At 33.0% G+C, this 57671-nt stretch carries 57 protein-coding genes (1 of these 57 running past the window's edge); 12 read left to right on the forward strand and 45 right to left on the reverse strand.

All coding sequences use genetic code 11. From position 1 onward, the window contains the following. Window positions 1–128 precede the first annotated feature (128 nt). From BG262_RS02275 to BG262_RS02310, 8 genes are all read right to left on the reverse strand, one after another. Entirely contained in the window at window positions 129–614 is a 486-nt protein-coding gene (locus BG262_RS02275; protein ID WP_070787281.1) for a hypothetical protein, read from the reverse strand. Window positions 615–830: 216 nt separating this feature from the next. After that, window positions 831–1484, reverse strand: a complete 654-nt coding sequence (gene phoU / locus BG262_RS02280) for a phosphate signaling complex protein PhoU (protein WP_070787282.1) — start codon at window positions 1482–1484, stop codon at window positions 831–833. 35 nt (window positions 1485–1519) lie between these two features. Further along, window positions 1520–2278, reverse strand: coding sequence for a phosphate ABC transporter ATP-binding protein PstB (gene pstB / locus BG262_RS02285; protein WP_070787283.1), 759 nt, complete (start codon window positions 2276–2278; stop codon window positions 1520–1522). 9 nt (window positions 2279–2287) lie between these two features. After that, window positions 2288–3091 (reverse strand): phosphate ABC transporter ATP-binding protein PstB, encoded by an 804-nt coding sequence (gene pstB, locus BG262_RS02290; protein ID WP_070787284.1) that lies wholly within the window; start codon window positions 3089–3091, stop codon window positions 2288–2290. Window positions 3092–3094: 3 nt separating this feature from the next. Then, window positions 3095–3985, reverse strand: coding sequence for a phosphate ABC transporter permease PstA (pstA, locus tag BG262_RS02295; RefSeq protein ID WP_070787285.1), 891 nt, complete (start codon window positions 3983–3985; stop codon window positions 3095–3097). A gap of 27 nt (window positions 3986–4012) precedes the next feature. Next, the gene (pstC, locus tag BG262_RS02300; protein WP_070787286.1) at window positions 4013–4936 is read right to left on the reverse strand and encodes a phosphate ABC transporter permease subunit PstC; all 924 of its coding nucleotides are present in this window, start codon (window positions 4934–4936) and stop codon (window positions 4013–4015) included. A 28-nt stretch (window positions 4937–4964) separates the two neighbouring features. Further along, window positions 4965–5825 carry a phosphate ABC transporter substrate-binding protein PstS gene (locus BG262_RS02305; protein WP_070787287.1) on the reverse strand — a complete coding sequence of 287 codons (861 nt, stop codon included), beginning with the start codon at window positions 5823–5825 and terminating at the stop codon, window positions 4965–4967. A gap of 148 nt (window positions 5826–5973) precedes the next feature. Beyond that, window positions 5974–6867, reverse strand: a complete 894-nt coding sequence (locus BG262_RS02310; protein WP_070787288.1) for a phosphate ABC transporter substrate-binding protein — start codon at window positions 6865–6867, stop codon at window positions 5974–5976. Between the two features lie 174 nt (window positions 6868–7041). Between BG262_RS02310 and BG262_RS02315 the strand changes: the two genes are divergently transcribed. Continuing rightward, window positions 7042–7737 (forward strand): response regulator transcription factor, encoded by a 696-nt coding sequence (locus BG262_RS02315; RefSeq protein WP_070787289.1) that lies wholly within the window; start codon window positions 7042–7044, stop codon window positions 7735–7737. A 72-nt stretch (window positions 7738–7809) separates the two neighbouring features. Continuing rightward, complete coding sequence (locus BG262_RS02320) at window positions 7810–9318, forward strand: sensor histidine kinase (RefSeq protein WP_158006630.1); 1509 nt, start codon at window positions 7810–7812, stop codon at window positions 9316–9318. A gap of 38 nt (window positions 9319–9356) precedes the next feature. Here BG262_RS02320 and BG262_RS02325 read toward each other — a convergent pair whose 3' ends face one another. The 26 genes from BG262_RS02325 to BG262_RS02450 all read right to left on the reverse strand — a co-directional run bounded on the left by BG262_RS02325 (window position 9357) and on the right by BG262_RS02450 (window position 33678). Continuing rightward, window positions 9357–9782, reverse strand: coding sequence for a F0F1 ATP synthase subunit epsilon (locus BG262_RS02325; RefSeq protein WP_070787291.1), 426 nt, complete (start codon window positions 9780–9782; stop codon window positions 9357–9359). A gap of 30 nt (window positions 9783–9812) precedes the next feature. Next, window positions 9813–11219, reverse strand: a complete 1407-nt coding sequence (gene atpD, locus BG262_RS02330; protein ID WP_070787292.1) for a F0F1 ATP synthase subunit beta — start codon at window positions 11217–11219, stop codon at window positions 9813–9815. A gap of 47 nt (window positions 11220–11266) precedes the next feature. Next, a complete protein-coding gene (locus BG262_RS02335; protein ID WP_070787293.1) occupies window positions 11267–12142 on the reverse strand; it encodes a F0F1 ATP synthase subunit gamma in 876 nt (291 codons plus the stop codon). A 14-nt stretch (window positions 12143–12156) separates the two neighbouring features. Continuing rightward, window positions 12157–13659, reverse strand: a complete 1503-nt coding sequence (gene atpA / locus BG262_RS02340) for a F0F1 ATP synthase subunit alpha (protein ID WP_070787294.1) — start codon at window positions 13657–13659, stop codon at window positions 12157–12159. A gap of 15 nt (window positions 13660–13674) precedes the next feature. Continuing rightward, window positions 13675–14202, reverse strand: coding sequence for a F0F1 ATP synthase subunit delta (locus tag BG262_RS02345; protein ID WP_070787295.1), 528 nt, complete (start codon window positions 14200–14202; stop codon window positions 13675–13677). Window positions 14203–14211: 9 nt separating this feature from the next. Beyond that, a complete protein-coding gene (gene atpF, locus BG262_RS02350; RefSeq protein WP_070787296.1) occupies window positions 14212–14721 on the reverse strand; it encodes a F0F1 ATP synthase subunit B in 510 nt (169 codons plus the stop codon). 11 nt (window positions 14722–14732) lie between these two features. Further along, on the reverse strand, window positions 14733–15452 hold the full coding sequence (atpB, locus tag BG262_RS02355) for a F0F1 ATP synthase subunit A (RefSeq protein ID WP_070787297.1): 720 nt from the start codon (window positions 15450–15452) through the stop codon (window positions 14733–14735). A gap of 31 nt (window positions 15453–15483) precedes the next feature. Beyond that, a complete protein-coding gene (gene atpE / locus BG262_RS02360) occupies window positions 15484–15699 on the reverse strand; it encodes a F0F1 ATP synthase subunit C (protein WP_070787298.1) in 216 nt (71 codons plus the stop codon). Between the two features lie 156 nt (window positions 15700–15855). Continuing rightward, window positions 15856–18078, reverse strand: coding sequence for a DNA internalization-related competence protein ComEC/Rec2 (locus tag BG262_RS02365; RefSeq protein ID WP_070787299.1), 2223 nt, complete (start codon window positions 18076–18078; stop codon window positions 15856–15858). A gap of 8 nt (window positions 18079–18086) precedes the next feature. After that, window positions 18087–18773, reverse strand: coding sequence for a helix-hairpin-helix domain-containing protein (locus BG262_RS02370; RefSeq protein WP_070787300.1), 687 nt, complete (start codon window positions 18771–18773; stop codon window positions 18087–18089). An 80-nt stretch (window positions 18774–18853) separates the two neighbouring features. Next, window positions 18854–20080 carry an ABC transporter permease gene (locus tag BG262_RS02375; protein WP_070787301.1) on the reverse strand — a complete coding sequence of 409 codons (1227 nt, stop codon included), beginning with the start codon at window positions 20078–20080 and terminating at the stop codon, window positions 18854–18856. Continuing rightward, on the reverse strand, window positions 20073–20972 hold the full coding sequence (locus BG262_RS02380) for an ABC transporter ATP-binding protein (RefSeq protein ID WP_070787302.1): 900 nt from the start codon (window positions 20970–20972) through the stop codon (window positions 20073–20075). Before BG262_RS02380 ends, BG262_RS02375 begins: the two co-directional genes overlap by 8 nt. Window positions 20973–21241: 269 nt before the next feature. Next, entirely contained in the window at window positions 21242–23068 is a 1827-nt protein-coding gene (gene dnaK / locus BG262_RS02385; protein WP_070787303.1) for a molecular chaperone DnaK, read from the reverse strand. Between the two features lie 81 nt (window positions 23069–23149). Next, window positions 23150–23674: a nucleotide exchange factor GrpE gene (gene grpE / locus BG262_RS02390; RefSeq protein ID WP_070787304.1), complete on the reverse strand. Its 525-nt coding sequence runs from the start codon at window positions 23672–23674 to the stop codon at window positions 23150–23152. A 21-nt stretch (window positions 23675–23695) separates the two neighbouring features. Continuing rightward, window positions 23696–24733, reverse strand: a complete 1038-nt coding sequence (gene hrcA, locus BG262_RS02395; protein ID WP_070787305.1) for a heat-inducible transcriptional repressor HrcA — start codon at window positions 24731–24733, stop codon at window positions 23696–23698. A gap of 246 nt (window positions 24734–24979) precedes the next feature. Continuing rightward, window positions 24980–25582 (reverse strand): glycoside hydrolase family 73 protein, encoded by a 603-nt coding sequence (locus BG262_RS02400; RefSeq protein WP_070787306.1) that lies wholly within the window; start codon window positions 25580–25582, stop codon window positions 24980–24982. A 6-nt stretch (window positions 25583–25588) separates the two neighbouring features. Next, window positions 25589–26299 (reverse strand): M15 family metallopeptidase, encoded by a 711-nt coding sequence (locus BG262_RS02405; RefSeq protein WP_158006631.1) that lies wholly within the window; start codon window positions 26297–26299, stop codon window positions 25589–25591. 64 nt (window positions 26300–26363) lie between these two features. Beyond that, window positions 26364–27056, reverse strand: coding sequence for a histidine phosphatase family protein (locus tag BG262_RS02410; protein WP_070787308.1), 693 nt, complete (start codon window positions 27054–27056; stop codon window positions 26364–26366). A 207-nt stretch (window positions 27057–27263) separates the two neighbouring features. Beyond that, a complete protein-coding gene (locus BG262_RS02415) occupies window positions 27264–27875 on the reverse strand; it encodes a lysozyme family protein (RefSeq protein ID WP_070787309.1) in 612 nt (203 codons plus the stop codon). 27 nt (window positions 27876–27902) lie between these two features. After that, a complete protein-coding gene (locus BG262_RS02420; protein ID WP_070787368.1) occupies window positions 27903–28880 on the reverse strand; it encodes a nucleoid-associated protein in 978 nt (325 codons plus the stop codon). A 4-nt stretch (window positions 28881–28884) separates the two neighbouring features. Continuing rightward, entirely contained in the window at window positions 28885–30135 is a 1251-nt protein-coding gene (glyA, locus tag BG262_RS02425; protein WP_070787310.1) for a serine hydroxymethyltransferase, read from the reverse strand. After that, window positions 30132–30674, reverse strand: coding sequence for an L-threonylcarbamoyladenylate synthase (locus BG262_RS02430; RefSeq protein ID WP_070787369.1), 543 nt, complete (start codon window positions 30672–30674; stop codon window positions 30132–30134). Before BG262_RS02430 ends, glyA begins: the two co-directional genes overlap by 4 nt. Window positions 30675–30714: 40 nt before the next feature. Continuing rightward, window positions 30715–31548 (reverse strand): peptide chain release factor N(5)-glutamine methyltransferase, encoded by an 834-nt coding sequence (prmC, locus tag BG262_RS02435; RefSeq protein ID WP_070787311.1) that lies wholly within the window; start codon window positions 31546–31548, stop codon window positions 30715–30717. A 15-nt stretch (window positions 31549–31563) separates the two neighbouring features. Beyond that, window positions 31564–32637 (reverse strand): peptide chain release factor 1, encoded by a 1074-nt coding sequence (gene prfA, locus BG262_RS02440; protein WP_070787312.1) that lies wholly within the window; start codon window positions 32635–32637, stop codon window positions 31564–31566. Further along, window positions 32638–33228, reverse strand: a complete 591-nt coding sequence (locus tag BG262_RS02445) for a thymidine kinase (RefSeq protein WP_070787313.1) — start codon at window positions 33226–33228, stop codon at window positions 32638–32640. A 102-nt stretch (window positions 33229–33330) separates the two neighbouring features. Next, window positions 33331–33678, reverse strand: coding sequence for a hypothetical protein (locus BG262_RS02450; RefSeq protein ID WP_070787314.1), 348 nt, complete (start codon window positions 33676–33678; stop codon window positions 33331–33333). Window positions 33679–33868: 190 nt separating this feature from the next. On the opposite strand from BG262_RS02450, the gene BG262_RS02455 reads away from it, so the two are divergent. The 6 genes from BG262_RS02455 to BG262_RS02480 all read left to right on the forward strand — a co-directional run bounded on the left by BG262_RS02455 (window position 33869) and on the right by BG262_RS02480 (window position 39529). Further along, a complete protein-coding gene (locus BG262_RS02455; RefSeq protein WP_070787315.1) occupies window positions 33869–34051 on the forward strand; it encodes a 4-oxalocrotonate tautomerase in 183 nt (60 codons plus the stop codon). Between the two features lie 50 nt (window positions 34052–34101). Beyond that, on the forward strand, window positions 34102–35256 hold the full coding sequence (locus BG262_RS02460; protein ID WP_070787316.1) for a cation:proton antiporter: 1155 nt from the start codon (window positions 34102–34104) through the stop codon (window positions 35254–35256). Window positions 35257–35700: 444 nt separating this feature from the next. Next, window positions 35701–36405 carry a phosphopantothenate--cysteine ligase gene (locus tag BG262_RS02465; RefSeq protein ID WP_070787317.1) on the forward strand — a complete coding sequence of 235 codons (705 nt, stop codon included), beginning with the start codon at window positions 35701–35703 and terminating at the stop codon, window positions 36403–36405. After that, window positions 36398–36949 carry a phosphopantothenoylcysteine decarboxylase gene (gene coaC, locus BG262_RS02470; protein WP_070787318.1) on the forward strand — a complete coding sequence of 184 codons (552 nt, stop codon included), beginning with the start codon at window positions 36398–36400 and terminating at the stop codon, window positions 36947–36949. Before BG262_RS02465 ends, coaC begins: the two co-directional genes overlap by 8 nt. Continuing rightward, entirely contained in the window at window positions 36936–37526 is a 591-nt protein-coding gene (locus BG262_RS02475; protein ID WP_070787319.1) for an ECF transporter S component, read from the forward strand. The genes coaC and BG262_RS02475 overlap by 14 nt, the downstream gene beginning before the upstream one ends. A gap of 284 nt (window positions 37527–37810) precedes the next feature. Next, complete coding sequence (locus BG262_RS02480) at window positions 37811–39529, forward strand: phospho-sugar mutase (protein ID WP_070787320.1); 1719 nt, start codon at window positions 37811–37813, stop codon at window positions 39527–39529. 110 nt (window positions 39530–39639) lie between these two features. Here the strand turns inward: BG262_RS02480 and BG262_RS10335 are convergent, their stop codons facing one another. The 4 genes from BG262_RS10335 to BG262_RS02495 all read right to left on the reverse strand — a co-directional run bounded on the left by BG262_RS10335 (window position 39640) and on the right by BG262_RS02495 (window position 43300). Beyond that, window positions 39640–39765, reverse strand: a complete 126-nt coding sequence (locus tag BG262_RS10335; RefSeq protein WP_083312874.1) for a DUF4044 domain-containing protein — start codon at window positions 39763–39765, stop codon at window positions 39640–39642. Window positions 39766–39832: 67 nt separating this feature from the next. Next, a complete protein-coding gene (gene trxA, locus BG262_RS02485) occupies window positions 39833–40162 on the reverse strand; it encodes a thioredoxin (protein WP_070787321.1) in 330 nt (109 codons plus the stop codon). A 94-nt stretch (window positions 40163–40256) separates the two neighbouring features. Beyond that, window positions 40257–42593 carry an endonuclease MutS2 gene (locus BG262_RS02490; RefSeq protein WP_070787322.1) on the reverse strand — a complete coding sequence of 779 codons (2337 nt, stop codon included), beginning with the start codon at window positions 42591–42593 and terminating at the stop codon, window positions 40257–40259. 143 nt (window positions 42594–42736) lie between these two features. Beyond that, on the reverse strand, window positions 42737–43300 hold the full coding sequence (locus BG262_RS02495) for a CvpA family protein (protein ID WP_070787323.1): 564 nt from the start codon (window positions 43298–43300) through the stop codon (window positions 42737–42739). A gap of 116 nt (window positions 43301–43416) precedes the next feature. Here BG262_RS02495 and rnhC point away from each other — a divergent pair, with 116 nt between their 5' ends. After that, complete coding sequence (gene rnhC / locus BG262_RS02500; protein ID WP_070787324.1) at window positions 43417–44310, forward strand: ribonuclease HIII; 894 nt, start codon at window positions 43417–43419, stop codon at window positions 44308–44310. Window positions 44311–44334: 24 nt separating this feature from the next. Next, window positions 44335–44925, forward strand: a complete 591-nt coding sequence (gene lepB / locus BG262_RS02505) for a signal peptidase I (RefSeq protein WP_070787325.1) — start codon at window positions 44335–44337, stop codon at window positions 44923–44925. Between the two features lie 171 nt (window positions 44926–45096). On the opposite strand, the gene BG262_RS02510 is transcribed toward lepB, so the two are convergent. From BG262_RS02510 to BG262_RS02530, 5 genes are all read right to left on the reverse strand, one after another. Beyond that, the gene (locus tag BG262_RS02510; RefSeq protein WP_070787326.1) at window positions 45097–49035 is read right to left on the reverse strand and encodes a starch-binding protein; all 3939 of its coding nucleotides are present in this window, start codon (window positions 49033–49035) and stop codon (window positions 45097–45099) included. Window positions 49036–49402: 367 nt separating this feature from the next. Further along, a complete protein-coding gene (locus BG262_RS02515) occupies window positions 49403–49768 on the reverse strand; it encodes a hypothetical protein (protein ID WP_070787327.1) in 366 nt (121 codons plus the stop codon). Beyond that, window positions 49762–51231, reverse strand: a complete 1470-nt coding sequence (locus BG262_RS02520) for a Y-family DNA polymerase (protein WP_070787328.1) — start codon at window positions 51229–51231, stop codon at window positions 49762–49764. Before BG262_RS02520 ends, BG262_RS02515 begins: the two co-directional genes overlap by 7 nt. A gap of 646 nt (window positions 51232–51877) precedes the next feature. Continuing rightward, entirely contained in the window at window positions 51878–53302 is a 1425-nt protein-coding gene (gene gnd, locus BG262_RS02525) for an NADP-dependent phosphogluconate dehydrogenase (RefSeq protein ID WP_070787329.1), read from the reverse strand. 108 nt (window positions 53303–53410) lie between these two features. Next, window positions 53411–53944 carry a YceD family protein gene (locus tag BG262_RS02530; protein WP_070787330.1) on the reverse strand — a complete coding sequence of 178 codons (534 nt, stop codon included), beginning with the start codon at window positions 53942–53944 and terminating at the stop codon, window positions 53411–53413. A gap of 118 nt (window positions 53945–54062) precedes the next feature. Here BG262_RS02530 and aac(6') point away from each other — a divergent pair, with 118 nt between their 5' ends. Next, window positions 54063–54497 carry an aminoglycoside 6'-N-acetyltransferase gene (gene aac(6') / locus BG262_RS02535; protein ID WP_070787331.1) on the forward strand — a complete coding sequence of 145 codons (435 nt, stop codon included), beginning with the start codon at window positions 54063–54065 and terminating at the stop codon, window positions 54495–54497. Between the two features lie 74 nt (window positions 54498–54571). On the opposite strand, the gene scrK is transcribed toward aac(6'), so the two are convergent. Both scrK and BG262_RS02545 read right to left on the reverse strand, forming a co-directional pair. Then, complete coding sequence (scrK, locus tag BG262_RS02540) at window positions 54572–55447, reverse strand: fructokinase ScrK (protein WP_070787332.1); 876 nt, start codon at window positions 55445–55447, stop codon at window positions 54572–54574. A 26-nt stretch (window positions 55448–55473) separates the two neighbouring features. Continuing rightward, entirely contained in the window at window positions 55474–57384 is a 1911-nt protein-coding gene (locus tag BG262_RS02545; protein ID WP_070787333.1) for a sucrose-specific PTS transporter subunit IIBC, read from the reverse strand. Between the two features lie 187 nt (window positions 57385–57571). Here BG262_RS02545 and BG262_RS02550 point away from each other — a divergent pair, with 187 nt between their 5' ends. After that, on the forward strand, window positions 57572–57671 hold the 5' end (the start) of the coding sequence (locus tag BG262_RS02550; protein WP_083312875.1) for a sucrose-6-phosphate hydrolase. Its footprint extends 1325 nt past the window's final position; the window shows 100 of its 1425 coding nt (coding positions 1–100); it begins with the start codon at window positions 57572–57574; its stop codon lies beyond the right edge, outside the window.

Below are 57671 nucleotides of genomic sequence, written 5' to 3' on the forward strand. Positions count from 1 at the left end.
CACTTCTCAATACTACTTAGTTCGATTTTTACTTTTTACAATTTAAACATTGAGGTAATTTTAAAATAAAATACGAACTATATATCAAATTTGTTCAACTCGATATTTTTATAGTTCGTATTTTTTATTTATTTCTCTTGTAAAAATTTTTTTATTTTCTTTTTTAATCTGCTTTTAGCATTTGGTTCACACTGTTCACCTCTTAATAACTTCAAAACTAATTGGAACTCTTTTTCTTTTAATCCACCTATATAATTTTCTAAAGTTACATTGGCGGATACTTGTTCACATATTCTTAGATTATTATTATTATTACTTACTATATCTCCATATTCATAAATGTCTAGATATGCTTGCTCGTTAAACTTTCTCTTTCCTGCTTCTTGCATTCTATATGTATCGGTTAAATGCTGATTATATTTTGTTTTAAAGTATTTAAATAATGTTAAGTCATCGAGTTCTTCTCTTAGTAACTTAGATAGAATTATCCTTCCTTCTTGATAGTAATCTTCTTTTTCCCAAATGGTTATTCTTACTCTCTTCATCTCGTTAACAATTATTGGTATTATTTTTTGAAATGTATTTTCTAAATTTTTATTAAACTCATATTCCATATACTAAAATCCTCCTTTATTTTCTCTAGTATATGAAATATCTTTGAATATCATTTGATTATATCTTGGATTTATATTTTCAAATCATTAAGGAGGCAAAAATGTACTTTAAGACAAAAAAACTACCACTAAAGACATGTTTTTAGTAGTAGTATAAATAATTTTATTTTTTCCAAGAAAAATAATACTTTCTCTTAGGAGACAAGATTAATTCCTCTATAATTCAACAATTTTACCTGTTTTAAGGTATACAATCCATTCACAGAGATTTTTAGCATAGTCCCCTATACGCTCTAAGTAAGTTAAAGTCATTAGATATTCTTTACCAGTATGGATAGTATCAGTATTGTCTTTCATACCTTCTAAAACTTTGTTTTGAATTTCAGAAAACATCAAGTTAATATCATTATCCCAAGTAGCAATCTCACGGGCACGTACTTCATCTCCTTGCATATATGCATTTAATGAAGCATCAACAATATTTTTAACCTTTTCTCCCATGATAGTAATATCTTCTTCAACACTTGGAATACGTTCCTCACCTTTTAAATTTATTGCAGCTTGTGCAATAGATACAGCGTGGTCCCCCATTCTTTCAAGGTCACTTGAAGCTTTTAAAACTGTAATAATAGTCCTTAAGTCATGTGATACTGGTTGTTGTAATGCAATCATTTCAAGTGATTTAGTTTCTAACTTTGTTTCAAGGTAATTTATTTCTTCATCAGAAGCAATAACTTCTTCTGCTAACTCTTTATCATGACTGACAAAAGCACGAACTGCTTTATTTAATTGAGCACTCACTTGAGTCCCCATTGAATAAAATTGGTTATGTAATTTATTCAGCTCATCTTCAAATTGAGATCTTAACATATTAGTATATCCTTTCTTTATATTAAATATTTTAATTATCCAAACTTACCAGATACATAATCTTCTGTTCTTTGATCTTTAGGATTTAAGAATATAGACTTAGTCTTATCATATTCAATCAATTCTCCATCAAGAAAGAAGGCCGTTTTATCTGAAATACGGCTAGCTTGTTGCATACTGTGTGTAACAATTAATATTGTATACTTTTCTTTCAGCTCAAGCAACATTGATTCAATTTTGTCTGATGAAATTGGATCCAATGCACTAGTTGGTTCATCTAAAAGTAAAATATCAGGATTAACAGCTAATACGCGTGCAATACATACACGTTGTTGTTGTCCACCTGAAAGACCCAAAGCAGATTTATGCAAAATGTCTTTCACTTCATCCCAAATATTAGCAGCTTTCAAACTATTTTCGACCGCCTCATCAAGAACTGCCTTGTCTTTTTCGCCCTTAAGTCGTAAACCATAGACAACATTCTCATAAATTGAAAACGGAAAAGGATTTGGTTGTTGGAAAACCATACCAATATCTTTTCTAAGCTCTACTGTATCCATTCTAGGACCATATATATTACGGTCTTTGTAGGTAATTGTACCTGTAGTTGTGACACCTGGAACTAAATCATTCATTCTGTTAATTGAACGAAGAAGAGTCGATTTACCGGATCCCGAAGGTCCAATTAATGAAGTTATTTCATTGGGATAAAAATCCATTGAGATTTCTTTGATTGATTTTTTCTTCCCATAATATAGGGAAAAGTCTTTTACATTTAAAATTGGTTCAGCCATTACACGCTCCTATCCAAAATGTCCTGAAACATAGTCGCCTGTAGATCTTAGCTCAGGATTTGTGAAGATTTTACTTGTTTTATCATATTCAATTAGGTCCCCTGAATACATAAATCCAGTGTAATCACTTGAACGTGCTGCCTGTTGCATATTATGAGTTACAATGATAATCGTATAATCTTTTTTCAAGTCAGCCATAGTCTCTTCAATCTGCATTGTAGAGATTGGGTCAAGTGCACTAGCTGGTTCATCCATTAATAAAATATCAGGTTTAACAGCTATTGCACGCGCAATACATAGACGTTGTTGTTGTCCACCTGATAAAGCAAGCGCTGATTTATTAAGATCATCTTTAACTTGATCCCATAATGCTGCTTGCTTAAGAGATGTTTCTACAACTTCATCAAGAACTTTTTTATCTTTCACTCCTGCACGCTCAAGTGCAAAAGTAATATTTCTATAAATTGATTTAGAAAATGGATTTGGTCTTTGAAAAACCATACCAATACATTTTCTGGCTTCGTAAACATTTACATTTGCATCGTTGATGTTCACACCTTCATAATTAATTTCACCAGTTACCTTGGCAATATCAATAGTATCGTTCATTCTATTTAAACTGCGTAAGTACGTTGACTTCCCTGACCCTGAAGGTCCAATTAAAGCAGTTATTTTGTTCTTTTCAAATTGCATATCAATACCATGTATAGATTCAAAATCTCCATAAAATACTTTTAAATCTTTAGTTGATAATGCTACTTTTTCATCGTCAAAAGTTATAATGTGACGGTCATTCCAATTATAATCAGCCATTTTTTACCCCGCAGATGTAAGTTTATTATGTAATTTTTTACCAATAAAACGAGCAGAAAAATTAAATAATAATACAAATAATACTAGTACAGCACTTGCTCCAGCAGAAACTGCAGCCCCATCAGGAACTGTTCCTTCACTATTTACTTTCCAAATATGGACAGCAAGTGTTTCAGCCTGACGGAAAATACTTATTGGACTTGCTACTGAAAGAGGATTCCAGTTTGACCAATCGAGTGCTGGTGCAGATTGTCCCGCAGTATAGATAAGGGCAGCTGCCTCACCAAAAATACGACCACTTGCTAAAACAACACCTGTGATAATACCTGGTAATGCTTCTGGAATTATTACATGAAGAACCGTTTCCCAACGTGATAATCCAAGTGCAAGCCCTGCTTCACGTTGAGTATGGTGTACTGCTTTTAAACTTTCCTCAACATTTCTTGTCATCAACGGTAGATTGAAAACAGTAAGTGCCAATGCACCTGAAATTATTGAGAAACCATATCCAAATTGAATAACAAAAATCAAGAAGCCAAACAGACCAACTACAACTGATGGTAATGAACTTAGAATCTCAATTGAAGTTCTTACTAGTCCAGTCAATTTACTTTTTTGATTTGCATATTCAGATAGATAAATACCTGCTCCAAGTGATAATGGAAAAGAAATAATCATTGTAACAATAAGTAAAAATATACTGTTAAATAGTTGGATACCAATACCTCCGCCCTCTTCATAGGCTTTTGCAGGACTTGTGAGGAAACTCCAACTAACATGTGGTAATCCTCTTACTAAAATGTAAAGTAAAAGGGCTGATAAAATTAATACAATTATTCCTGAGATTGCATACAAAACTCCTGTTGCAATCTTATCTGCTTTTTTAGGATTCACTTTTTTATCTCCTATAAATCTTTCGTCTTAAAATTGTCCACGTTTAGCAATAAGTCTCATTACTATATTAAAGACTAGTGACATTGCTAAAAGTATCAGTGCAAGTGACCAAAGAACATTATTTTGAACAGTACCCATGATTGTATTACCAATTCCTTGAGTAAGTACGCTTGTTAATGTACTTGCTGGTGTTGTTAAACTTTTCGGCATAATCGCGGCATTACCCACAACCATTTGGATTGCTAACGCCTCACCAAAGGCACGTGCCATACCAAAAACTACTGCTGTAAGTATTCCTGGCATTGCCGCTTTTAATAGCACTCTGGAAATAGTTTGCCATCTTGTGGCACCTAATCCAAGTGATGCTTCTTTATAGTGTCTTGGCACTGCCTTCATTGAATCAACAGTCATACTAGTAACTGTAGGGAGTATCATAACAAAAAGTACAAATACACCTGATAGAATACCAAAACCAGTACCTCCAAAAGTTGAACGAATTGCTGGCACGACAACAGCAAGACCTACAAAGCCATACACTACTGAAGGAATACCAACTAGCAACTCAATAACTGGTTGAAGAATTTTTGCCCCTCTTTTAGGTGAAATTTCTGTCATAAATATAGCAGCTCCAATAGCAAATGGTGTCGCTAATAATGCAGATAAAATTGTAACAACTAAACTACCTGTAATCATTGGTAATGCACCAACCATTGGTTTACCATCAGGTCCCAATTCACTAGGATTCCAAGTTGTCCCAAATAAAAATTTAAATGGATTAATTTTATCAACAAAAAATGTTGATAGTCCTTTTTGAGCAACAAAGAAGAAAATCATTGCTACGACAAAAACTATTAGAGAGATACAAACAAATGTTATACCTCTACCAAATTTTTCAAGTCGAGAATTTTTCGACTTTGATAGTAATTTTTCTTGAATTTTTGTATTTTCCATAATATTCCTTAATATTTATAAAGTAAAATTATTTATTTGTTATATTACCTTCTACATCACGTTCTACTTTCATAGCTGTAATTGGAATATAACCCATTTTTTCAACTACTGAACCTTGAATATCATCACTTAAAATGTACTCCAAGAATTCTTTTGTCAAACTTGTTGGTTCACCTTTAGTATACATATGTTCATATGCCCAAATTGGCCATTTGTTCACTGTTATATTTTCATCATTAGGTTCGTAATCATTTAGATTTAATGCTTTAACTGATTTATCAATGTTTGAAAATGCAAGGTAGCTAATTGCTCCAGGTGTTTGAGAAACAATTTGTTTTGTCATTCCAGATGAGTCTTGTTCTTGGCTAGCTTTTGTAGATTTCCCATCCATTACCCAACGTTCAAAAGTTGCTCTGGTACCACTTCCTGTTGCACGGTTAATTAAAACAATTTTTTGATCACTACCACCGACTTCTTTCCAGTTAGTAATTTCACCAGTAAAAATTTTTCTCAATTGTTCAACAGTAAGGTTATCAACCTTAATGTTTTTATTAACAATAGGAGCAATTCCTACAACTGCTACTTTGTGATCAGTTAGTTTAGATGCATCAACACCTTTTTTTTCCTCAGCGAACAAATCGGAATTACCGATTTCTACTGCCCCAGCTTGAACCTGAGATAATCCAGTTCCCGAACCACCACCTTGGACATTAATAAATCTTCCAGGGTTCTTTTGTGAAAATGATTCTGATGCTGTCTCTACAAGTGGTTGCAACGCACTAGAGCCAACTGCTGTAATTGATTCACCTTTGTCAATCCACTTTGCACAACCTGTTAAGAGAAATGCAACTCCTAAAAGGCTACATAAAGTTACAAGTTTTTTGTTCATAATATCTCCATTTTTTTAGACTTCAATCATATTTTACCAAAAAATAACAGATAAGACATATATTTATGGAAAAAAGGACAATAAATGTCCTTGTCTCCAATAATTTTCATTTGAAGTTTATAAAGCTTGAAAATATTTTTAGAACTTTTTATTTATTTGAAACCTTACCGTCTGCATGACGCTCAACTTTCATACCTTCCATTGGGATGTATCCAAGTTTTTTAATTGAGTCATGGTTATCAGTGACATATTTAATAAAATTCTTTTCAGCATCTGTCTCTTTAGATTTCAAAGTATACATATGTTCATATGCCCAAATTTTCCATTCATTCTTTTCAATATTTTCTTGAGAAGGTTCAATTTTATCAATTGAGATTGGAGTTACTTTTGCACTCTTAATATTTGATAGAGCAACATACGAAATTGCACCTGGGGTCTGTTCAACCATCTTAACTGCTGTTCCTGATGAATCTTGCTCTTGAGATTTAATAACCTTAACACCATCTCCAAGACCATATTTCTCAAAGTTGAATCGAGTTCCTGAACCTTCTGCACGATTAATTACAACAATCGATTGATCTTTTCCTCCGAGATCTTTCCAATTTGTAACTTTACCTGTAAAGATATCTTTTAATTGATCCGTTGTTAAATCCTTAACCCCAGTATCGGCATGAGAAATTGGTGTGATACCCACTACTGCAACTTTATAGTCAACAAGTGCTGACGCATCAATTCCATCTTTTTCCTCAGCAAATAGATCTGAATTACCAATTTGAATTGCCCCACTTTGAACATTTGAAAGTCCAAATCCAGAACCACCACCCTGAACAGTAACAGTAGCTCCTGCATTCTCAGATGTAAACGAGTCAACGTTTGCTTCCACTAAAGGTTGTAAAGCAGTAGATCCCGCAACAGTTAATTTAATTTGGTCACTAGTTTTTTTGCTTGTATCAGTTGAGCTGTTATCTTTATTTCCACCACATGCTGCTAATGTAAGAACAGATGCTGTCATAAGTGTAGCTACTTTAACTTGTTTTTTCATTTTTTCTCCTAAAAATCAATTAATTTATGTTATTTAGTACATTGATTATTCTACACTATACTCTAATTCTTGTGTGTAAACCTAATATAAATAAAAGGTAAATTTTATGTAAATTTCAAGAATAATAGCTTGTGACAAATTTCTTTTTACTATTATTTCTGCTAAAATCAAGGTATGAAAAAAATATTAATTGCCGATGATGATAAATCAATTCGTTTTCTCTTAGAATTTAGTTTTACTCAAGAAAATTTTGAGGTTATTACTGTCGAGGATGGAAAAATGGCTTATGAATTAGCTAAAACAGATGCATTTGATGCTATTGTACTTGATTTAATGATGCCCGGATATACTGGAATAGAGGTGAGCCAAAAGCTCCGACAAAAGAGTATCTTTACACCAATACTTATATTAACAGCTAAAGACGATGCTGATACGATGATTAAAGGCCTTGAAGGTGGCGCCGATGACTATATGTATAAACCATTCTCAACTGTCGAAATAATTACACGCATTAAATCACTAATTAGGAGAAGTAAAAACTATAAACAGTCTCAAAGTAAAATATTTACAATTGATGATTTAAAAGTTGATTTTAATAAAAAACAAGTTTTTATAGCTAACAAGGAAATTTTATTAACAAAAAGGGAGTTTGAATTATTATCATATTTAATTGCTAATCAAAATACTCCCGTATCTAGAGCTGAAGTCCTGGAAAAGTTCTGGGGTGATTCAACTGATTTAGGATATACAAGAATCGTTGAAGTTCATATGTCAAAACTAAGAGAAAAAATAGAAGTTGACCCTAAGAATCCTGAATATATTAAAACAAAAAGGGGGTTTGGATATGTATTCAAAGGAAATGAGGACTAGACAATATAAAATATGAAAAAACATTTTAAATTTATAATTTTTTCAATCGTATATATTTGTACAACTATTTTATTGACAAAAAGTATTACTACTTCGCTCTTAAATTCCGAAATTTCATCATTAGAAAAAAAACTTGATCAAATTGTTCAAGAAATTAAGGATGGAAATCGAACACGTTCTACATATACTGAGTTACAAATTTTTACTGATGATAATAAAGTACCAGAAGATGTCCAAAATGTATTTAAAGGTAGCGCACATTCAAATGCAATAATTGATGGAAATCTATATGTATCAACACCATTAACTGTAAATGGAAAAACAAAAGAAGTGATTCGGATAGGAGAAAAACTAAATGTAAATCCCTCTATATTTGAGTTAATCTTTATATATTCAGCTGTAATATATTTGTTTATTCTCTTTTACTATCTCAATAATAAATCTTCAAATGATAGGGAAATATCAGAGATTAATAAAATTATTGCAAGGTTTCATAAAAATCCTTATCAAGAACTTAGAGTTGATAGTCAGAGTGATCCTATTCTCGATAGTGTTAACAATTATAGTTCACAGGTCTATGCTATTTTAAATGATAAGAACCAACAAATAGATAATATTCTTAAACTTATCAATACCTTAGATTTTCCGGTTTTTATTTACGATGACCAAGGAAGTCTTATAACATCTAATGGGTCATTTAAATTAGAATTCCCTCACGCAACAAATATAAGTTACTTCAAAAATCAAATAGAATTTTTAAACTTTTTAGTAAGTAATCTAGTAGACTCGAATGATATACAAGGTGAATTTTATTTTGAAGACATTGACAAGTATTTTCAAGTTAAAATTTCAAATATTGATAATCTGCACGGAAATTACATAGTTAGTATGTTAGATGTTTCTGAACCAATAAAAGCAAAAATAAGTCAAGATAATTTTATTGCAAATGTTTCTCATGAACTCAAGACACCGTTAACATCAATTATTGGATTTTCAGATGCAATAACAACTCATAATATCTCTCAAAAACAAGTTCATGAATTTAGCTTGATAATAAAAAAAGAAGCTGAACGATTAGAAAACCTTGTAAATGATACACTTAAATTAACCAAAAATAATATTAAAATTCAAAAGACCGAAGTTCAAGCTAATGAAGTAGTTGACGATATATTATCCAAATTCTATTTTCAAATTGAAGAAAAAAAACTTCACATTGATAAGAGACTTAGAAATATTTATTTTCTCACTAATTATGATTTATTTTATGGTATTGCTAAAAATATTATTGAAAATGCAATTTTTTATACCAAAAATAATGGAAGAATATATATTTCTCTTAATGACGATAATGATAATGTGTATTTAACAGTAAAAGACAATGGAATTGGTATATCTATTGTCGATCAAGAGCGAATATTTGAAAGATTCTACCGTGTAGATGAAGCAAGATCTACTACAACCAATGGAACAGGTCTAGGACTAGCAATTGTAAAACATAATGCAAAATATTTAAATGCAAGAATCTCTATGATTAGTAAGTTAGATTTAGGTACTAAAATAACCATTATTTTTCCAAAATAAAAAAAGAGATTGACGGATAAATTCCATCAAACTCTTTTTTATTGACCTAAGTGACTTGAAACATTTATACGGTTAAGTGCTCTGTGTAATGCAACTTCCGCTCGTTTTTCAGCATTAATATTTCTTTCAGCCTTAGCAGCCTCAAGTTCTTTCTCAGCTCTAAGTTTGGCTCTTTGAGCTCTACTTGTATCTATGTCTCTTTCACGTTCAGCAGTATCAGCTATAATATTAACTTGATTATCATTTACTTCTACTATACCACCATTTACTGCAACCCAGTCTACGTGAGAATCATCATCAATTCTTCTAACTTTGACTTCTTCAATTTTTAATGGCGCAATAATTGGAACGTGCTTAGGATAAATACCCATTTCACCCGATTCAGTGCATAGTAGCACAAAAGAAGCGTGGTGATCATATATAATCCCTGCAGGAGTTATAACCTGTACTGTCATGTAGTCCATGAATTCACCTCATTTTATTTCAAAAGTAGGCTAAACTTGAAGAGTTTTTGCTTTTTCAATTACATCTTCAATTGGTCCTACGCCACGGAATGCTTCTTCAGGGATATCATCATATTTACCATCAAGGATATCTCTAAATCCTTTAACAGTATCCTTTACAGGAACATATGATCCCGGTTGACCGGTAAACTGCTCAGCAACATTAAAATTCTGGCTTAAGAAGAATTGAATCCTTCTTGCACGACCTACCAATGTTTTTTCATCATCAGAAAGTTCATCCATACCAAGAATTGCAATAATATCTTGTAGTTCTCTATATCTTTGAAGAACTCTTTGTACCTCTGTTGCAACTTCATAGTGTTCTTTACCAACAATTTCAGGTGCAAGTGCACGTGATGTTGAGGCAAGTGGATCAACTGCTGGGTAAATACCCATTTGAGTTAATCGACGTTCAAGGTTTGTTGTTGAATCTAAGTGAGCAAAAGCTGTAGCCGGCGCTGGGTCAGTATAGTCATCTGCTGGTACATAGATAGCTTGAATAGAAGTTACAGAACCTTTTTTAGTTGACGTAATACGTTCTTGTAATTGTCCCATTTCAGTAGCAAGGGTTGGTTGATAACCTACCGCTGAAGGCATACGTCCCAATAGGGCTGATACTTCCGAACCAGCTTGTGTGAAACGGAATATGTTGTCAATAAACAGTAGAACATCTTGTCCTTGTACATCACGGAAATATTCAGCGATTGTAAGACCAGTAAGTGCAACTCGCATACGTGCACCTGGTGGCTCATTCATCTGCCCAAAAACCATGGCTGTCTTTTCTATAACGCCTGATTCTTTCATTTCGTTATATAGGTCATTACCTTCACGAGTACGCTCACCAACGCCAGTAAAAACTGAAATACCACCGTGTTCTTGAGCAATGTTATGAATCAGTTCTTGAATTAAAACCGTTTTACCTACTCCGGCACCACCAAATAATCCAACTTTCCCACCTTTTAAATACGGTGCAAGAAGGTCAATGACTTTAATACCTGTTTCCAAAATGTCATTTGATGTAGATAATTCATCAAATGCAGGTGCATTTTTATGAATTGGATCACGTTCAACATCAGATAGATCACCTTCAAGGTCAATTGTGTCTCCAAGAACATTAAATACACGACCTAAAGTTTCATTACCTACTGGAACACTAATGGGTTTACCAGTATCTACAACTTCTAATCCTCGAGTAAGTCCATCAGTTGACTCCATAGCGATAGTTCTTACTGAATTATCACCAAGTTCCAAAGCAACTTCAAGAACTATTTTTTGTTTTTCGCCATTGTTGTCTCGATAAACAACTAAGGCATTATTAATGTCAGGTAAATCAGCAACTGAAGTAAACTCTACGTCTACAACGGGTCCTATTACCTGCGAAATTTTCCCAGAACTCATTTTATTTTTCCTCCTCTTGTAAATTTGGAGTTTGGATAATAATCAATTTAATCTAGAGCAGCAGCTCCGGTAACAACCTCAATAATTTCTTGAGTTATTCTTGATTGGCGAGCTCTATTATATTGAATAGTAAGTTCGTCAATTACATTTTTAGCATTATCAGTTGCAGTTTTCATAGCAGTCATACCAGCAGCATGCTCAGCAGTTTTTGCATCGATAATAGAACCATAAATCATGCTTTCAGCATATTGTGGAAGCAATGTTTCTAGAATTGATTCTCTATCTGGTTCTAGTTCAAAAGTTGCATGATAACTATTAGCTTCTTCATTATCAATATCAACAATTGGTAACATCTTTTCAACTCGAACTTGACTTGTAATAGAGTTTACATGGTGATTATAACAAACATATAATTCGTCAAAAACCTCATTTTGATACATTCCAACAGCTTTCGACACTATGTTTCTAACTTCATCAAAACTTGGTTGATCTGATAATCCTCTAAGCTCATAGGCAACATCAATATTGCGTGCTTTAAAGAAATCTGCACCAGTTCCCCCGAGAGCCAAAATTACATACTCACTTTGATCTTTATGATCATCAGTTAGCATTTGCATTACAGTACGAAGTATAGTTGAATTATATCCGCCTACCAATCCTTTATCACTAGTAATTACAATGTATCCAGTCCTCTTAACTGGACGACTAACCAACATTGGATTTTTACTATCACTTACATTCTCACTTGCTAACAAATCAGTAGTGATACTTCTAACCTTTTTTGAATATAGTTGAAAGTTTCTAGCACTTTCTTCAGACTTTGAAAGTTTAGCAGCAGAAACCATCTGCATGGCTCCTGTAATCTGACTTGTCTTTCTAGTTGATTCAATTTTTGTTTTTATTTCATTAAGAGAAGCACCCATTGTCTGCCCTCCTATTATAAACTAATACTATTTTTAAATTCTTCAATCGCGTCATCAAGTAAATTTTGATCTGGTAGATCTTCTGTTTCAGCAATTGTTTTCAATAGTTCAGGATGTTTAGTATCAAAGAAATTGAACAATTGATCTTGGAATTCAAGAATGTTATCCACTGGTACTGAATCTAGGAAGCCATGAGTTAAAGCATATAAAATCAAGACTTCTTTTTCTACAGTAAGTGGTTCATGAAGCGGTTGTTTCAAGACTTCAATAGTTCTACGTCCACGATTTAATTTGGCTTGCGTTGCTGCATCCAAATCACTACCAAACTGTGTGAATGCTTCTAACTCACGATAACTTGCTAAATCTAGACGGAGAGTACCTGCAACTTTTTTCATTGCTTTGATTTGTGCACTTCCACCAACACGAGATACAGATGAACCTGCATCAATTGCCGGACGAATACCTGAATAGAATAAATCAGTTTCAAGGAATATTTGCCCATCGGTAATTGAAATTACATTTGTTGCAATATAACCTGAAATATCTCCTGCTTGAGTTTCAATAAATGGAAGTGCTGTCATGCTTCCACCACCAAGTTCATCTGATAGCTGTGCAGCACGTTCTAATAAGCGAGAATGAAGATAAAATACATCCCCAGGATATGCTTCACGACCTGGTGGGCGACGAAGTAATAATGAAAGTTCACGATATGCTACAGCTTGCTTAGTCAAGTCATCATAGACAATTAAAACATGCTTACCATTATACATAAACTCTTCACCCATTGCTGCACCAGCATATGGAGCTAGGTATAACAATGGAGCTGGATGACTAGCTCCAGCAGTCATTACAATAGTATAATCAAGTGCACCATATTTTTTCAATGTTTCAACTTGGTTTCTTACAGTAGATTCTTTTTGTCCAATTGCAACATAGATACATACCATATCTTTACCTTTTTGGTTAAGAATTGTATCAATAGCAATACTTGTTTTACCCGTTTGACGGTCACCAATTATAAGCTCACGTTGACCACGACCAATTGGAACTAAAGCATCTATAGCTTTAATACCTGTTTGCAAAGGTTTATCAACAGATTTTCTTTGCATTACTCCAGGTGCAGGAAATTCAACAGGACGAGTTTTATCGGTTTTGATTTCTCCCATTCCATCAATTGGTTGACCTAATGGATTTACAACACGTCCAATAAGGGCTTCACCAACTGGAACTTCCATGATTTTCCCAGTTCTCTTAACAGTATCACCTTCACGGATTGAACTGTAATCTCCTAGGATAATAATACCTACATCTGTTGATTCTAAATTTTGTGCCATACCATATGAACCATTAGAAAATTCAAGAAGTTCACCACTCATTGCATTTTCTAATCCATGTGCACGCGCAATACCATCACCAATATAAGTAATTACACCAGTTTCAGCAACTGAAAAATCTGGAGTAAATTTTTCAATTTGCTCTTTTAAGAGCGAGCTGATTTCATTAGCATTAATAGCCAAATTTTTCACCGCCTCCTACATAATCTCTTGTGACAATTTTGATAATTGTGTTTTAATACTTGAATCAATAATTTTCCCGCGACTCTTAATTATCATTCCACCTATAATTGTAGTGTCTATGACATTAATAAGATCAACATCCTTCAAATTAAATTTCTGTGCAGAAATTTCTTTTATTTTTTCAAGTTGATGCTCGCTTAGCGCAATAGCAGAAATTACTTCTACTTGTGCACGTCCATTCGCATCTTCAATTTCTAATAATGTTTGCTGAAGGATTTCCTCTAATTGTGAAATTCTCTTATTCTTAACTAATAAAACTAAAAAATTTCCCATCAAACTCGAAGAATTTTTAACAAGTTCATCAATAATAGATTTTTTATCTTTATTTGAATAAGATTCATCTGTTAGAAATTTCATCAAATTTGATTGGTTGATTACTTCCAATAATGTTTTAGATTCCCCAGCTAATTCATCTGTTTTTCCAGCATCAGCAAAAGCTTCAAGTAAGGCTTTACTGTACCTTTTTGATACAATCAAACTCATACGTTTCTCCTACTCATTACCTAATTTATCAAGATATGAATCAATAAGATCTGATTGAGATTTCTCATCAAGTGAGTTTCCAATAAGTTTTTCAGCAAGTTTTACAGATATAGAGGCAATTTCATCCTTCACATTTCCAAGAGCATCATCATGTTCTCTTGCAATTTCTTCTGTAGCACGAGCTTTTAAATTCTTCACTTCTTCATGAGCATCCGCAATTATCTTTTCACTACTTGTATTTGCTGTTGCTGTTGCATCTTTAAGAATTTTACTAGCTTCTTGTCTACTAGAAGATAATTCTTCTTGACGTCGTTTAGCAAGTTCTTCAGCTTTCTTTTTGGCATTCTCAGCATTGTCAATATCGTTAGATATTTTCTCAGCTCTTTGTTCAAAAATATTTGTAATGGCTCCCCATGCAAATTTTTTAATGAGCAACAAGAGAATTAGAAAAGCTCCACTTGAAACAATAACATCTCCGAAAAGAGTATTCTCACTAGCAGCTTCTAAAAAAATAAACATACTTTATACTCCTATTCTTCTTCTGAGATTTTATGTGACAAATAAACCATTGTCAATGTCACAAAAATATACGCTTGTAGACATGAAATGAATACAGAAAATGCTGTCCAAAGTACTTCTAAAATCACTGCAAAAGGTAATAAATAAGGATTTGAATTTCCCATACCAGCTAACAGTCCTAATAAAACTTCTCCCGCAAAAATATTTCCGTATAACCTCAAACCTAATGTTAAGAAGTTTGTAAACTCTTCAATAATATTTAGTGGCAACATTACAACGGGTGTTATAAATCCCTTGAAATAACCTTTGAATCCTTTTCGATCCACGCCATAAAAATTATTTAACAGAATTACCATCATAGCAAGTGCCAGTGTAACACCAGGAGTAGCTGTTGGGCTCTTCCATAGGCTAATGTTACTACCAGGAGTGACTATTTTAGTAACCAATCCAATATTATTAGATATTAGTATAAAAGTAAAAAGAACAAAAGCAAACAAACTAAAGTTTTTCACTTCTCCTGCTCCTGCATTACTCTTTATTATTCCGTTTGTAAAATCTACAACCCACTCCAAAACATTTTGTTTTCCTTGAGGTTTTAATTTCATATTTCGACTTGCCCAAAAGACCAAGCCAAATACAATTGTACATGTTAAAATCGTCATTAGAAGAACAGTACCATCAAAGTAAATCGGACCTATATTAAAAATCAGATCTCTTTCTTCACCATTCATATAATTCCTCCAATATCAGATTAATAAAATTCTAAACTTTACCAATCAACATGAATGCAATAACGATGGCAATAATGGCTAATCCTTCAACAAGACCAGCACCTATAAACATTGCAGTTCTTAGTTTTCCATCCATTTCTGGTTGGCGAGCTGCTGCTTGTAAGTAATTTGAAACAATCAATCCATTACCAATTGCTGCTCCTAATGCTGCAAGTCCTGCGACAATACCTACACCTATTCCTACCATGTGTTAAAACCTCTTTCTTTTATTTTTGACATAAAGTGAACTTTATATCAATTGAACAATGAAATTCTAGTCTTATTTTTGACTTTTGTCAAATGTTTTTAAGTGTTTTTGAAAGTATTTTTTTCATTTACTGAAAACGAGGCTTTCTTTTCTTTTTTATTTTATTACTTTAATGTTTAGTTGTCTTTTTTTATTCTTTAATATTATCTGTCCATCCAAATCCGTGCGAAACACTTCTACATTATTTTTTTCAAAAATTTCTAATGTTTCTTTATTGGGATGCTTATACCTATTATTAGTTCCACAAGAAATTAATGCATACTTAGGCTTAATAAGTTCAATGAATTCTTTTGAGGAACTTGTGCTACTTCCGTGATGTCCAACCTTTAATACATCGACTGGTAATTTGGAATATTCATTTACTATTTCTCTTTCCCCCTCTTCTTCCAAATCGCCAGTAAAAAGAAATTGTTTATTTAATAGATTACCGTATAAAACTATTGAATCATTATTACCTCCATCGCCCTTTTTTAGCGAACTAATTACCTCAAGATAGGAATTGAAAATATTTATTTTATCTCCTGGATGAACAAGTTTCACGTTTGTATTTGTTTTCTTCAATTTTTCAACTAACGACTTACTATTTAGAGCACCTTCTGTTATCCAAATCTCTTTAATTTTAAATTCCTTCGATACTTCTAAAAGATCCCCCATATGATCTTCATGAGCATGAGTCAATACAAGTATATCAATTCTACCAACTCCTCGACTTTTTATATAAGGAATTACGGTACGGCTTGCATTTGAATTTGATATTCTTTCGCGCCATTTTTCTGTAGAATTGATATCAAGCCTTCCCCCAACATCAATTAGAACATTTTTCCTGTCAAACTTATCTTGCAGAAAGATACTATCACCTTGACCAACATCAATCATTGATATTTGTCCATATAAATCCCATTTATTTAATAATAATAGAAGAAAGAATGCAGGAATTATATAAATTGTATTTTTTCTAGGAAAATAATCGAAAAGTAAAAATAATAAAAGAAGCATGATTATCAAAATGAATAGTGACGGTTTACCCAATACAATAGGATTTTTAAAAATTCCATTAGCAAAAACAATAATCCGCTCTAATACTATAAATATAAAATTAAAGATTTCAAAATTATACCCTGTTAATAAACTTGTTATAAAAATTATTAATAAAGTCGGAAGTATTAAATAAGTAAAGAGAATATTGAATACTGTAGTTAGAAATATTGAAAATGGTTGAAACTGATAAAAATAATAAATTAGTATTGGTAAAACTGTTGTCGATAAAAGAAATGATTGGAAAAAATTTGCTAAAAAAGGATTTTTTATTTTAAATTTATTTGCCAATATGTAAATAACAAATGAAAAGAAAAACGAGAGTACTCCACCTACTGTCAATAAGAATTTAGGTTTAATAAGCATAAAGGTCATAACAGTAATTGAAAAATTATCTATGCCTTTAATTCCAAAATTTGAAAGATTTTTTTGAAATAAACTTCTATTAACTGAAATAGAGAATCCTGTTAAGCCACCATATATAAAAGATAAAGGAACAATAAATTTATTAGTTTGATCTGTTCTAAAGCCTAAACGTAGTAGCAACTTCCGTAAACTTTCAATAAAAAAGTTTACATGCATTCCGCTTAAAGAGAACAGATGTACAATTCCCAATGATGAATAAATATCTCTCATCTCAGAAAAATCTTTGGTGATATTACCAAATAAAAGTCCAGACATATAATTGTTCATTGGTTTTGGAATTTCATTATTTATGTAATTTATGCATTTTCTTCGTTGACTCTTTAGAATATCAAAAGGATTATAAGTTTTTAAAGATTTTATTTTATATATTTGATTTACATTGACCACTATATATATATTTTGTGTCTTTAAATATTTTTGATAATCAAAACCATTTTCGTTTCTTTGTCCTTCTGCAATATCCGTTGTTGCTTCAACTTCAAGTAATACATTCTCTGATAAGTTTTTAAAGTATTCTTGCTCCTCCTTAGTTTTTAACTTGTAAAATACTTGGTAGTTTTCCCCTTCATTTTTCGCTTTAAAAGATAAACTGTCACCGTTTATTTGAAAACTATCAATTGAAGGTTTTAGATGTGTAACTTCTCCAGGCGCATTTTCAAAATGTTTGCTTTCCTGATAATTGATAAAAGAAAAATATATTCCAAAAAAAATTAATATAAAAATATATTTGAAACCAAAATTTTTAATAAACAATATTATTGAAAATAGAAATATACCAAAAAGTAACATATTAAAAGAGAAAGCCAAGAAATAAATCAATGTAAGTATATAGACTAAGTATATTTTATTTACTTTCATACTTTCTCCTAATCAACGGTTAGATTTTCCTTTAATTTTTCAATTGATTTAGCTCCAAAACCACTAACATTCTGCAATTCTTCAATTTTTTTAAAATCTCCATTTTGTTCACGATAATCTATGATATCTTGAGCCTTCTTTGCTCCAACTCCCGATAAGGTCTGTAGCTGATTTGCATCTGCAGTATTAATATTAATTTTATTGCTACTTTCATCTATACTCCCATTACTTTTTGTTGATTTTGTGGGTTCATCTATAATATTTATATTTTCTCCAATTGATGCCACATAAATAACCATTTCATCAGTAATTTTTTGCGCTAAATTAACCGACTTATTATCTGCATCTTTAGTCATTCCTCCTGCCAATTTAAGCACGTCATTTACTCTTAAATTCGAACTAACCTTATATGTTCCTGGCGTATTAACTGCTCCCTTTACATCAACAACTATTGATAGATTTTCTTGTTTTTCAATAATTGTAGTACTATTCTTATTCTTCTCAGTGTGGATGTCTATATTATTTTCTTTTTGATCTGACAATAGCTTACTGAATGATTGGGCCTCTGTTTTCTTCTCACCTCTATTAACAATAGAAAAACTAAATATACCAATTATCATTAATAAACAGACTAAGACTGCAATATTTTTTTTATGATTTTTTATTTTTTCAATTATTTCTACTTGAAAATTCATTACACTCTCCTTTATTCTTTATACGAAAAAACTTCTCTTCCTTTGTCAAGGGAGAGAAGTTTTTTAATAAATTAATAAAATTATGAGCGCTTAAATGAATTGATGAGTTGTTTAAATATTTTATCATCACTATATGATAAAACATTTTTCGCATAGACTTTTTCAGCACCTTTAGTAATCAATCCTATTACAACAATTTCAATAACTAAGGCAATAACTGCCTCCTTCATAGTTGCGTATTGAATTGCTAAGCGTGATGGCATTAGTGATTGTGAAATATATGGTACGTAAGATAATATTTTTATCAAAAGATTATTTGGTGAACCAGCTACCGTGAATCCTAAGATATATCCAATCATTGAAAGGTACATGACAGGTGCTACTGCCTGTTGAACTTGACTTTGTTCATTAACTAGAGAGGCAACTATTGATGCTAGTACAAGATATCCAAAGATTGCAACGAGAACCATCGCAAGTGTTACGGCTAAGAAACCTAGATCAACTCCTGAAAGGACTTCTTTTACCATCTTTAACATATCGTTATCTTTAAAGAAAAATAGTGCAATGAATACCGTTGCTACATAGATTGCAATTTGAGTTAAAGCTAAGGCAAATATTCCAATTAATTTGCCATAATATTGAACTTTTGCACTAGTTGCAGCTAAAAGAATTTCCATGATTCGTGATGATTTTTCATTAGCTATCTCTTGAGCTATCATTCCAACGTAAATTGATAGAAGCATAAAAATTAGTATACCAGTCGCCGAGCTAATCGCATAATTAGCACCATTTGCGGCATCTCCACCAGCCTTTGTATCACCCTTCTTATCTTGTGAATGCACAGATAGGTCAGCTGGGGCCTGAAGTGAAGCAATCTCTTGGTTCGATAGATTTAACTTAGAAGCTTTCTCAGTAAATTGATACTGAGTAAGGAGATTTCGAATAGCATTTTCGTCAATTTTGGCATTCGCCTCACTTGAAATTATCAAAGTAAACTTACCACTATCTTGATTCAAATATCCATCTATTTTTTCTTTTGAAAGCTCATTTTTTGCACCATTTACACTAGATACTTCAGAAATTTCAACATCAAGTGACTTGCTTGCTTTGATATACTTTACTAGTTGTGGATCATTTACAACTGCTAATTTTGCTTGGCTTTTATCTGCCATGCTACCCATTAAAAAAGTGATCCCTATTCCTATCAGAGCTACGATAATAGGCGATAGTACTATTCCCCAAAAACCCATCGATTTAATTCGTGATTTATATACTTGCTTAGCTACGAGTACTGTTTGATTATTCATTAATTGCTACCTCCGCTCTAAAGATCTCGTCTAAAGTAGGCGGGGCCTGCATGAATGATTGTACGTATCCGTCACGAGCCACATATTCAAAAACACGTAATCCTACCTCTTCATTTTCAAGACGTAAAATCCTTCCTTGCCCCCTCTTATCTACTGATTCAACTCCTGAAATATCCAATAAATCACTAGTATCGTCATCCGATTCCAGATAGATTTGTGTTCTACCAAAACTATCACGAATTTCCTTAACTCCACCTTGTAAGACTGTCTTACCATTTTTTAGCATGGTTAAATCATCAGATAGTTTTTCAACACCATCCATGTTATGACTTGAAAAAATAATTGCAGCACCTTGCTCTTTAAGGCGATTAATTTCTTGCATCATAAGAGCAGTGTTCACTGGATCAAGACCAGTAAAAGGTTCATCCAATATTAAAAATTCTGGTTCATGAATTATTGTTGCTATTAATTGAACTTTCTGCGCGTTCCCTTTTGACAAAGTTTGAACCTTATCTGTAACTTTACCAACTACTTCAAGTCGATCCATCCAAAGCTTTAATTTTTCCTTGGCGTCTGCCCTATTCATACCATGAAGTTCAGCAAAATATAGAATTTGATCCTCTACTGTTAATTTCTGATACAGTCCACGTTCCTCAGGTAAGAACCCTATCTTCTGTTTAATTTGAGGAGTTATTTCCTTCCCTTTCCATGTGATAACAGATCCTGGATCAGCCTTGATAAAATCTAGTATCATTCTAAAAGTTGTTGTTTTACCAGCTCCATTTTGACCAATTAAACCCATGACTTGACCTGGGTTAACAATCATGTTGAGATTAGAAACTGCCCTTTTGTCCCCAAAAGTTTTAGTAACATTTTTCAATTCTAAAACCATAATTTTCTCCTTCAATAATTATATCGGTTGCCGATATAATATATCGTATCAGCTTTCAATATAACTGTCAATAATATATAGGCAAAAAAACTATAAAAATATCAATAAATTTTATAAATATATTTTTAAAGTTAGTACAAATTAATATTATGAAGTATAATTCGAATATTTACAATTTTCATAGTGCTGATACAAGTATATAAAAAGGACACCCAATGGATGCCCTAAATACTATCGTATGTCCTAAAGTTCAGTCGTGAAATCTATGATTATTTATCTACTTCTTCAAAGTCACCGTCTACAACATCGTCGTCAGATGATGAAGAATCAGTAGAGTCAGCTTCACCTGATGCTTGTTGAGCTGATGCTTGTTCATAAAGTTTTACTGAAAGTTGTTGAACAACTTCATTTAAAGCCTCTGATTTAGATTTAATATCTTCAATATCATCACCTTCAAGTGCTTTTGTCAATTCTTCACGAGCATCTTCTGCTTTTTTGACATCAGCTTCGTCAAGTTTTCCTTCAAGTTCTTGTAATGTTTTACCAACTTGGAATACAAGAGCATCTGCTTCATTACGTGTATCGACTTCTTCTTTACGTTTTGCATCTGCTTCTGCGTTCGCTTCAGCTTCTTTCATCATTTTATCGATTTCTTCATCAGTAAGACCTGAGTTAGATTGGATAACGATTGTTTGTTCTTTTTGAGTACCTAAGTCTTTTGCTTTAACTGATACAATACCATTTTTGTCAATATCAAATGTTACTTCGATTTGAGGGATACCACGTGGTGCAGCAGGAATATCAGTTAATTGGAAACGACCTAAAGATTTATTATCAGCTGCCATTGGACGTTCACCTTGTAATACATGAATGTCTACTGCTGGTTGATTATCAGCTGCAGTTGAGAATACTTGAGATTTACTTGTTGGAATTGTAGTGTTACGATCAATTAATTTAGTCATAACTCCACCCATTGTTTCAATACCAAGTGAAAGTGGTGTAACATCAAGAAGTACAACGTCCTTAACATCACCAGTAATAACTCCACCTTGGATTGCAGCACCCATAGCTACTACTTCATCAGGGTTAACTGATTTATTTGGTTCTTTATTTGTTTCTTTTTTAACTGCTTCAACAACTGCAGGAATACGAGTAGAACCACCAACTAGAATTACTTCATCAATATCGCTAGCTTTTAATCCTGCATCCTTCAAAGCACGACGTACTGGTTCTTTTGTGCGATCCACTAAATCAGCTGTCAACTCATCAAATTTTGCACGAGTTAATGTGATTTCTAAATGGAGAGGTCCAGATTCTCCTGCAGTAATAAATGGTAAGCTAATTTGAGTTGAAGTTACACCTGAAAGATCTTTTTTAGCTTTTTCAGCGGCATCCTTCAAACGTTGCATTGCCATTTTATCTTTAGAAAGATCAATTCCATTTTCTTTTTTGAACTCAGCAACTAAGTAATCAATAATTTTATTATCAAAATCATCACCACCTAAATGGTTATCCCCTGCTGTAGATAATACGTCGAACACTCCATCACCTAATTCAAGAATAGAAACGTCGAATGTACCACCACCAAGGTCAAATACAAGAACTTTTTCATCTGAATCTTGATCTTTATCTAAACCATAAGCAAGTGCTGCTGCTGTTGGTTCGTTTACAATACGTTCAACTTCAAGACCAGCAATTTTACCTGCATCTTTTGTTGCTTGACGTTGTGCATCATTGAAGTAAGCAGGAACTGTGATTACAGCTTTTTCAACTTTTTCACCAAGATAATCTTCTGCATAACCTTTAAGGTATTGTAGAATCATCGCTGAAATTTCTTGTGGTGTATAAGATTTTCCATTTGCTTCTACTTTGTAATCTTCACCCATGTGACGTTTAATTGAAGAAATCGTATCTGGATTAGTCACAGCTTGACGTTTTGCAACTTCACCAACTTGGATTTCGCCATTTTTAAAAGATACTACTGATGGAGTTGTACGATTTCCTTCAGGATTTGGAATTATTTTTGAACTTCCACCTTCAAGTACAGCTACTGCAGAGTTTGTTGTTCCTAAGTCAATACCAATAATTTTAGACATAATGTTTTCCCCTTTTTATTTTCTTTATTAATTCTAATCTGTTTATTTTATTTATAGTTTTATGACATTGCGGTCAATATATTATTGTGCTACTACCACCATGCTAGGTCTTAGTACACGTTCATGAAGTTTGTATCCTTTTTGAAGAACTTGAACAATTGTTTCAGCTGGATGTTCATCGTCCGCCGGAACAGTCTGAACTGCCATATGGAAATTCGGATCAAATGTTCCTTCAGAAGAGATTTCTTCAACTCCTTCTTCAGCAAGAGCACGACTTAAACTTTCTTGTACCATTTCAATTCCCTTACGAACTGACTCATCCATCTCGTCGATTGCAAGAGCCCTCTCAAGATTATCTATGCTAGGAAGAATCTTCTTAGCTAAATCTTGTGAACGATACCTTTGAAGTGTTTGTCTTTCTTCATTTGAACGGCGTTGAATATTTTGCATTTCAGCTGCCATTCTTAAGTACTTATCTTCAAAATCATCAGCTTTTTCCTGAGCCAATTCAAGTTCAGTAGGTTCATTGACGACCTCTTCAACTTGAACATCTTCTTGTGGTACTACTTCTTCATTTTCTTCATTTTTTAAATCTTTTTTAGACATTTTCATCTCCTTATCTTGACGTCATCTTTGAACTTCATAATGATTTCCGTCTAAATATCTATAATAATCAGCTAATTTCATTGATAGAATTTTTGCTATCAAGTCCACAATGCTGACGATTTTATCGTAATCAATATCAATTGGAGTAATTACTGCAATTGTACCGGTACCCCTATATGGAATAATAAATTTTTGAGCAATTACAGTTAGATTTTCAAAAGCTCCTGCCTCATCTATCTTTATAACCCTCATTGCTTCTCCATCAATTGTTTTTCTCAATTCATAGGTTAGACTTTGGTTATCACCTAGAAGCTGATATAATCTTTCATCTCGACTAGTATAGTCAAATAAATCATGTTTTCTAGATACATGTATATCCTCAGTATATAAAACTGAAAATATATCTTCGAATAACTCAAGTATTCCATCAGTTACCTGAAAATATTTAGCAAGTATTTGTGGTATTTCAGTCATCAAAGCATAATGAATATCAATAGCTTTTTTCCCAACAAGTCTTGAGTGCACAATATCTGAAATTGTATTTAAGCTCTTATCCGTCAAACTACTCGGTAAGACAAATTGATTAGTTTTAACAATTCCCGTTGCCATTGTCATAACTGCTAAAGCAGAATGATTGTCAAGGATAACTATATCAAAATTCGATAAAATCTGATCCTTTGGTTGAATTCCTAAAACAAAGCTTGTAAAACCCATTTGCTCAGTTAAAAGTTTAGCTCCAGTTTCAAAAATATCACTTACTCTATAGAAGTCATGGTCAAATGCTTGCATGACATCAAAGATAGTTTTCTTATCAAGTTTATTTGGCTCTAAGAAATTCTCAATAAAATACTTATAACCATCAACTGAAGGTATCCTTCCACTCGACAAGTGTTCTTTTTTTAAAAATCCGTATTTTTCAAGAGCATTCATATCATTTCTGATAGTAGCACTGCTAGCCTTAATGTTTTCCATTAATAATTTTGAACCAACAGGAACCTGTGACTCTCCATATATACCGACTATTAAATTTAAAATTTTCTGTTGTCTTTTTGTCAACATTAGCACTCATACCTCCTGACTGCTAACTATATTTATATAATACACCCAATGTTATATATTGTCAAGAAAAAAGCACAATTTTTTAGCACTTATTTATATCGAGTGCTAAAAATAAATTAACTAGTAAAATAAAAAGTAATTTTCGCTGATTGTAAAAGGCTTCAGTTGATTATCAGTTGTAGCTAAATACTATAAGTTAATAAATATTTAATATAATATATAGAAAAAGCAATAAGAGTATGACTCTCATTGCCTATCGTATTCATATAATTTATATTGTTCAATAACTTCTATAAGTTTATCAGCATAGGTAGGATCTGTTGCATACCCAGCATCCTCAATTGATTTTGCAGCATCCTTATAATTATCTGCTGCTATCACATCTTCATACAAATTCTTATCCCAATCTACACCTTCTCGCATAAGTTTTGCATGAGCAATGATTGAATCAGACCACGAATTATACCAAGCAAAGTCATCTTTGATTGTAATCCATTTTCCATCAATATATTCCTTAGTTTCAAGTTTAATATGTTTATCCGTGGTACCTGCTTTTATACCAAATAAATTATTATACTTACTTGCTAAGTCACTTTGACCAAAATTCGATTCTAAAATTGCTTGAGCCATAATTAGAGAGGCTCTTATTCCATATGATCTTTGAACATTTTGCGCAGCAGGTGCAATATCTTTAATAAATTCTTCTTTACTAACCTTATTTTTTCTTACAACACCCGAAGAAATATCTTCTGACTTATACTCAATTGATACTTTATTAATAAGAAACAAGATAAGAGAAATCATAATGATGAGTAGAATAAGAAATGGAATTTTTAATTTTCGTCTCATTAATTCTTATTGCTCCTTATTTAGTAGTTTATCCAGATATTCTTCTAACGTAATTCCTTTTTCAGTAATATACTTTGCGATATCTTTACCAACGTATCTGAAATGCCAGCTTTCATAGTCTATCATAGTTTGTTCAATCGATTTAGGATCTTTTGGATATCTGAGAATAAAACCATAATCTTGTGCATGTTTAATCAACCATTGCTGGGATTCATACTTATCCATATCACCTTCTAATTGCGGATAAGCTGCTAATGCATCGCTTCCTGCTATATCAACAGCAAGCCCAGTCATATGCTCACTTGCCCCTGGAGGATTGATCAAAGACTCAGTTGCTTCTTCAGCCTGTTTTTTACTCAATCCATTTGCAATATTTTGTTGAAGTGAAGTGTTATATACAACTTGCTGATCTGCACGACTTCTATATCCCGAAACATATTGTATATCATATCCTGCAGACTTTGCACCATCTACATAACTTTGCAAAGCTTCTTCAATTCTCTCATCAACAATAATTGACTTACCTTCAGTCATTGAAACCTGATTAAAAGAAACTTCGTAATCCAAAACATTTTTTTTATTAACTAAGATCAATTTCCAATCGTCTTTTGATGTATTAGTATTTGATTCATTTTCTCCAGATGACTCACTATTTTTTTCAGACGACTGAGTGGTTTTTTGGGAAAAATCTGAATCAGAGCTTTTGTTTCCCAGCAAACTACCGATTGCAAATATAGATAAAGTTATTATAGTTACAATACTGGCACCAATTACTACGTTTTTAATCTTCATTCTCTAAAAATTTTCTTCCTTCTTGACGATACGACATATCACCAATTTTCAAAATTTCAAACTGTCCATTTTTATACTCTAGCTCTGTCACACTACCATTATCTAACAACTGAATTCTTGGTTGGCTAGGATCAATTAAATGTATAAAAGTAGCTATGGTCATTCCATGACTTACTACTACTATTTCTTCTGATTCAAAATCTTCTGATTCCTGTGCAAGTTCTGTAAATCCTGTAATAATCCTATTACTTAAAACATCCCAAGACTCAGCCCATCCAGCAGTATCTACTTCCATAATTCCATTTGCAATATCTTCATATGTTAATGAATCAATATCTCGTCCACCAAATGCCTCTGTACGTGGTAATACTCCACCAAATAATTCTCCGTCATAGGCTCCGTCCATACTTCCAAAACACCATTCACGTATACGTGGATCCATTGTATATGTAATGCCTTCATTATCGGAATTTTCAAGGATAAGGTTCATTGTTTGTAGAGTTCTACCACTGTCTGATGAATAAGCCCTATCAAATTTAATATTACCTATTTTAAAACCTAAGCCAAGTTCTGTAATTCCTAATTGTCCCTCTTTGGTTAAGGGAGTATCACTCCAACCCTGAGCTCTTCCGATTGTATTAAACATGGTTTTACCATGTCTAACAAGATAAATTTTAACCATTATTAATTATTCTCCTTAGTTTTTAAATAACTAGTACAGTTCATTAAAATTAATTATAACACAAAATTTTTTTGGAGGAAATGCTAGTGAACCACGAGTTCTTGAATAAAATTTACAATTCATAATAAAAAGATAGTCTATAACAAACTATCTTTTTATTGCTTATTTTATTACTTATTGATATTTTCAAATTGAAGTATTTAGCTATTAAAACCAATCCATTATTCTAATCAAGTATAAATTAAATTTAACCTCACGGGCATAGAAAATATTTCCACCATTAACATAAAGCTTTCCACCATTAAATAAAATAGCTGCTGGTGTGAGATGACGATAGGTTTTTCCATCAGTGTTACCAAGAGATTTAGTAATAACATTTTTTGAATAATTTTCGCTTAATTCCAAAGTGTTTTTACCACCATTTTTAGCAACATAATCAATATAACCTTCACCGAAATTATATGCTTGAACACCAGTCCAAACATCAACATTCGCTTTAGCAGCACTCTCCAATCTTTCTGATAGAGTGATAATCCCTTGCTTTATACTATCTTGTTCATTATCAATCATATTAGTTTCACCAGATACGCTCTCACTTGATTGCATAATATCAGCAGCACGTCCCTTAGTTTCCGTATAAATAATCGCTAAGGCAAGTTCAGTGTCATTATTGCCCGCTACACCATGTTCATTTAAAGTTTTTTGAATATAGTCCTTATAGGTCATAACTTGCTTTACATTTTGTCGAACATTGTATAAATAAAGACCAGCAAAAACCAAAAGGCCAAGAACTATAAGTCTTCGTAAGAATTTAAACATATTTTTCAGCCTCCAATCTCAAGGTTTTTACCACTTATTTTTTATTTCTTCAATATTTTTAATTAATATTGAATAGGTGCCATCTTCATTCTGAATAAATTCTACTGAATCCGCATCATCATAAAGAGATTGTGGCACCATTAATTCAATTCCATTTGACAAAGATAATTTTTGATTTGATAACTTCTTTTCCACTCGTTCAGTAGGAACTTCAGAAAATTTAAGTGTTTCAGGAATTGATTCTTTAACATTCTCTTGAAAATTCAAGCGTGCTGTAAGATTATCTGAAAAGAATTGATTGGCTAGTTCTTCGGGATCCAAAGCTTGTTTTTCTTCTATTGAGTTGAAAACAGCGTTTTGAATCTTAGAAGAAAACATAAAATCATCTTTATTCATATCCTTAGCAACTGCTTGAGCAGTTTTCTTTATTGCTTTTATGGCATGATTTATAGAAATATCAGGTTTTTCAGCGAGTAGGTTTTCAGAGAAATAATTATAATTTTTTCCATTATACTTAATTCTTTTTTCAATTAGATGATATTCTTTTGTGTCTAAATTAATAACAATAGATTCATCAGCTGCACTTCCAGCACCTGGTAAATTCTTTTCTGTTTTTCTAATTTTGATATTACCTTCGTCATCAATATGAGCGAAGCTTTCTCTTAAACTCATTCTAATAAAGGCAAAGTGTAAATGTGTATCTTTTTCAAACTCTACAAAAAGTAAGTCATTCATTTTTTGTGCTTCTGAAAGTACAAACTCTTCACGCCAAAAATTTGCTACATTTTCTGATGATTCAATAAAATCATCAGTTATATTAAGTAAAAACTGATTGTCATCAGAGAGTATTCCTCGTTTAGCATCATCAGAATATACTTTTTCCACCTTCTTTGTGACATAATCAAGTAATAAAGGTGACAGTTCCATGAGACTTGTCGAAAAGTTAATTTCTGGTTGTCCTGGATCAAACGAGTGAATTATTGCTTTTTTTACATATATATCGATCATTTTAATATAGCGGGAATTTGTCAGTCAAAGTGATAACTTCATCCCTTACCTCATCTAATACTTCTTGATTATCTTTATTTTTCAAAGCTTTAATAACTAAATTAGCAACTTGTTTAGACTCTTCTTCTTTAAATCCGCGACTAGTAATGGCTGGAGTTCCGATACGCACACCACTAGTAACAAAGGGGCTAAGCGGTTCGAATGGGATAGAATTTTTATTTAAAGTAATACTTACATCATCTAATAGATTTTGAGCTTCTTTTCCAGTTACTCCAAGTCCAGTCACATCAAGCATAAAGAGATGATTATCTGTTCCACCACTTATAACTCGAAGTCCTTCTTCTTGGGCAAAAACTTCAACCATAGCCTTAGCATTTCTTACTACTTGCTCTTGGTAGGCTATAAATTCGTCATCAAGTGCTTCTTTGAAAGCAACAGCCTTAGCAGCAATTACATGTTCTAAAGGACCACCTTGAATACCTGGGAAGATACTACTATTTATTCTCTTAGCAAGATCCTCATTGTTTGTTAAAATCATACCACCACGTGGCCCACGTAAAGTTTTGTGTGTTGTGGTAGTTACGATATCTGCATAATCTATAGGGTTTTGATGAATTCCTGCTGCTACAAGACCAGCAATATGAGCCATATCAACCATCAAATATGCCCCAACTTCATCAGCTATTTCACGAAACTTATCAAATTCAATTTTTTTAGAATAGGCTGACGCACCTGCAACGATAAGCTTAGGCTTAACTTCACGCGCTTTAACACGAATGGCATCATAATCAAGTTCTTCCGTAGTTGGATCTACTCCATATGATGTAAAATCATAATTTTTCCCCGAGAAGCTAACTGGTGCACCATGAGTTAGGTGTCCGCCAGCTGCAAGATCCATTCCCATTACCTTGTCACCAGGCTCAATCAAACTCATATAAGCTGCTTGGTTGGCTTGACTACCTGAATGCGGTTGAACATTGGCATATTTCGCTCCAAAAAGTTCTTTAGCACGTTCAATTGCTAAATTCTCAACAATATCTACAACATCAGTACCGCCATAATAACGACGACCAGGATAACCTTCGGCATATTTGTTCGTTAAAACTGTTCCTTGAGCAGCCATAACTGCCTTACTTGCTACATTTTCACTAGCAATTAGTTCAATATTTTGTTGTTGGCGACGCTCCTCAGCACTAACCGCAGACCAAAGTTCTGGATCGTAACTTGAAAATTCAATCTTGTCAAAAATCATAATAGCTCCTTAATACTTTCTAGCATTACTGCTCCCTGTCGTAAAATAATTGGTTTTTCACCTGAAAAATCAACTATCGTCGAGTCTACTCCGCTGATACCAGAATCATCTTCTTTCACAGCATCTATCTTTTTATCAAAATCCCTTAAGACTTGTTCAGCCTTAGTAGGACTACTCTGTCCAGTAATATTAGCACTTGGACCAACTAAAACACCAACTTTTTTGATGACATCTAAAGTAAATGGATTTGCAGGCATCCTAAATCCAACAGTTTTTTTTCCTTCATTAATATATGAAGGAACCTTATCATTTGCCTCTAAAATTATAGTTAAAGGGCCAGGCATAAATTTTTCAATAATACGTCCTAGATATCTAGGCTGATTCTGAGAATATTTATATATGTCCTCAATACTAGAAACATTTAAATTCAATGAATGATCCAAACTTCTATTTTTAACTGCGAATATTTGTCTTACAGCATCCTCGTTTAAAGCATCTGCAAACAAACCATATACAGTTTCCGTAGGAAGTGCAACCATCCCACCAGACTTCAATATATCAGCGGCATGTGCAGTTTGATTATTTTCTAATCTCTCCGTTATCACTAATAACCACCATCCTATCTAATCCTGCCAAATCAGGCAGTATCCTAATTTCTTTTTTGGGAAAAGATTTTTGGAACAAATTTTTAACAGCTTGTCCCTGATTAAAACCAATCTCCAAATAAATTTTACCATTCTGGCTTAGAAATTGCTCGGAATTAGCTGCCAATCTGTTATAAATTGCAAGGCCTGATTCAGTAGCATATAATGCTAAGTCTGGTTCGTATTTGATTACCGACTCATCCATCAAATCTTGCTCATTATATGCAATGTATGGAGGATTTGAAACTATGATATCAAAAGAACCATTCACATTAGAAAAAACGTCGCTTTGAACAAAATCCACTGATAAATTATTGGCTTCTGCATTTGTATTTGCAAGAGTCAAAGCATCAGTTGAAATATCTGCTAAAGTAACTTGCCATGAAGGACGTGCCTTTTTTAGAGATAATCCAATAGCACCTGTTCCAGTTCCAACATCTAAGACTTTTAAATTTTCAACTTCATTTTCTTTCAAAATCAAGTCTACTAACTCTTCTGTCTCTGGACGTGGAATTAGAGCTCTCGAATCAACTTTAAGATTAAGATTATAAAAATCAGTATCACCAACTATATATTGCGCAGGCTCATTCTGAGCTAATCTTTGAGAAATATCTTCTAAGAATTGCCAATCATTTTCTTCAATTTCTTTATTTAACAAATTAAGGTAGGAAAGTCTATCAAGTTTTTTGATATATCGATACACATAGCCTAAATCTTCCTGATTTTGAGCATCCTTTTCTCTTTCATCAAAAAACTCTTTGTAATTCATTATTAGCTATCCTTTTTACTTATTTAATTCTTCTAATTTTTGTGTTTGATCATATATAACCAAAGCATCAACAACTTCGTCAAGTTTTCCTGCAAGAATTTGATCTAGCTTTTGAATTGTAAGACCAATACGGTGGTCTGTTACTCGATTTTGTGGGAAGTTATATGTACGAATACGTTCTGAACGATCACCAGTTCCTACAGCTGATTTACGATTTGCATCATACTCACTTTGTGCTGCCTGAATAAAGTGGTCAGATACACGAGCACGAATGATTTTCATAGCTTTTTCACGGTTCTTCTGTTGGCTACGTTCATCTTGCATTTCAACTTTAATACCTGTTGGTAAATGGACAATACGTACAGCAGATGCTGTCTTGTTGACGTGCTGTCCACCTGCTCCAGAAGCGTGATAGATATCTACACGTAAATCAGAATCTGGAATATCAATCTCAACGTCTTCTGCTTCCGGTAAAACTACAACCGTAGCAGTTGATGTATGAACACGACCCTGTGATTCAGTAGAAGGAATACGCTGAACACGATGTGCTCCACTTTCATATTTTAATTTAGAATAAACAGAATCACCTGAAATCATAGCTATAACTTCCTTATAACCACCAATTCCAGTGACATTTGCTTCCATTATTTCAAATTTCCAACCTTGACTCTCAGCATATTTTTGATACATATTGAGAAGGTCACCAGCAAACAATGCCGCCTCATCTCCACCTGCTGCTCCACGAATTTCCATGATGATATTTTTATCATCATTTGGATCTTTAGGAAGTAAAAGAATTTTCATTTCTTCTTCAAGATCTTCTTTATGTGATTTAGCTTCTTTAAGTTCTTCTTTAGCAAGCTCAATCATTTCATCATCAAGTCCGCTTTCACCAAGTAGCTCTTCACTTTCTGAAATTGTTTCTAGCGTTTTTTTATAGTCTCTGTAAGCAGCTACTGTTTCACGAATACTTGCTTCTTCTTTTGAAAGAGCCATGAAACGCTTTGTGTCACTTACTACCTCTGGGTCACTTAGAAGCTCCCCTAATTCTTCGTAACGGTTCTCAACCGATTGAAGCTGATCGTACATTTATCTATTCTCCTTTATATCTGCTAGCTCTGGATGAAAGTAGTGTTTGCGACAAACAGGTAGATATGATTCGTTTCCTCCGATTTGAATTGGATTACCTTCATAAACGGGTTTCCCATCAACAAAGTGTAAAATCATATTAGCTTTTTTACTACAATACCAGCAAATTGTTTTTATTTCTTCTATCTTGTCAGCCAGTAAAAGCAATTGTTTTGAACCTTCAAACATCTCATTACGGAAATCATTTTTGAGTCCAAAAGCCATGACTGGAACATTTAAATCATCAACTATTTTTGCTAAATCATAGACATTTTTTTTGCTTAAAAATTGACATTCGTCAATCAAGATACAGTATGGTTTTTCAACCATTTCATCTATCATTTCAAAAATATCCATATCATCAGTAATTGGAACTGCTGGTCTGCTCATCCCAATTCTAGAAGAGATTATTCCCACACCATCACGTGTATCAAGAGCACTAGTCATTAAAACAACTTTTTTTCCTTGCTCCTCGTAATTGTGTGCAACCTTCAAAATTTCGATGGTTTTGCCTGCATTCATGGAACCATAACGAAAAAATAACTGTGCCATTAATCTAAAATATCCTTCCAAATAGTCATTTGTCCAAAGAGGACAAGAATAAAGTTACTCTAAATTTTACCATAGTACGAGAATTTTTTCTATATAGGCTGTTTATTCTTCAACAAGTTTTATATACTCTACAGCTACTCCTGCTACTTGTGGTGGAATAGACATAGTCATTGGCGGAATACCTTTTAGAGAAAAGATAACTTTGTCCCCAACTTTTAATTTGTTTGGCCTGATAGCTTGAAACTGTCCTTTTACTAAGTTTAATACTAGACCAAAATTATTTAAAATGGGTAATAAATTTTCATCATCAGAAATTGCTTCTATGTTACTGAGGAAAACTCTATATGTCTTACTTACATCCTCGTTAGGAAGTACTTTTTCCGCTATTACTCCTTGAAATTCAGATAAACTGTCCTGACTTTTTATAGTATTTTCATTTTTATTCAACATATTCATCTCCTTTATTTTAGCTTATCATATTATAGTGTTAATAATTACAAGAAAAAAACTTTTTTAACTATTTTTTTTACTGTACTTTTAACATATGTATTATACCTCTTAATAATTCATATATCCGTATCACTTTTACTATTTCTTAAACACGTGTTATAATAGCCAAGAAAATATAAGGAGGTGACGAATGCCATTTGTACGTATAGATCTTTTTGAAGGTCGCACTGAAGAACAGAAAATTAATCTTGCCAAAGAAGTAACTGAAGTTGTTATGAAAAATACTGGTGCTTCTGCTGATGCAATTCACGTTTTTATAAACGATATGGAAGAAGGAACTTATTTCCCTCATGGGGAAATGAAAAGAAAATAATGTAGCTTATGCTATATTATTTTTTATTTTATATATATAGGAAGAAAAATATGTCTGAATTAATTCAAATTACAATAATTTTATTAGCTAGCTTTCTAGCTACTAGCTTTTCAAAAAGTTTCGGGATACCTGCCGTCGTAGGGCAGTTGCTTGTTGGTATATTAGTTAGCCCTGCAATTTTTGGATTGGTAAAGCAAACTGAAATACTTCATTTTCTGTCAGAAATTGGGGTCATACTTTTAATGTTCCTCGCTGGTCTAGAAGCTGATTTGAATCTTTTGAAAAAATACTTAAAGCCTAGTCTTCTAGTTGCAATATCTGGTGTGATGGTTCCGTTGCTATTTTTCACTTTGTACACTAAGACCTTAGGTTACGATAGCAATACGGCATTATTTTATGGTATAGTCTTTGCAGCTACTAGTGTTTCAATTACTGTTGAAGTCCTTCAAGAGTATGGAAAAGTAAAAAGTAAAGCAGGTGCCGTAATTTTGGGTGCTGCAGTAGCTGATGATATTCTAGCAGTATTAATTTTAAGTTTCTTTATATCATCAAGAGGTGATTCTTCCAATTTTAGTTTACAAATTTTAGGTCAAGTAATATTCCTTGTTTTTCTATTTTTTGTCATTAAATACTTTGTTCCTGTTATTTTCAAATATACGAAACGAATCCAAATATTTGCTAAGAATACTTCAATTGCCTTAATTATATGTTTTACACTTGCTATACTAGCTGATTTAGTTGGCATGAGTTCAGTAATCGGTGCTTTCTTTGCTGGACTTGCTATCGGACAGACAAGCTTTGCTAAAGATATCGAACATTCAATATCCACAGTTGCTTACACATTCTTTATTCCAATTTTCTTTGTATCAATTGCACTTCCAATTTCATTTAATGGAATGGTTAGTAAAATCGGAACTATAACTATATTCACAATATTAGCTGTGCTTACAAAGATTGTACCGGCATACATCTCAGGTCGAGCATTTAATTTTAGTAAAAAAGATTCTCTAGTTATTGGCTCAGGAATGGTTAGTCGTGGAGAAATGGCTCTCATTGTTGTCCAAATCGGATTGGATGAAAAAATAATATCAACTCAAATATATTCTGAACTTGTTATAGTAATTATTCTTACAACTATCATTGCGCCTTTTATTCTCAAATACTTATTCACTAGTTCAAATACCAATGGTACAACCATTAGCTAATTAAAAAAAGCCAATTTTTTTGTAAAAAAGAATTGGCTTTTTATTATATAAATATAAAAAAACGGACCAAAGTCCGTTCTCAAAGGGATAAATCTTTAATGGGGGAAAGATTTATTATATTTACAGCTATCATGTCTAGCTAATCCTTTTACATTATGGGGGATAAAAAAATTAGATGTTAATATTAACACATGACAAACTGTAACAATTTAAAAATAATGTTATTTTATGGAGGATAACGGTTATTTTTAAATCAATATATGATACGGAAGACTATTAAACGTACATTCAGAATGAACGTAGAACATCAACCTCATCAATACAAATTCATTATACAGTCGTTATTTTATCTTGTCAACAAATATATCCAGAAAGTTTGATTAATTCATGTTTTTTTAATATAATAGGAAAGCGTTAACAGCTACGCAATGAGGAGGTTTACTAATGAAGGTTTTAATTACTTCAGGCGGAACAACAGAGAGTATTGACAGGGTTCGTGGTATTACTAATTTTGCAACAGGAAGTCTAGGAAAAATTATCGCCGAAAAATATATTGAAAACGGTCATTTTGTTATTTTGTTAGCAGGAAAAAATGCTAAACTACCTGATCCATCTGATAACCTTAAAATTATATCAATATCAGACACTCAATCTTTGGATGAAAACATGGCAAAATATGTGCCACAAGTGGATATTGTAATTCACTCCATGGCTGTTAGTGACTATAGTCCAATCTACATGACAGACTTTGAAGAGGTTTCTACAAGTGATAATTTGAATGAATTTTTAAATATGAAAAATTCTAGCAAAAAAATCTCTTCAAAATCAGATTATCAAGTCCTATTTTTGAAAAAAAATCCTAAAATTATTAGTAAAATCAAAGAATATAATAATGATGTAATTCTAGTTGGTTTTAAACTTTTGGTTGGCGTTTCTAAAAATGAATTATTTTCTGTAGCAAGAACTAGCTTGGAAAAGAATAAAGCAGATTATATTTTTGCCAATGACCTAGAAGATATTTTTGATGGACAACATATTGGGTACTTAGTCGATGAAAATGAAGAAAAAATCGCTCATACTAAGAATGAAATTGCTGAATTGATTTTTACTACAACACTCAAAAAATTAGAGGGGGAAATTAATGGCTAAAATAACTCTTGCTGTTACGGGAAGCATCTCTGCATATAAAGCGGCCGATTTAGTATCTGCATTGACTAAAGATGATCATGAGGTCACTGTTTTAATGACCAAAGCAGCACAACAATTTATTACACCTTTAACCCTACAAGTTCTATCTAAAAATAACGTTCACCTAGATGTTATGAACGAAGATTTACCGAAAGTAGTTAACCATATTGAGATAGCAAAAAATACTGATTTATTCATTGTTGCTCCGGCTAGCGCTGATACAATTAGCAGGCTAGCACACGGTGCAGCAAATGATATAGTAACATCAGTAGCACTCGCATTACCACAAAAAGTCAAAAAAATAGTAGCCCCTGCTATGAATACAAATATGTATGAAAATAAACTGACTCAAAATAATATTGATATTTTAAAATCTGTTGGTTTCACAGAAATAGAACCCAAAATAGCTTTGCTTGCTTGTGGTGATTATGGACGTGGAGCCTTAGCAGATCTTGATTATATAAAAACAAAAATAGAGGAGACCCTATCTTATGAGAAAATCTAAGGCATCAAATACAGCTATTATTTCTATTTTCATTGCCATTATGATTGTTATCAACGTTTTAACTCAAGTAATTTTCACTATTTGGCCATTTCCAATAAGGCCAACTTTAGTTCATGTACCCGTAATAATTGGTTCAATTATTTTAGGTCCTAAAATTGGAGCATTTCTAGGATTTGTAATGGGTGTAATCAGTACAGTTACAGCTACTATTATCACTACGCCAACAAGCTTCCTATTTAGCCCACTGCAACCTGTTCCTGGAACAAATTCTGGTGACTGGCGTGCTCTTCTTATTGCTTTTGTTCCACGTATTCTTATTGGTGTAGTACCTTACTTTGTCTTCCAACTTTTGAAGAAAAACCCTAAAATCGGTGCAGGAATTGCTGGTTTTGCTGGAAGTGCAACAAATACTATTTTAGTTCTTTCTGCGATTTATTTAATTTTCGGAGATGTTCTAAAATGGTCAGTCAAAACTGTGCTTGCTTCTGTTGTAGGTACTAACTCAATAGCTGAAGCTATTATCTCTGCTATTTTAACAGCCGCTATAGTGCCTGCACTTTTAAAAGTAAGAGATTAAAAAATAAGAATATAAAAGGCGTGAATAACGTCTTTTTATTTATATAATTTCAAAAAAAACGAAACCATTTTCAATAACTTTCATTCAAATTCATCCATTTTCATATCGTTGTTTCAATATAAAGAAACTGGGAAGCTTACTATGACAGCAATCTTTTTAATTTGCTTAATGTCTATAATAAAACAAGTAATATTTGATGTAACATTTCACTAAAAACAAGTGAAAAAATTACTAATTTATGATAAAATGTAATTGCTTACATATATAATAAAAAGGAGAAGCTTATGAGTTACAAAGAAACATATCAATCTTGGGTTGATAACAAGGATCTTGATAAACATCTTGTTGAAGAATTGAATCATTTAACTGAGGAACAAATTGAAGATGCTTTTTATACAAGTTTAGAGTTTGGTACTGCAGGGCAACGTGGATTAATTGGTGTTGGTACTAACCGTATGAACAAATACACAGTTCGTTTAACTACTGAAGGACTTGCACGCTTAATGGATAGCAAAGGGGAAGAAGAAAAGAAACGTGGGGTTGCAATTGCCTATGATTCTCGTCATTTTTCACCAGAATTTGCGATGGAAGCTGCTTCTGTTCTAGCTAGTCACGGAATCCCTAGTTTTGTTTTTGAATCTTTGCGACCAACTCCAGAATTATCTTTTGCTGTTCGTGAACTCAATGCCCTTAATGGTATTATGATTACTGCTAGCCATAATCCTGCTCCTTATAACGGGTATAAAGTCTACGGTGAAGATGGTGGACAAATGCCTCCGCATGATGCAGATGCATTAACAAAATATGTTGAAGCTATTGATGATATTTTTTCAATTAATCCAGAATCTAGTGATAAATATATTGAAGAAGGATTGATAACAATCATCGGTAAGGAAATTGATGATAAATATCTTGAACTTCTTAAAACTGTAACAATTAACCAAGACTTAATTGATAAATTTGGTCGTGACTTAAATATCGTTTACACTCCTCTTCATGGTACTGGTGAAATGCTAGGACGTGCTGGACTTGCTCAAGCTGGATTTGAAAAAATTGCAGTTGTCGAAGAACAAGCAATTCCTGATGGTGATTTTCCAACTGTTAAATCACCAAATCCTGAAAGTCAAGCAGCCTTCAAACTTGCCGAAGAACTTGGTCGTGAAGTCGGAGCTGAAATGCTTGTAGCTACTGATCCTGATGCTGACCGTATCGGTGTGGAAGTACTTCTTCCAAATGGAAATTACCAGCCTCTTTCTGGTAATCAAATCGGTGCCATCCTTGCTAAATATATTTTAGAAGCGCATAAATCTGCAGGAACTCTTCCAGAAAATGCTGCTATCTTAAAATCAATCGTATCTACTGACCTAGTAGCTCACATTGCTGAAAGCTATAATGTTGAAATGTTCAACGTTCTAACTGGTTTCAAGTTCATTGCTGAAAAAATTCAAGAATTTGAAGATACTGGTAGCCATACTTACATGTTTGGTTTCGAAGAAAGTTTTGGTTATCTAATCAAACCTTTTGTTCGTGATAAAGACGCTATCCAAGCTCTACTTCTTGTTTGTGAAGTGGCCGCTTACTATAAATCTCTTGGAAAAACTCTTTACGACGGAATCCAAGACATATATGCTGAATATGGTCATTTTAAAGAAAAAACAATTTCACTTACTTTAGAAGGAATTGACGGAAGTGCACAAATCAAAGAGATTATGACTAATTTCAGAGATAACGCTCCAAGTAAATTTGCAGGTCTAGAAGTATTACTTACCGAAGACTTCAAAGAACAAACAGCAACATCTCATACTGGAAAAGTTGAAAAACTTACAACTCCTCCAAGTGATGTACTTAAATATCACCTTGAAGACGGTAGCTGGATTGCAGTACGCCCAAGTGGTACTGAACCAAAAATTAAATTCTATCTTGCTGTAATTGGTGATACTGATGAAGAAGCAACTAAAAAAATTGAAAGCATTGAAGAAGAAATCAATAAATTCGTAAAATAATTTAAAATTACTTAACTTCTCCTACTGGGGAAGTTTTTTTATATAGTTAGTATGCAAGATAAACAATATTTAAATTTAGACAAAAAGAAAAACTCGCTTTTATGCGAGTTCTAAACAAATGCTGATATTGCAGCACCTAAAGCAGCTATTACTGTTAGGATAAGCATTACCCATGCAACTGCTATAACCATTTTTTGGAAAGAGCTTTTTGGTTTGTTTCGTTCTTGATATGCCATAACTACCTCATTTCATTGATAGTTTACCAAAATTCTTTTTTTTTTGCAAGATTTCCAATAAATACTATTAGAGAGTGCTTTCACCTGAAATTTCTTTAATAATAGATAAAATTTGATCTTTTGTATGAACACCTGCTACTTGTTTAACAGCTTCTCCATCTTTTTTAAATAATAGGGTAGGAATGCTCATAACACCAAATTCTGAAGGTGTTTCTGGGTTTTCATCAACATCCATCTTTACAATTTTAAGAACTGTTTCATCAATTTCTTCTGATAATTGATCTAGGATTGGTGCTTGCATACGGCAAGGTCCACACCAAGTTGCCCAAAAGTCAACAATTACTAAACCTTCTTTTGTTTCTTCTACGAAATTTGCATCAGTAACTTCTAATACCATATTACTATTCCTCCGTTAATATTAATCTTATAGGTCTTAACCTATGTTCATTCTACTAAATTTATTAAAAAAATGCTTGGAATTGAATTGTTGTTTATTTTAAGGTTGCAATGGTTGCTCCACTTCCACCTGCATTTTGTGGTGCATATTCAAATGATTTAACTTGTTTATTACGTTTAAGATAATTCTGAACCATCTCTCTTATAACACCGGTTCCAATACCGTGAACAATTGTTATTTGTCCCATATTATTCAACAAGGCTTGATCAATATATTCTTCAAGTTCGAGTTGTGCTTCTTCATAGCGCATACCACGAAGATCCAGTTGACTTTTTAGGGTCTTGTTACCTGCCTTTTTGACGATATTTACTTTTTTAGTAGGAGTTTTTTCCTCATCTTTGACAACTTCAAATTCATCTTCAGTAAGTTTGGTAGAAATTAATCCCATCTGCACTTGCCAACGGCCATCCTTTTCAAGTTTAACCAAAGTACCTTTTTGTCCATATTCGCTAACAATGACTTCGGCTCCTGGTTTAAGACCACGTGCTTTCTTAGCTTTCTTGAGTACCTTATTCTTTGATAAGTCAACAGTCTGTGGTGCCAATTTATCAAGTTGTGCTTTAGCATCAATAACCTCATGTGGCTTCAATAAAGACTGTTCATGCAAATTCTTAAGAATGGTATCTGCTTCTTCAGTAGCCACTTTAACGATATCTTGTGCCTCAATACGTGCCTTGTTCAGCTCCCCTTCACGTTCGCGATTAAATGCCTTGTACATCTTCTCTAAATCATTATGAAGAGTAACGTTTTCGCGCTCCAACTTCTTAATATTAGCAACACTGTCAGTCAACTCGTGATTTTTTTGCTCAAGACTTGCTATCATCAGATTTACATCATGGTCATTGTCTGAAGTTAGCTCTTCTGCACGTTCAATAATTTTATCAAAGAGACCCAAGCGCTTAGAAATTTCTAAGGCATTTGAACGACCCGGAACACCCATTATTAGTCGATAGGTCGGTCTTAGGTTCTCAATATCAAATTCCATACTGGCATTTGTCACACCAGGATTTTCTACCCCGTAAGCTTTAAGCTCTGGATAGTGAGTTGTAGCCATTGTTTTTGTATTTGATAAACGTAAAAAATCTAGAATTGATATAGCAAGTGCTGCACCTTCTTTAGGGTCAGTTCCTGCCCCAAGTTCATCAAGCAACACTAGACTTTCGCTATCAACATTATTTAATATGTCGACAATATTGGTCATATGACTTGAGAATGTTGAAAGACTTTGTTCTATAGACTGTTCATCACCAATATCAGCATATATTTCTCTAAAAATACCTACACTAGAAAAATCTTCTGCAAGAATAGGTAATCCAGATTGAGCCATTAATTGACTAAGTCCTAAAGTCTTTAAACTAATAGTTTTCCCACCGGTATTTGGTCCAGTAATTACAATAGTATTTATTTTTGAATCAAATTTCAAATCGTTTGCAACAGACACTTTATCATCTATTAATGGGTGGCGTACACCATACAAAATGATATTTTTGTCATCTGATAAATCTGGAATAATGGCTTTACGCTCTTGTTGATATGCATACTTTGCATTAATTAAGTCTAAATGACCTAAAAGCCAAGCATTTTGTCTAATATCGTCAACATATGGACGCAATTCATCAGATACTAGGGCAAGAATCCTCTCAACCTCATGACGTTCTTCAACCTTCTTTTGTGCTAAATTATTATTTACCGAAACAGCTTGTCTTGGTTCAATATAAATTGTTTGACCACTTGCACTCATATCATGGACAATCCCTGGTACCTTACTTCTGCTTTCAACCTTAACAGCCAATACCTGACGATCATTTCTAATTGTAATAATGTTTTCACTTAAGTATGAAGCATTATTAACCATTGATTCTTGCATTACTGTGCGAACATCTGATTCAAGTTTTTTTATCGAAGTTCGAAGTTCAAACAATCGATTACTTGCATTATCTTGGATATGACCAGTATCGTCAACTACTTGTAAAAGACCTTGTAGTTTTGGTGTGTCTACAAATTTATCAATTAAATTTTGAAGGTTTTCAAATTCAACATTTTGAGTATTCTCAAAATAATCTTCTACTTCTCCAATTACCCGAATAAAACGTTTAATTTTTGCTAATTCAGGTCCGTTTAAATTAGCTTGAAGCTCAAGTCGTCTCAAAGTTTCTCTTAAATCACTTGTTTCACCTAGGTCAAGACTACCATTTTCTTGGACGACTTTCCCAAAATCTTTAAGTTCCAAGAATAGTTCTTCAATTTTTTCTTTTTTATCAGTTGGTAAAAGTTCCCTTAACTCATTTATACCTTGTGCCGTTCTCAAGAAGGACACAAACTGTTCCTTTACCTTATCAAATTCTAAGGTGTTTAATATTTTTTCGTTCATTATTTTTCCTTAATATCTAAAAAAGAGTGGAACTCAATCGTGATTTTATCAACCAATGAGTTATTCCACTCTGCCTAATTGATAGATTTTCTTATTGCCTGAAGGCTATCAATCATTACATTCTTATAAATAAACCAAACTCTTTATTTAATAGGATTTAGATGTATCACGTTTTCAAATAAAGTTTTCATCAAAAATTTTGCATAGAATGGCGAATCAAGTACCATAAATCTAATTATTCCACTTCCATATAGTCTATTTTGAATAGCATTTATCGGAACCATAGCTAAGACTGTGAAAATCGTTTCTAAGATAAAGTAAGTCACCATCACAGCTAATAAACCAGAAGCTAGGGAACCAATGTTTCCAAATGGTTGCATATTTGACAAGAATCCTAAAAAGATACCTACAAATCTAAATACCAAGTAAACAGCTACTACAATTAGTAGAAAAGCTACACCTGAATAAAATGTCTTATCTAGTTGAAAAATTATATTTTGGTTATAAAATTGTAATTTGCTTTGTGGTGTCGCATTAGCAAATGGTATCCACATTGAAATTTTTGCTGCTAAAGTTTCATAATTAGTAGTAGCAAAAACGACTGCTACAACCATTCCGACACTGTAGAAAATTTGGAGCGCTAATCCCCTTGAGTATCCTACATAAAAGGCCCAAGAAAGTAATAATAAAATTATAATAGAAAGCATGTTACACCCATTTCTTATAGTTTAAATGTCTTAAATATATCATAGACTTTATTGATATTATACCCTAAAACTCCCTTTTTTAAAACTTTTCTTCTTTTTTATGGTAAAATTGTGCTATGAATATTGTATTAGAATTAAATATGCAAGAAATTAAAAAAATAGAAAATAAGTATAAAAGTTATTTTGTACCTGCCAAAAGTCCATATGTTAAATTTATGGTTAAAGCACCGGGACTAGTTATCACTGTTTACAATTCAGGTAAAGTAATGTTTCAAGGAGAAAAATCTGAGAGTGCTGCTAGTGAATTTGGTCACTCTAAAGAAGACACAAAAATTTCCGGTAAGCAGGAAAATACTATAGGAACTGATGAAGTTGGAAACGGTAGTTATTTTGGTGGCCTCGCTGTTGTAGCATCATATGTGTCTAGTCAGGATATTGAATTTCTTAAGGACTTAGGAGTTGATGACTCAAAGAACTTAAATGATGCCAAGATTCGTCAGATAGCACCTATTCTTGAGAAAAAAATCAAGCACGTATCTTTACTTGTTAATCCTACAAAATACAATGAAGTTATTGGAACAGACTACAATGCTGTTAGCATTAAAGTCGCACTACATAATCAAGTCATCTTTTTGCTTGAGCAAAAGTTAGATTCAAATGATAAGATTGAGCAAGTTATCATTGATGCATTTACTAGTCCAGCTAATTATCAAAAATATGTTTCTAAGGAACGCAATCATCCTCAAAATGAGGTGACATTAATTCAAAAGGCAGAGAGTCAATTCTTGGCTGTTGCTGTAAGCTCAATCATAGCACGTAATCTATTTCTTGAAAATTTGAGTAATTTATCTAAAGAAATTGGATTCAGTTTACCAAGTGGTGCTGGAAGTAAAAGTGATAAAGTAGCCGCTTCTATACTTAAAACAAAAGGTATGACCGGACTTGAGACTACTGCAAAGTTACATTTTAAAAATACTGAGAAAGCTAAAAAGCTTGCTGGAATAAAATAGGTACTAGGAAGGTAAAAAATATATATGAAGTTTATTCGTGAATGGGGATTATTTATAGTTATCTGCTTGTTGTTCATTCTAACACGCATATTTGTTTGGGCACCAGTTGATGTTAAAGGGCATTCAATGGATCCTAATTTAGCTGACGGACAAAGACTAATTATGATCAACAGTAAAAATCTCAATTATTCTGATATAGTTGTCGCCAACGAAACTGAAGACGGAGAAAATAAAAAAATAATTAAAAGAGTTATTGGTCTTCCAGGGGATACTGTTGAATTCAATAATGATACCCTTACAATCAATGGTAAAACTCATGAAGAGCCTTATCTTGATGAATATAAGAAGGAATTTAAGAAAGATAGACTTAAGGAAACATATTCTTATGATCAATTTTTCCAAGAAAAAGCTGCTGAAGTCCCTGCCTTCACTGTAGATTCGAATAATAGTCCAACATTCAAAATAGTCGTCCCTGAAAATCAATATTTACTTCTCGGAGACAATCGAGTTATTTCAAAAGATAGTCGAGAGGTTGGAACTTTTGAAAAAGAAGATATTATGGGTAAAGCTGTATTTAGAATTTGGCCATTAAAAAAAATTGGTACCTTAAAATAGTGATCAATTTACAAGTTGAAGCCACACAATGTGGCTTTTTTTATATACAAAAAGATAGGATTTCTCCTATCTTAGATTATTGTTAACATAATTAGATATTTCTTTGTATCTATCCACCTGGTTTTATAAATGTTTAATAAAGCATTAAGTTACTATAAAAACTCTATAAAACTACTTCAACTGTAAGTCTGCAATTGCTTTATTGATAGCAATAGTGGCTCTATTAATTTGTTCTTGATTTACCCAATTGTTAGATTGAATTCTTTTTCCAGCGATAATCGCCTTTTCTAAAGTATCATAAGATGACTTAGTATAATTGGCTTTATTAATAAGTAATCCCGCTTCAACACTCCTATTCAAAACAGTTTTATTATGCTTATACGATGGGAATGAGCATGGGTTCAACCTCAACTCCGATAAGGCACGATTTAAATCAGAGGTGGCCTTATCTATTTCAACTTGGCTTGCTTGTTCATTTATTTGAACTTTCTTTGCATTTTCTAATACTTTTTGTAAAGCATCATAAGTTTTTTTGCTATAGATATCTTTTTTAACTGATTGGGCAGCTTCAATACTTTTATTCAAAACTTTTTTGTCAGTCTTCGGTAGAGGAGGAACAATCGGTTTTGTCTTTAGTGAAGCCATAGCATCATTAAGTTTAATTACTGCATCATCAACTTGCGACTGACTTACAGCACTATCAGTCTGAAGTTTTTTAGCATCTTCGATTGCTTTCAAAAGATTGTCCACTGATTCTTTTGTATATAAATCTGTATTAATTGATTGACTAGATTTTACAGTCTTATCTAATACTTCCTTATTTACTTTTGGAACTTCGATTTTTTTAATTTCTAAAGCGGTGATAGCTTTATTTAAATTAATTACTGCCTGATCAACTTCTGTTTGAGTTGAGTTTACATTTTTTTCAATTTCTTGAGCATTTCTTAATGACTCTTCAAATAGCTTGTAGCTCTCATCCGTATATGAATCAGGATTAATTACTTTAGATGATTCTATTAATTGGCTAAGGATGTCTTTATTTACTTTTTTCTTTTCTACAAGATTTAATAATGCTTCAGTTAATTCCAAAGTAGTATTGTCTACTTCTTCTTGATTAGCCAACTTATTACCATCTATTTCTTTCGCCTTAGATATTACTTCTTGAAGAGTTTTAAGAGATTCATCAGTATACTTAGAATTATCTGTTGACTGTGCCTTCTCTAGCAATTTCCTAAGTATATTTTTATTTGCCTCTGGTACTTCCGTCTGTTTCTTTTCTAATGCTAATATGGCATTTCCCAATTCCAAAGCAGTATCATCTACTTGTACTTGAGTTGCTTGACTGTCGTTTAAAATAGTTTCAGCTCTCTTCTTACTCAAATCAAGAGTATTCAGTGACTCTTCAGTATAGTCTGCCTGGTTAACAGCATTCGCCACCTCTAATATTTTCTTCAAAACTTCTTTATTTACTTCAATGGGGGTAGGTTTTGATTTTAAATCTGATATTTTTTTATTTAAATCAATTACTGACTGATTAACCTCCTCCTGAGTTGCTGAAGAACTATTAAATATTTTTTCAGCATTTGCAATTTCGCTTTGAAGTTGATTATAAGATTCGTCGGTATAATTAGCTCCTTCAATTATTTTTGCCGCATCTAGTGAATTTTTAAGAGCCTTTTTATCAATCGAAATTTCTTTGATTTGTAAGCTTTCTATTGATTTATTCAATTTCGTATTTATCAAATCAACTTCTTCTTGACTTGCTTTGGGATTATTTAAAACTTCCTCTGCCTCATCTAATACACTTTTTAAATCAGCAAATGATTTTTCAGTATATTTTGTAGAATCTATTGACTTCCCAGTATAAACAGATTTTCCTAGTATTTCTTTATTAACTTTCTTCTCTAAAGCATTTTTTGCATCCTTAATTTTAGAGACCGTAGAATCTATAGTTTCTTGACTCGCCTTATCATCTAAATAGATTTTTTTTGCTTCTTCAATAATCTGAGCCAAATTTTCATAGCTTTGACTTGTATATTGTTCGGAATTTATATTATTAAATGATTCAATTTCTTGATACAAAATAGAATTATCTGTTTTCTTTTCTTCAACTTCTCCATCTATGTTATAAGTTTTGCCCGGAACGAACTTGAATCCATCTTTTGCGGGGCTTTGAACTTTACCATCAGAGAAAATAACTAATAGATTGTCATTTATAAGTTTACTATCGAGATCTACACCATAAAGATTTTCTCCATCTTCTTTGGTCATCTTTAGTCCAGGCCACTTACCTACCACACTTGTATCGCGTTCTTTGTCATAAATATAAGCATAGATATCTTGACTCCAGCTATCTGGTTTAATAAACTTTATATTTTCCTTTTTGACTTCCTCTGGAGTATTTACAATTCCAGAAACATCGTAAGTTTTACCTGAGATAAACTTGAAACCGTCTTTTGCAGGACTTTGCTGTTTACCATCAGAAAAAATAACCAATAAGTTGTTATTAATTAGTTTGCTATCGAGTTCAACACTATAAAGATTAGTTGTGTTTTCTTTAGTCATCTTAAGACCAGGCCAAGGTCCAACAACACTATCTGCTTCTTTATCATAAATATAAGCATAGATATCTTGACCCCAATTATCAGGTTTAACAAATTTTATCTCTTCTTTTTCAGTATTATCAGAAAGAGACTTTTCGTCATATACTATCAACACTGTCCTAGCTGGTATAGTAGTCCTAAATCTTCCATTAACAACAGAAATTTTCTTACCACTAATTTTATCAATATATTCACCATCATTAAGTCTTGATTCAGTGTTAATTGTCTGTGCTTGACTAGAAATATTTGTTACTACCGCTCCACTATTTCCACGATAAGTGATAAGCACATTGTGATCATTGTTTGGATTAACTAGCAATTCACTTTTACCGACCATTAGGTTATGGAATTTATTGATTTCAGAAATTGTCTTGTCTTTATAGAGGTCACTTCCTGCATCTCCCATTTTACTTTGGTTAGGGAAACGAACTCCTTTCCCACCTCCAACTGGACGTGAAAAGAATAAAGGGACACTTTGTGCACGTGACGCGACAACAGACCAACCTATTTTTATGTCCTCATCACTCATCCAAACTGAATGGGCATAGTCAACATCTCCGTCGGCCTTGTCTTCTCCATTAGCATACATATCATGAGATTCCACCCATGTTACTAGTCTATTTGGTTTAACTCCATTGTGATAAGGAGAGACATCATCTACATAAACAGTCTTATTTTTTAAAGCATTTAATATACCATCTCCGTAATGAGATGCTGTTACACCCATATATTTAGCATATTCAGTATCACGAGATATACTATCTTGTAAAACTTCTCCATACTGGAATTCCGATCCGTTATCAGTTATATTCGGCCAAAAATTGCTACCATATCCTTGATCTGATGGTAATTCAATATGTTTGGCTGCATCATATCTAAAACCTGAAGCACCATCTGCCATTACTCGATTAACAAAATCTTTTAGATATTTTTGAACTTCTGAATTTTGAGTGTTAAAATCCCAAAGTCCAAGCAATGCCAATTGAGTTACTTGATAGCGATCATTCCAATTATCAATACTCCTATTTCCATGAGTCCAGTTAGAAATTTTTTTAATTTCTGGATCTATAGCGCTTTCGGTTGCAGTGGTATGATTCAGAACTGCATCTACAATAACCTTAATTCCGTATTCTTTAGCTTTGGCACACATTTCTTTAAAATCTTCTTCGCTACCTAGATATTGATTACCAATTTTATAAGAAGTTGGTTGATATAAGTAATACCAATTTGATATGTGCATCAAATCCCCATTTTTGCTATTATCGCCTCCTTCAAAAACAGCATTTATAGGTGATGTTTGAATTGTTGTATATCCAGCATTGTGAATATTTTCCATGTTATTAGTTATATTTTTAAATGACCAATTCCATGCATGTAACATTACCCCCTCATCGACTCTTCCTGCCTGTAACTCATTATTTTGAGCATTAACTACAGGACTAAAAAAGAAGAAGAAGGACATAATGAAAACAAAAATTACATTCTTACTAACTTTTTTCCGAAACATTTTTATTACTCCTTTTCGTAAACACAAAGTGATGGGCTCTCCTGACTGTCTCCTTTCTTTATTAAATATAGTTTTTTATAAGTTTAATATAATTGTCTATAAACAATTCCTTAATATTATATATATTCAATACAAATCACGCAAGCGTTTTCACAAAATGAATATAAAAAGAACTCAAATAAACATTGAATTCTTATAAAATAAATTATAAAATTTTTATTTAATTTTTTACCAGTAACATTAAAAGCTTATTTATTAAGGATAACTGCTGAATATTATATTATTTATTAAATTTTGATTACTTTAATCTCCTATTATACAAAATTAAAATATTTTGATAATACATGAAAAAATCAAGGTGGTAAAGCTATGTCGCTTCCCCGCCTTGATATTTAACTGATAAAATATTTTTTATATCTATTTTTCTTACTTCATCTACCTTAAAAAATACAAAGTCTGTTGATGTAAATTCGACTACAGTTCCTTGAATTCTACTAATAATTTCATCTACTGAAAGAACAAGTTCAATAGTGAGTTTGTTCAAATATGCTTGGTTAAGTAGTTGTATCTTTTCTTCAAGATCTATTTTATCAACTTTTTCTTGTCTAGCTATTATGGCATCACGTTTCATAGCACTCCCATGTTCTGATAAATAGAAGCCCATCCATTTTTTCATACCTCTGTCTTGATAATCGCGTATCTCTGGAAATTTACTATATGATCTATCTACCATTTTTCATCTTTACTCAAGCCATCTAATCCTCCCGCTCCACCTCCTGAGTGTCCTCCAACTAATTTAGTACGTTCAATTACTCTTGATCCTTTGGATAAGGCTGTAGCTTTTTGTACTGAAATATAACCATACTTATCTCTAATTAGATCTATACTTTCTTGAAGTTTATCTTTTTTTTCTTCAATTTCATAATCATCAAAAAGAGAAACTAAAGAATATGATTCATCAGTTAAGCCTGAGTAACTTACTCCAACCCTTCTAACTGCTCCACCCTTATATTTACTTCTAAATGAACTAATTATATGTTCTATTAGAAGATCAGTACGGTTAGTTGGCTCAATCTTAACTTGGCTATGGATTGATTTTCTATTTTCAGTCATGGCAAAACCTACATATAAAAAAATACAAGTTGTTTTTTTCTTATCACGTCGAAGCCTAACTCCAACTTGTTCCGCCATTTCCTTAATAACTATCTCTATTTCATCCTTATCATGGTAATCACGCGGTAAAGTTTGAGAATTGCCGATTACTCTTGATTTAGTATGGTATGGTTTCTTAACATTACTTTCATCAATTCCATTTGCATGAAAAAAAAGTTGAACACCTATTACACCAAATTCATCTTTTAAAATTTTCGGATCTGTGTGAGCTAAGTCATATATTGTATGAATTCCAAGTTTCTCCAATCGTTTTTTAGTTCTACGATTAATACCCCAAAATTCTGTAATATCTTCAATCGTCCAAAGTTTTTCAGGAACATCTTCATAATTGATTGAAGCCCTCATTGCTTTATTATATTTAGCATAATGGTCTAAAGCTACCTTAGCTAGCATAGGATTACAATTTGACATTCCCACAGTCGAATAAATACCTGTTTCTTTGACTATTAATTCTTGGATATCACGAGAAACTAAGTCTAATTTTTCTCTCCTTGAAAGCTTTGGATTGGGATAAAAGTAATTTAGAGAACCCGTTAAATCAACAAATCCTTCATCAATTGAATACCAAAATATCTCATCTCGAGGAGCGAAACGCTCTATTAAATGCTGAATTTCCATGTTTACTGCTATATAACGGTTCATTCTCGGCGGCACAATATGAGTTTGTTTTGCCCAAGCTTCGATATGCTGAATGTAATCTTCAGTTGGAGGTAGAGCTTTTCCATTCCAATCTCGTTCACAGCTTTTATAATACTTACTGTAATTAAATTTTCGATTATGTAAATGAAATGGTAATTCGCGACTTCTGCTAACATTTAGATTACCAAATATTTGTTTAAAAGTGGGAGAACTAGCCAATATTAGACCAGCTGAATTTCCAGCATGACTCATTACACATAGAGAAGCTCTCAGTGGATTGAGTCCTAAATCAACACATTCAACACTTGCATAAAAAGACTTCATATCAATAAATGCTATATCGCTTTGTTGTTCCAGTGAGTAATCAAAATCTGGTTCTATCATAACATCACTCCTCAATAAGATTTATAGTCACTTAAAAATAGATTAATACATCGTTGAGATTTATATTAATAAGCTTGTTTATTCAAGTATAATCGACAGCGGAGCAAGGCGTAGTGACTCATCTCGATAAACGCTAGTTCTATCATCAATTCGTCGCGCCATTAGAACTAATTGCTTTAGCAATTTAAGTTCTATGGACATCGGAGCAAAGCGACGAGCCTTATCTTGCGACTTACACTATAAGCTTGCTTATTCAAGTGTAATAGACAGCCTAATAAAACGAAGGTACTTCTTTTTTAATCAACTATATTTAATTTACTTAAATTATATACGATTTAATTCGTATTTTCAATCATATATTTAAAAACAACAAAAAACGAGCGGACATGCTCGTTTTTCTTGTAGGAATTTTTTTTGGAGTTTTATTTTTAAGGAGTTTGCAAGTTTTATTATTAATAAGACTTGCGGAGTTTTATGAAAAAAAGTTTTGAGTTATCTAATTGCTTACACCGGATAATCTCTAAAGTTCATTTTTTATAGAAGGTTTATCACCTGTCTATGTATATATAATAATATAAATGATACTTAAGAACATCAGACTTAAGACTGAAATTTAAAAAGAATCTCCTAAGAGACTCTTTTTAAATTATTTTTCATCATACCAGTTATAATGGAATGTTCCTGGACGATCTGTTCTTTCATATGTATGAGCGCCAAAGTAATCACGTTGTGCTTGGATTAGGTTAGCTGGTAACACTTCTGAACGGTAGCTATCAAAGTACGCAATTGCAGAAGAGAAAGTTGGAACTGGAACACCAGCTTGAACTGCAAGACCAACTACATCACGAACTGATTGTTGATACTTCTCAGTGATTTCAACAAAGTAATCATCTAATAGCAAGTTTTCAAGGTCAGCATCACGGTCATAAGCATCAGTGATTTTTTGTAGGAAACGGGCACGGATAATACATCCAGCACGCCAGATGCTTGCAATATCAGCAAATGGTAAATCCCAATTATTTTCTTTACTTGCAACACGAAGTTGAGCAAAACCTTGAGCATAGCTCATAATTTTTGAGAAGTATAAAGCTTGACGAATTTTTTCAATTAGCTCTTCTTTATTAATTTCAGCTGCAACTAGGTTTGCTTTTGGTAAAACTTTGCTAGCTTTCACACGTTCATCTTTATAAGTTGAAATGTAACGAGCAAATACAGACTCAGTGATAAGAGGAAGTGGAACACCTGAATCTAGTGCAGATTGGCTAGTCCATTTACCTGTCCCTTTATTCCCTGCAGCATCAAGGATAACATCTACTATTGGTTTACCAGTTCCAAGATCATCTTTGCGAGTCAAAATATCTGAAGTAATTTCAATTAGGTAACTATCCAGTTCACCTTTATTCCATTCAGTAAAGACATCAGCCATTTCATCAGCAGTCATTCCTAGTAAGTGCTTCATAAGGTCATATGATTCGGCAATTAATTGCATATCACCATATTCGATACCATTATGGACCATTTTAACGTAGTGACCGGCACCATCAGGGCCAATATAAGTAACACAAGGCTTCCCATCTTCTGGAGCTTTAGCTGAAATCTCTTCAAATACAGGTGCAATCAAATCATAAGCTTCGCGTTGTCCACCAGGCATGATTGAAGGACCTTCAAGAGCTCCTTTTTCTCCACCTGATACACCCGTACCAATGAAATTAATACCAGAATCAGCAAGCTCATTATTACGACGAATTGTATCTTTGTAGAAAGTATTACCACCATCAATTAAGATATCACCTTTGTCTAAGTATGGAAGTAAGTTTTGGATTGTAGCATCAGTTCCAGGTCCTGCTTGAACCATAAGCATAATACGACGTGGTTTTTCAATAGAATTTACAAATGATTCAATATCATAGCTAGGTACAAAATTCTTATCTGGGTGACTAGCAACTACATCCTCAGTTTTTTCGCGGCTACGGTTGAAAATTGCAACTGTATATCCTCTTGATTCAATATTTAGAGCAAGATTACGACCCATTACGGCCATACCAACTACACCAAAATTCGCTTGTGTCATCTATATTCTCCTATTTCATTAAGTAAATTTCATTAAGTAAAATTTTTACATTATTCTTTAAATTATAACATTTTTAGTCCAAAAATCAATTTAATATCACAGTTCAGACTAGTCAAATAAGCCATCAAGACTTGCAAAAGGAGATTTTTTTTCGCTTTCCTTCTCTTCTTGTTTAAGAGCATAATCTTCCTCTGATAAAATTTCCCAATCATTACCACTTGGTAAATTATCATTTTCCTCTTCAGCAGGCGTAAGCACGCGCAAAGGAATTTCTAAAATAATATTATCAGCAACCGACTCATCTAAACTAATGGCATCACGTTCTAAAACCAAAACATTTTCATCTTCTAAAAGATTTTTTTCTTCCTTAAGATAATCCTCAGTGACAAAAGTCTCATTGACAGGAATATCATTAACTAGATTGACCTGCTCCAAACTTCTTGTTGACGGAAGTGATAAAGTATAATCGGCTTGGTAGTCTAGAAGATATAAACCATCCTCATAGCTTACTGTTCCTACAACATGAACTGGAGTCAAAGAAATTACCTCAGGATAGCGCTCCTTCAAGTTTTTTTCTAAGTCCAACACCTCATCAAAATTTATTGTTTCTCTTTTTCTAATCTCATTCAAAGACCATTGCATTATATATGCCTCCTTTAAAGTACTCCCCTAATTTTACAATATTTTACTTAAAATTACTAAAAGAATATTTCCATTGCATCTTTTTCTTACTAGTTTAAAATAAAGATAGGAGGTCCCCATGATAAAAAAAGCAAATATAGAAAATTTAGAAATTGTCAGTAGCCTAGCAAAATCCCTGTGGCCAGATAATAACCTTGATGACTTAAGAGAAGAATTTACTGGTATTTTAAATGATAAAGAAGCAGCAATTTTCCTCAAAGAAGATAATGAAGAATTTATCGGCTTCGCCCAATGTCAACTTAGACATGACTATGTTGAAGGCTGTGACTCCTCTCCAGTTGGTTACCTTGAAGGAATTTACATTAAAGAAAATCGCCGGAGACAAGGCTTTGCACATGACTTGCTTAGAGCATGTCAAGAGTGGGCTTGTGAATCTGACTGTTTAGAATTTGCCAGCGATTGCGAACTTGATAATCTTGACAGTTTAGCCTTTCATCTTAAGATGGGGTTTATGGAAGTAAATAGAATCATTTGTTTCAAAAAAGAATTATAAAGCAAAAGACCAAAAATCTTAGGAATGATTTCTGGTCTTTTTGATATATTGGCTATCTGTTAAACCAATATCCATTATTCACTTAATTGTTTCAAGGCTAGAGCAAAATTACCAAGGGTTGCTGAACCATTATTGGCAATTAGTGGTCTAGTAATATATTTTTCAAGAGGAGGTAATTCAACATAGTCGTCAAATAATTCTTTGAACTGTTGACGCACTTTGACTAATAATTCTTCGTCAACTACACTTCCACCAAAAACAATCTTTTCTGGACGAACAATTAGAGTAACTTGAATTACAGCTTGAGCTAAGTAATATGCTAGCACGTCAAATACAGGGTCAGTTCGTGGAACATTTTCTCCTTTGATTCCCAAACGAGCTTCAAAGGTTGGACCAGCTACAAGACCTTCTAGACAATCACCGTGAAAAGGGCAGTTTCCCGGAAACTCCAGGTCTTCTGGATGTCTTCTTAGATAAGTATGTCCCATTTCTGTGTGTCCCATGCCTCCTAAGAACTCACCATCAATGACCGCACCACCACCTACACCAGTTCCAACTGTGTAATAAACAAGTGATTCGATTTTTTCATTCGAAAGTGTAGACATAATATATTCGCCATAAGCCGAACCATTAACATCTGTAGTCCAAGAAATAGGTATATCGAATGCTTCTTTAATAACTCCAACAACATCTGTATCTTGCCAACCTGGTTTCGGAGTCTTAGTAATATAACCATACTGAGGAGAACTTTTACGAATTTCAATCGGTCCAAAAGATGCAATACCGATAGATTCAACGTCATGTTTTTTAAAATACTCCACAACCTTACCTAGGGTTTCTTCAGGTGTTGTTGTTGGTATAGAAACTTGGTCCTTAACACGGTAATCCTCATCACCTACTGCACAGATGAATTTAGTTCCACCAGCTTCAATACTGCCAAATAGTTTCATTTGTCTACTCCTTTAATAAATATAATTTATGCTTTGATAGTTGCTTCCGATTCATATGGTTGAGACAAACTTAAGATTTCATCACCATGAGAGACAATATCTCGATCAGTGATAGTATCTACACCAGAATAGTCACTAGTATTTGTAACAATAATCATTGTCATATCTGAAAGCCCTTTCGCCTCTATTTTATCACGATTAAAACTACCTAACAATTGTCCTTTTTTAACAATGTCGCCTTCTTTAATATTTGCTTCAAAACCATCACCTGCCATACTTACTGTATCAATACCAATATGGATTAAAATCTCAGCAGCATGTTCTGTTTTAATTCCATATGCATGACCAGTTTCAAAGGCAACACTGATAATTCCATCTGCTGGAGCATATACTTTATCGTCAGTGGGTTTAATAGCGACTCCTTGTCCCATCATACCACTTGAAAATACTTGATCATCAACTTCATTAAGAGGAGTTAACTGACCAGAAATTGGGGCAAAAATAACTTCATCAGATGGTGCTTCATCAGTAACATTCGCTACTGTTTCATCAACTATTTCTTTATCTTCATATCCAAACATATAAGTCAATACAAAGGCAATTGCAACTGAAACAATATTAACAAGAAGGTATCTGACTACCTGACCATTTAAATATAAAAGAGTCCCTGGAATAACCGTTACAGCCATACCTGTACCCGCCAAATGCATGATACTTGCTAGCCATCCACCAACTGCTCCACCAACAAGACCAAAGACAAATGGTTTAACAAAACGTAAGTTCACCCCAAAAATTGCAGGTTCTGTAATACCTAGGAAAGCTGAAAGTGCTGATGGGAAAGCTAAAGCTTTCATTTTTTTAGATTTTGTCTTCATACCAACAGCAAGTGTTGCTCCACCCTGGGCTGCAATTGCACATGTGATAATAGCATTAAAGGCATTTTTACCTGTATTAGCTAGTAATTGAACTTCTAGGAAATTGAAGATATGGTGAATACCTGTAACCACGATTAATTGATGGAAGAATCCTAAAATTAGACCTGCTAGACCAAAAGGTAAAGCTAAAATCCATTCAGTGGCATTAAGTACAACTGTTTCTAGAGAGTGGAAAACTGGTCCAATTACCAATAGACCCGCTAAACTCATAACAAACATAGTTACAAATGGAGTCACTAGTAAGTCCAAAGCATCTGGAATTGATTTCCTCAATTTTTGTTCAAGTTTTGAACCAAGAAATCCAACTATAAAGGCTGGTAAAACTGTACCTTGATAACCAACAACTGGAATGAAGTCAAATAACATGATTGCATGTGCATCTCCGCTTGCTACTGCATAAGCATTGGGAAGATTGGGACTTACCATCATAAGACCAAGTACAATACCAATTACAGGACTACCACCAAATACCTTAAAACTTGACCAACATACCAAGGCTGGTAAAAAAGCGAAAGCAGTATCTGTTAGTATTTGTGTGTACATTAGAAAATTTGGATCAATCGATTCAGGGGCTGTTCCAAATACTTTAAGAATTTCTGGCTGAGTTATAAGTCCTCTTAGTCCCATAAACAAACCAGTAGCAACTAAAACTGGAATAATTGGAACAAACACATCACCGAAAGTTCTAATCAATCGTTGCAATGGATTACCTGATTTTTTAGCTTCTTCCTTCATTTCAGAAACTGATTCAGTAGCTAGACCAAGTTTTACAACCTCATCGTAAATTTTATTTACCGTACCTGTACCAAAGATAATTTGAAACTGACCTGAAGTAAAGAATGATCCTTTAACCTTGTCAATTTCATCAACACGATCATGATTTATTTTTGCTTCATCATTAACCATAATCCTTAAACGCGTAGCACAATGTGCAACACTACGAATATTTGACTCTCCACCAACAGCTTCAATTACGGCTTTGGCTATTTCTCTGTTCTCCATAAACTCTCCTATTCTCCTTTTGTTTTGTAAGCGGTTTATAGCTTTATTATAAATTATTTTCTTTTTCTGTCAAACGTTTATCATAAATTTGTATAAAAAATTAAAAAAATGCTTTAATAGCAGTCATTAAGCGTTTGACATTTTATGTCATTTATCATAATATAAATGAAAAGTGGAGGAATACAACATGGAATGGACGCGTGAATTACGCTATAAAAATTATAATGAATGGCCTCAAGAATATGTTAGTAATATCTTAGAGGAGGCTGAAAATTCTGTTTGGAAAA

It is taken from the genome of Floricoccus penangensis (assembly GCF_001832885.1).
In the GTDB taxonomy this organism is placed as follows: Bacteria; Bacillota; Bacilli; order Lactobacillales; family Streptococcaceae; genus Floricoccus; species Floricoccus penangensis.

Excerpts from the sequence above, each read along its gene's own strand:
- lepB (WP_070787325.1), top strand. The coding sequence starts at position 44,335 with ATGAAGTTTATTCGTGAATGGGGATTATTTATAGTTATCTGCTTGTTG.
- BG262_RS02370 (WP_070787300.1), bottom strand. The coding sequence starts at position 18,773 with ATGAATTTTCAAGTAGAAATAATTGAAAAAATAAAAAATCATAAAAAA.
- BG262_RS02380 (WP_070787302.1), bottom strand. The coding sequence starts at position 20,972 with ATGGTTTTAGAATTGAAAAATGTTACTAAAACTTTTGGGGACAAAAGG.
- BG262_RS02445 (WP_070787313.1), bottom strand. The coding sequence starts at position 33,228 with ATGGCACAGTTATTTTTTCGTTATGGTTCCATGAATGCAGGCAAAACC.
- BG262_RS02275 (WP_070787281.1), bottom strand. The coding sequence starts at position 614 with ATGGAATATGAGTTTAATAAAAATTTAGAAAATACATTTCAAAAAATA.
- BG262_RS02345 (WP_070787295.1), bottom strand. The coding sequence starts at position 14,202 with ATGAGTTTGATTGTATCAAAAAGGTACAGTAAAGCCTTACTTGAAGCT.
- prfA (WP_070787312.1), bottom strand. The coding sequence starts at position 32,637 with ATGTACGATCAGCTTCAATCGGTTGAGAACCGTTACGAAGAATTAGGG.
- prmC (WP_070787311.1), bottom strand. The coding sequence starts at position 31,548 with ATGAATTACAAAGAGTTTTTTGATGAAAGAGAAAAGGATGCTCAAAAT.
- atpD (WP_070787292.1), bottom strand. The coding sequence starts at position 11,219 with ATGAGTTCTGGGAAAATTTCGCAGGTAATAGGACCCGTTGTAGACGTA.
- BG262_RS02515 (WP_070787327.1), bottom strand. The coding sequence starts at position 49,768 with ATGGTAGATAGATCATATAGTAAATTTCCAGAGATACGCGATTATCAA.
- atpF (WP_070787296.1), bottom strand. The coding sequence starts at position 14,721 with ATGTTTATTTTTTTAGAAGCTGCTAGTGAGAATACTCTTTTCGGAGAT.
- BG262_RS02465 (WP_070787317.1), top strand. The coding sequence starts at position 35,701 with ATGAAGGTTTTAATTACTTCAGGCGGAACAACAGAGAGTATTGACAGG.
- BG262_RS02490 (WP_070787322.1), bottom strand. The coding sequence starts at position 42,593 with ATGAACGAAAAAATATTAAACACCTTAGAATTTGATAAGGTAAAGGAA.
- BG262_RS02335 (WP_070787293.1), bottom strand. The coding sequence starts at position 12,142 with ATGGGTGCTTCTCTTAATGAAATAAAAACAAAAATTGAATCAACTAGA.
- BG262_RS02410 (WP_070787308.1), bottom strand. The coding sequence starts at position 27,056 with ATGGTTAAAATTTATCTTGTTAGACATGGTAAAACCATGTTTAATACA.
- BG262_RS02430 (WP_070787369.1), bottom strand. The coding sequence starts at position 30,674 with ATGGTTGCACTTCCTACGGAAACTGTATATGGTTTGTTTGCAGATGCT.
- glyA (WP_070787310.1), bottom strand. The coding sequence starts at position 30,135 with ATGATTTTTGACAAGATTGAATTTTCAAGTTACGATCCAGAACTTTGG.
- BG262_RS02480 (WP_070787320.1), top strand. The coding sequence starts at position 37,811 with ATGAGTTACAAAGAAACATATCAATCTTGGGTTGATAACAAGGATCTT.
- BG262_RS02450 (WP_070787314.1), bottom strand. The coding sequence starts at position 33,678 with ATGTTGAATAAAAATGAAAATACTATAAAAAGTCAGGACAGTTTATCT.
- grpE (WP_070787304.1), bottom strand. The coding sequence starts at position 23,674 with ATGTCTAAAAAAGATTTAAAAAATGAAGAAAATGAAGAAGTAGTACCA.
- atpB (WP_070787297.1), bottom strand. The coding sequence starts at position 15,452 with ATGAATGGTGAAGAAAGAGATCTGATTTTTAATATAGGTCCGATTTAC.
- BG262_RS02375 (WP_070787301.1), bottom strand. The coding sequence starts at position 20,080 with ATGAATAATCAAACAGTACTCGTAGCTAAGCAAGTATATAAATCACGA.
- BG262_RS02365 (WP_070787299.1), bottom strand. The coding sequence starts at position 18,078 with ATGAAAGTAAATAAAATATACTTAGTCTATATACTTACATTGATTTAT.
- rnhC (WP_070787324.1), top strand. The coding sequence starts at position 43,417 with ATGAATATTGTATTAGAATTAAATATGCAAGAAATTAAAAAAATAGAA.
- BG262_RS02315 (WP_070787289.1), top strand. The coding sequence starts at position 7,042 with ATGAAAAAAATATTAATTGCCGATGATGATAAATCAATTCGTTTTCTC.
- gnd (WP_070787329.1), bottom strand. The coding sequence starts at position 53,302 with ATGACACAAGCGAATTTTGGTGTAGTTGGTATGGCCGTAATGGGTCGT.
- dnaK (WP_070787303.1), bottom strand. The coding sequence starts at position 23,068 with ATGTCTAAAATTATTGGTATTGACTTAGGAACAACAAACTCTGCAGTA.
- BG262_RS02325 (WP_070787291.1), bottom strand. The coding sequence starts at position 9,782 with ATGGACTACATGACAGTACAGGTTATAACTCCTGCAGGGATTATATAT.
- BG262_RS02305 (WP_070787287.1), bottom strand. The coding sequence starts at position 5,825 with ATGAACAAAAAACTTGTAACTTTATGTAGCCTTTTAGGAGTTGCATTT.
- coaC (WP_070787318.1), top strand. The coding sequence starts at position 36,398 with ATGGCTAAAATAACTCTTGCTGTTACGGGAAGCATCTCTGCATATAAA.
- atpE (WP_070787298.1), bottom strand. The coding sequence starts at position 15,699 with ATGGTAGGAATAGGTGTAGGTATTGTCGCAGGACTTGCAGCATTAGGA.
- BG262_RS02400 (WP_070787306.1), bottom strand. The coding sequence starts at position 25,582 with ATGAGACGAAAATTAAAAATTCCATTTCTTATTCTACTCATCATTATG.
- pstB (WP_070787283.1), bottom strand. The coding sequence starts at position 2,278 with ATGGCTGAACCAATTTTAAATGTAAAAGACTTTTCCCTATATTATGGG.
- BG262_RS02310 (WP_070787288.1), bottom strand. The coding sequence starts at position 6,867 with ATGAAAAAACAAGTTAAAGTAGCTACACTTATGACAGCATCTGTTCTT.
- hrcA (WP_070787305.1), bottom strand. The coding sequence starts at position 24,733 with ATGTTGACAAAAAGACAACAGAAAATTTTAAATTTAATAGTCGGTATA.
- BG262_RS02415 (WP_070787309.1), bottom strand. The coding sequence starts at position 27,875 with ATGTTTAAATTCTTACGAAGACTTATAGTTCTTGGCCTTTTGGTTTTT.
- BG262_RS02510 (WP_070787326.1), bottom strand. The coding sequence starts at position 49,035 with ATGTTTCGGAAAAAAGTTAGTAAGAATGTAATTTTTGTTTTCATTATG.
- pstC (WP_070787286.1), bottom strand. The coding sequence starts at position 4,936 with ATGGAAAATACAAAAATTCAAGAAAAATTACTATCAAAGTCGAAAAAT.
- BG262_RS10335 (WP_083312874.1), bottom strand. The coding sequence starts at position 39,765 with ATGGCATATCAAGAACGAAACAAACCAAAAAGCTCTTTCCAAAAAATG.
- BG262_RS02545 (WP_070787333.1), bottom strand. The coding sequence starts at position 57,384 with ATGGAGAACAGAGAAATAGCCAAAGCCGTAATTGAAGCTGTTGGTGGA.
- BG262_RS02475 (WP_070787319.1), top strand. The coding sequence starts at position 36,936 with ATGAGAAAATCTAAGGCATCAAATACAGCTATTATTTCTATTTTCATT.
- BG262_RS02495 (WP_070787323.1), bottom strand. The coding sequence starts at position 43,300 with ATGCTTTCTATTATAATTTTATTATTACTTTCTTGGGCCTTTTATGTA.
- scrK (WP_070787332.1), bottom strand. The coding sequence starts at position 55,447 with ATGAAACTATTTGGCAGTATTGAAGCTGGTGGAACTAAATTCATCTGT.
- BG262_RS02520 (WP_070787328.1), bottom strand. The coding sequence starts at position 51,231 with ATGATAGAACCAGATTTTGATTACTCACTGGAACAACAAAGCGATATA.
- phoU (WP_070787282.1), bottom strand. The coding sequence starts at position 1,484 with ATGTTAAGATCTCAATTTGAAGATGAGCTGAATAAATTACATAACCAA.
- BG262_RS02455 (WP_070787315.1), top strand. The coding sequence starts at position 33,869 with ATGCCATTTGTACGTATAGATCTTTTTGAAGGTCGCACTGAAGAACAG.
- pstB (WP_070787284.1), bottom strand. The coding sequence starts at position 3,091 with ATGGCTGATTATAATTGGAATGACCGTCACATTATAACTTTTGACGAT.
- trxA (WP_070787321.1), bottom strand. The coding sequence starts at position 40,162 with ATGGTATTAGAAGTTACTGATGCAAATTTCGTAGAAGAAACAAAAGAA.
- BG262_RS02460 (WP_070787316.1), top strand. The coding sequence starts at position 34,102 with ATGTCTGAATTAATTCAAATTACAATAATTTTATTAGCTAGCTTTCTA.
- BG262_RS02530 (WP_070787330.1), bottom strand. The coding sequence starts at position 53,944 with ATGCAATGGTCTTTGAATGAGATTAGAAAAAGAGAAACAATAAATTTT.